The organism is Cupriavidus sp. GW823-FHT07A04 (assembly GCF_058794615.1).
In genome coordinates, this window is the sequence record NZ_JBXAHA010000034.1 from 1 (window position 1) to 54,731 (window position 54,731).

Below are 54,731 nucleotides of genomic sequence, written 5' to 3' on the forward strand. Positions count from 1 at the left end.
ACCACCCCTGCCAACCCCGCAACCCTTGTCCCGTCTGCTTTGCAGCGGTGTTTCGTGTTGCGAGGGGGCGAATCATATGCGCCTCCCCGGACCTTGGCAATCGTTTTGTCACATGAGTATGCGATGCATGCCGAAGGCGCGGTAATAACCCATTGATCTATAAAGAAAATACAGCCCGCTTAACCCGTACAGGAAGGTGAATACCCGATGAAGTTACTCGGGTATTCACCTATCAAGTTTTAGCGATGCTTGAAATTGGGCGCCCTCTTCTCCACAAAAGCCGCCATCCCTTCCTTCTGGTCTTCCGTCGCAAAGGTGGAATGGAACAAACGGCGCTCCAGGTGCACGCCCTCGGAAAGGCTGGTCTCGTAAGCCGCGTTGATCGACTCCTTGATCATCATCACCACCGGCAGCGAGAAGCCGGCAATGGTCTCGGCGGCGGCCAGCGCATCGTCGAGCAGCTTGTCGGCGGCAACCACGCGCGACACGAGGCCGGCGCGTTCGGCTTCCGCCGCATCCATCATGCGCGAAGTCAGGCACAGGTCCATGGCTTTGGCCTTGGAGACCGCGCGCGGCAGGCGTTGGGTGCCGCCGGCGCCGGGCATCGTGCCCAGCTTGACTTCGGGCTGGCCGAAGCGGGCGGTATCGGCGGCAATGATGATGTCGCACATCATCGCCAGTTCGCAGCCGCCGCCGAGCGCGTAGCCCGCCACGGCCGCGATCACCGGCTTGCGGATGCGGCGAATCGTTTCCCAGTTGCGCGTAATGTAGTCGCCCTTGTACACATCCATATAGGAGTACTTAGCCATCATGCCGATATCGGCGCCTGCGGCAAAAGCGCGGTCGCTGCCGGTGATCACGATGCTGCCGATGGCTTCATTGGCGTCGAACGCGAGCAGCGCCGCGCCCAGCTCATCCATCAGCGCATCGTTGAGCGCGTTCAGGGCCTTGGGGCGATTCAGCGTCACCAGGCCAACGCGCCCGCGCGTTTCGACCAGAATGTTCTCGTACGGCATGTGTTCTCCTCTTGGAATGGGAAGTCGGAAAGCGGAAAGTGGATCGATTCGTTACCCTGCGAGACGATACTCGCGTGTGGAAATTAGTGCTACCATTTGCCGACCGACTGGTCGGTTAATTTAAGCGGCGATCCGGATCCCCTTATATATAGGAGTGACCGCGTGCCACCGGACATAGCCTCCACTGACATGGCAGGAGACGAAAGATGCCAGATACGCCCCCGCAAGCCAGCCTGACTTCCGGCCCGATACTGCTCGCCTGGCATGGCCAGGTTGCGGTCATCACGCTGAACCGCCCCGACAAGCTCAATAGCTTTACCCGCGAAATGCACGCCGTGCTGCAGCAGGCACTCGACCATGTGGAGGCCGGCGGCGCCCGCGCCCTGCTGCTGACCGGTGCCGGGCGCGGCTTCTGCGCGGGGCAGGACCTGGCCGACCTGGATTTCACGCCCGGCGCCATGACCGACCTGGGTGAGTTGATCGATGTGTGGTTCAACCGGCTGGTCCGGCGCCTGCAAAAGCTGCCGCTGCCGGTGATTGCGGCCGTCAACGGCACGGCGGCCGGCGCGGGAGCCAACCTGGCGCTGGCTTGCGACATGGTGCTGGCGGCACGCTCGGCCAGCTTTATCCAGGCCTTCGTCAAGATCGGGCTGGTGCCGGATTCTGGCGGCACCTGGCTGCTGCCCAAGCGCATCGGCATGGCCCGCGCCATGGGCTTGGCCATGACGGGCGACAAGCTCAGCGCCGACGAGGCCGAGAAGTGGGGGCTGATCTGGGAGGCAATGGACGATCCGCTGTTGCCCGAGCAGGCGCTGGCGCTGGCCACGCACCTGGCGGCCCAGCCGACGCGCGCCCTGGCCGCCATCAAGCAAGCCATGTACGTCGGCGCGAGCCAGGGGCTCGATGCCCAGCTCGACCTGGAACGCGACCTGCAGCGTGAGCTGGGCGCGTCGCACGACTATGCCGAGGGCGTGAACGCCTTCCTGGAAAAACGCGCACCGCGCTTCACCGGGCGATAGGATCGCCAATACCGCAGCGCGGCGCAGCCGACAGCCCGAACAGGAGACCAGCTTGACCCACAATCCCCAGGCCCTCGCGGAAAGCGCCGCCGCCAGCATGTACGAAGCCGACACCTGCAGCCGCTGGCTGGGCATCATCGTCGAGGCCGTGCGGCCCGGCTACGCGCGCTTGTCCATGCCGGTGCGCCGGGAGTTCCTCAACGGCCACGGCATCTGCCACGGCGGCCTGATGTTCACGCTGGCCGACTCGGCCTTTGCCTTCGCCTGCAACAGCCACAATATCAATACGGTGGCGGCAGGCTGCAGCATCGAGTTCCTCAAACCCGTGCAAGGCGGCGACGTGCTGACGGCAGAAGCCACGGAGCAGGTCCTGTCGGGCCGGCATGGCATCTACGATATCCGGGTGACCAACCGCGCCGGCGAGCCGGTGGCGATGTTCCGCGGCAAGTCCGCGCAGATCAAAGGGCATGTGGTCACCCCGCCGGACGCGGCGCAGTGATGCCTGGCCCGGACACATACAAATACAAGCAAACATAAGCCCCGCGCAGGAGACACCATGACGCGCCTGACAGATCTGCCGCTCGAGCCGATCGAGACCGCCAGCCGCGACGCATTGCAGGCGTTGCAACTGGAACGCCTGCAATGGTCGCTCAACCACGCCTATCAGAACTCGCCGGTCTACCGTCGCAAGTTCGATGCCGCCGGCGTTCACCCGAACCAGATCCGCACGCTGGCCGACCTCGCCCGCTTCCCGTTCACCACCAAGCAGGACTTGCGCGATAGCTACCCATTCGGGATGTTCGCCGTGCCGCAGGACCGCGTGGCACGCATCCATGCCTCGTCGGGCACAACCGGCAAGCCCACGGTGGTGGGCTACACCTTGAAGGACATCGACACCTGGGCCACGGTGGTGGCGCGCTCGATCCGCGCGGCCGGCGCGCGGCGCGGCGACAAGGTGCATATCAGCTACGGCTACGGGCTCTTTACAGGCGGACTGGGCGCGCACTATGGCGTGGAAAAGGCAGGGCTCACCGCGATCCCGTTCGGTGGCGGCCAGACGGAGCGGCAAGTGCAGCTGATCCAGGACTTCAAGCCGGAAGTGATCATGGTCACGCCCAGCTACATGCTGGCCATCGCCGACGAGTTCGAGCGCCAGGGCATCGACCCGACCTCCAGTTCCCTCAAGGTCGGCATCTTCGGCGCGGAACCGTGGACGCCCGAGATGCGCCTGGCCATCGAGAAGCGCATGGGCATCTCGGCGGTGGATATCTACGGGCTGTCGGAGGTCATGGGGCCGGGCGTGGCCAGCGAGTGCGCGGAGACCAAGGATGGCCCGACCATCTGGGAGGATCATTTCTACCCGGAGGTGATCGATCCCGTCACCGGCGAGGTGCTGCCCGACGGCGAATTCGGCGAGCTGGTCTTTACGTCGCTGTCCAAGGAGGCCCTGCCGATCGTCCGTTACCGGACCCGGGATCTCACCCGGCTGCTGCCCGGCAGCGCCCGCGGCGCCTTCCGCCGCATGGAGAAGGTGACCGGCCGCACCGACGACATGATGATCATCCGGGGCGTCAACGTGTTCCCCTCGCAGATCGAGGAGTTGATCCTCAAGCACGCCGAACTGGCGCCGCATTACCAGTGCGTGCTGACCAAGGATGGCCATCTCGATGTGCTGACCGTGCGTGTGGAATGCGCACATGGCGTAGACCCGGCGGCCACGCATCAGGCCAGTGCCCAGCTGACCTACGACATCAAGGCCTTTATCGGCGTGACCGTTGGCATCGAGATCCTGCCTAGCGGCGGCGTGGAGCGTTCGGTGGGCAAGGCGCGGCGCATCGTCGACCAGCGCCCGCGCTGAAGCTTTGAAGTAGAGAGGTAGCAGCAAGGGCCGGCCAAGAAATGGCCGGCCCTTGCTTTCATGCCCTAGCTACGCGGCATCAGCACCCACATGCGCCCGCCCTGCTTCATCCGTCCGGCGGTCTCGCCAGCTGCATCGCCAGCCCCCCAGAAGAAGTCAGCCCGCACCCCGCCCTTGATGGCGGAGCCCGTATCCTGCGCGAACATCAGGCGCTGGATCGGCTCGGACGACAGCGGCCGCGTGGTCGAGAGGAAGACCGGCACGCCCAGCGGGATGGTGGCGGGATCGACCGCGATGGAGCGCTCGGCTGTCAGCGGCACGCCCAGCGCGCCGACCGGGCCATCGTTATTAGGCGGCAGCTCGCGGAAGAACACGAAGCGCGGGTTCACGTTGAGCATTTCATCCACGCGCCCCGGGTTAGCCCGCGCCCAGGCCTTGATGCCTTGCATGGTGGCCTGCGCCGGCGTGATCTCGCCGCGGTCGAGCAGCCACTTGCCAAAGGAACGGAACGGCTGGTCGTTGGTGCCGCCGAAGCCCACCCGCATGACGCTGCCGTCCTGCAGGCGGATCCGGCCGGAGCCCTGGATCTGCAGGAACGCGGCTTCCACGGGATCATCGACCCAGACCAGTTCCTGGCCGCGCAGGGCCGGGTTCTGCAGCAGTTCGCCGCGCGCCGGCAGCGCCCGGTTGCCCCATTGGGGCGGCTTGCGATACAGCGGGACCTGGTACTGTCCCTGGCGCGTGCGTGCGCCGTGCAGAATCGGCTCGTAGTAGCCGGTGATCAGCCCGCTATCGGTGCCATCGCCGTTGACCACGCGAAAGGGCTGGAAGTTGGACTCGAAGTAGGCGCGCATCGCGCCCAGGTCGCCGGCGTCGACCATCAGGCCGAGCGCGCAGACGCGGTTCCACTCGGCGCGCTTCTTCAGGGCCTGGCAACTGGCCTGCAGCGCCGGCCAGGCGGCGCGCATGTCGTCCTGGCTCCAGCCGCCGATCTCGCCCCAGCTGGCGGCTTGCAGCACGCCCTTCTGGGTGGAACCGGTCGGTGGCGCCACGGGCCGGGTGCCCGGGCCTTCGATGCGGGGCGGCGGGCCGCTCATGCAGCCGGCCAGCAGCGTGGCGGCGGCGGCAAGCCCGAGCCAGCCGAGCCGGCGCCCGCTGGCAGCGGCACTTGCTTGTCCCGACGAGATGCGGGAAGACGAAAAAGGAAGTCGGAAAAGGGAATGCAGGTATGCCATCTTGATTGGGTGAAAACTCAGCGTATCGCGGCCGGACGCATCTGCCGATGGCCTACAATGCCCACCGTCGCCTCCACGTAGCCCTGTCATGAGCAAGTTCTTTGAAGCCCATCCCATGCTGCTCTTCGCCCTCGAGGCCGGACTGGCGCTCTTCCTGCTGATCTTCATCGTGGTCTGGACCATGGGCACGGCCAAGAAGAACCCGCGCCCCAGCCGCGCGCCGGACGATCATCCGTCGCGTGCGGGCCATGGAGGAAATGCGGGACAAGGCACGGCGCGTACCCAACAGGATCAGGACAGCGCTTCGGGCCAATAGGTTCCGCCGCGTTCAGTACAACGTCTCAGTGCAACATGCGCGGCAGGACCAGCGCAAACTCGGGGATCGGCACCTCGAAGCGATGGCCATCCTCGGCCACGCAGAAATACTCTCCCTTCATCGAGCCCACCGGGGTCGAGATGGTGGCCCAGCTGGTGTACTCGAAATGCTCGCCCGGCTTGAGCAGGGGCTGGTGCCCGACCACGCCAAGGCCAGCCACTTCCTGGGTGCCGTTGTCGCTATCGGTGATGACCCAGTGCCGGGAGATCAGCTGCGCAGCCACCTCGCCGGTATTGTGGATCGTGATGGTGTAGGCGAAGGCATGGCGCCCGCGCTCAGGGTCGGACTGGTCGGCCAGGTACTGGGTACGTACGGCCACGGAAAACGCGTATTCGCTCATTGTCGACACATAAGAGGCGGGATCAGGGTAGCCGCATTGTGCGGCATGGCTCCGGGGGCGGCAAGCTAAGCCGCCGCAAGCTGCCTGTCCGGTGGCAGCGGCGCCCCGCGCGGGGAGGGTAAAATACCGGCTTCCCCCTTGAAGCACCCTCCTTTCGAGCCCCGCCATGAGCACGCCCACCTACCGCATCGCCCCGTCCATCCTGTCCGCCGACTTTGCCCGCCTGGGCGAGGAAGTGCGGCGCGTGACCGCGGACGGCGCCGACTGGATCCATTTCGACGTGATGGACAACCATTACGTGCCGAACCTGACCGTGGGCCCGCTGGTGTGCGAGGCGATCCGCCCCCACGTGAGCGCCCCGATCGACGTGCACCTGATGGTGCGCCCGGTGGACCGCATCATTCCGGATTTCGCCAAGGCAGGCGCCAATATCATCACCTTCCACCCGGAAGCCAGCGAGCATATCGACCGCTCCCTGGCGCTGATCCGCGAACACGGCTGCCAGGCCGGCCTGGTGTTCAACCCGGCCACGCCGCTGCACCACCTGGACCACGTGATGGACCGCATCGACGTGATCCTGCTGATGTCGGTCAACCCCGGCTTCGGCGGCCAGTCCTTCATTCCCGAGACGCTCAACAAGCTGCGCGCAGCCCGCAAGCGCATCGACGCGTACGCCGAGCGCACCGGACGCCGCATCCTGCTGGAAGTGGACGGCGGCGTGAAGATCGACAACATCGCCGAGATCGCCGCGGCGGGAGCCGACACCTTTGTCGCCGGTTCCGCCGTGTTCAGCAAGCCGGACGCCGACGGCGGCTACAAGGGCGTGCTGTCGGCCATGCGCAGCGAGCTGGCCAAGGTCGGCAAGGCAGGCCAATGAGCTCGGTGCAGATGAAGCGCACCGACTGGCGCGGCATCCGCGGCGTCATCGTGGACCTGGACGGCACCATGGTGGACACCGCCGGCGACTTCCACGCGGCGGTCAATGCCATGCTGAAGGCGCTGGTCCACCTGCATCCGCAGCTTGGCAACGCCGCGCCGATGAGCAAGGAAGAGATCGTCAGCTTCGTCGGCAAGGGCTCGGAGAACCTGATCCGGCGCGTGCTGGATGCGCGCTTCTCGCCAGCCCACGCCAACGGCATGTTTGCCGATGCGCTGGCGCTGTACGACCGGGAATACCTGCGCATCAACGGTCAGTTCTCGCAGGTCTACCCCGGCGTCGCCGAAGGCCTGGCGGCCCTGAAGGCAGCTGGCCTTCGGATGGCCTGCGTGACCAACAAGCCACACAACTTCACCGAGCCGCTGCTGGCCAAGACCGGCCTGGGCCGGTTCTTCGAGCTGGTCTACGGCGGTGACGCCTTCGCCCTGCGCAAGCCGGATCCCCTGCCTCTCCTCAAGGTCGCCGAGGCATTCCGCCTGGAGCCGGCCGCAATGGCCGCGATCGGCGACTCGGAAAACGATGCGCAGGCGGCGCGCGCGGCGGGCATGGGAGTGCTGCTTGTGCCCTACGGCTACAACCACGGCAATCCTGTACAAGGCGTTGACGCCGATGGTATAGTCGATTCCATTGTTCGCGTTGCCGAGCTGTTGGCGGCCACCGGGCATGACCCCGGCGGCCGCAAGGCCGCCGAAGCCAAAGCAACACCCAATATCCAAACCATAAATCGCTGAACACGATTTCATGTTTCTGAACCGCAAACGCATCTCTTCTGGCAGTGATCGGCAGGCCTGGCCCTGGCGTCGCTGGCGCGCCTCCCAACAGGCGTAAAGTGCGTTCGCGAGTCTCCTGACCGCCCCTTTCCCGCATCCCCGCGATGCATTTACACCAGGATGGGGCCGGCCAGACCGGCAGTTTGCCGGACCTTCTCTGATTTTCCAGCCGACCGACATCCAGCCCTTGTGCCGGTGTCATCCGAACGCGCTGCACGCCCACCCCGGCCGTGCGTGGACACTCGTCCGCGCCATGGTCTCTCCGGGGCGGGTCTGACGACCTTCCAGCCCCAAGTTGCCGACATCGCGACGTGCGCCATACTGCAATGACAGGCGCCGCTGCACAAGAGGATCGACATGACCGAACTGGAATTCAAATCGCTGGCCGAGCAGGGCTACAACCGTATCCCCCTGATCACCGAAGCCTTCGCCGACCTGGAAACGCCGCTGTCGCTGTACCTGAAGCTGGCGCAATCGCAGACACGCGGGGTCAACACCTTCTTGCTGGAATCCGTGGTGGGCGGCGAGCGCTTCGGACGCTACTCGTTCATCGGCCTGCACGCCCGTACGCTGCTGCGCGCCTCGGGCATGCGCACCGAAGTGGTCACGGATGGCCGCGTGGTGGAAACCCACGAAGGCAACCCGCTCGACTTCATCGCCGACTTCGAGAAGCGCTTCAAGGTGGCGCTGCGCCCCGGCCTGCCGCGCTTTTGCGGCGGCCTGGCCGGCTACTTCGGCTACGACGCGGTGCGCTATATCGAGAAGAAGCTCGCCAACACGCAAAAGCCGGACGACCTGAACCTGCCCGACATCCAGCTGCTGCTGTGCGAAGAACTGGCCGTGATCGACAACCTGTCCGGCAAGCTCTACCTGATCGTCTACGCTGACCCGACCACGCCGGAAGCCTACGCCCGCGCCCGCCAGCGCCTGCGCGAGCTGCGCATGAAGCTGCGCCAGCCGGTGGACGTGCCCATCACCAGCCCCTCGGTGCAAACCGACGTCTACCGCGAATTCGAGAAGGCCGACTACCTCGCCGCCGTGCACAAGGCCAAGGAATACATCATGGCTGGCGACATGATGCAGGTACAGATCGGCCAGCGCCTGGTCAAGCCGTACCGCGACTCCCCGCTGACGCTGTACCGCGCGCTGCGCTCGCTGAACCCGTCGCCTTACATGTACTTCTACAACTTCGGCGACTTCCAGATCGTGGGGGCCTCGCCCGAGATCCTGGTGCGCCAGGAAACCCGCCGCGTGGGCAGCAACGGCGACCAGCGCGAGGATCACATCGTCACCATCCGCCCGCTGGCCGGTACGCGTCCGCGCGGCAACACGCCGGAGAAGGACGCGCAGCTGGCCACCGAGCTGCTCAACGATCCCAAGGAAATCGCCGAGCACGTGATGCTGATCGACCTGGCGCGCAACGACATTGGCCGCATCGCCGAGATCGGCTCGGTCAAGGTCACCGACCAGATGGTGATCGAGAAATACTCCCACGTGCAGCACATCGTCAGCTCGGTGGAAGGCACGCTCAAACCCGGCATGAGCAACCTCGACGTGCTGCGCGCCACCTTCCCGGCCGGCACGCTGTCGGGCGCGCCCAAGGTGCACGCGATGGAGATCATCGACGAGCTGGAGCCGCGCAAGCGCGGCATCTACGGCGGCGCGGTGGGCTACCTGTCCTTCGGCGGCGAGATGGACCTGGCCATTGCGATCCGTACCGGCATCGTCAAGGACGGCAATCTCTATGTGCAGGCCGCCGCCGGCATCGTTGCGGACTCGGACCCCGAAGCCGAATGGAGGGAAACCGAAGCCAAGGCGCGTGCCGTGATCCGCGCCGCCGAGCAGGTCCAGGACGGCCTGGACTCGGATATCTAAGGTAAAGGGAACAGGGGAACCGCCATGCTGCTGATGATCGACAACTACGATTCGTTTACCTACAACATCGTGCAATATTTCGGCGAACTCGGCGCTGACGTGCGCACCTATCGCAACGACGAAATCACGCTGGAAGAGATCGAGGCGCTCAAGCCCGACCATATCTGCGTCTCGCCCGGTCCGTGCAGCCCGCGTGAAGCCGGCATTTCCGTGGCAGTGCTGCAGCACTTTGCCGGCCGCATCCCGATGCTGGGCGTGTGCCTGGGCCATCAGGCCATCGGCGAAGCCTTCGGCGGCAAGGTGATCCGCGCCAAGCAGGTCATGCACGGCAAGGTCAGCCGCATCGAGACCACGCAGGAAGGCGTGTTCGCCGGCCTGCCCAAGCACTTCGACGTGACGCGCTATCATTCCCTGGCGATCGAGCGCGAGACCTTGCCGGATTGCCTGGAAGTGACGGCCTGGACACCGGATGGCGAAATCATGGGCGTGCGCCACAAGACGCTCGCCATCGAGGGGGTACAGTTCCACCCCGAGTCCATCCTGTCCGAGCATGGCCATGCCCTGCTGGCCAACTTCGTCAAGGCGCCACGATGAGACTGCTCGATACGCCTAACGCGCCCGTCCCTGGCGCGGCCTACACCAACGCAAAGACCGAGACCGCCATGTCCATCACGCCCCAGGAAGCCCTCACCCGCTGCATCGAACACCGCGAGATCTTCCATGACGAGATGCTGCACCTGATGCGGCAGATCATGCAGGGTCAGATGTCGCCGGTGATGGCCGCGGCCATCCTGACCGGCCTGCGGGTCAAGAAGGAGACCATCGGCGAGATCTCGGCGGCGGCGCAGGTGATGCGCGAGTTCGCCAACAAGGTGCCCGTCAAGGACCGCGAGAACTTCGTCGACATCGTCGGCACCGGCGGCGACGGCTCGCACACGTTCAATATTTCCACCGCGTCGATGTTCGTGGCGTCCGCTGCCGGCGCGCGTATTGCCAAGCACGGCAACCGTGGCGTGAGCTCCAAGTCGGGCAGCGCCGATGTACTGGAGGCGCTGGGCGTGAACATCATGCTCACGCCGGAGCAAGTCGGGCACTGCATCGAGCAGACCGGCATCGGCTTCATGTTCGCCCCTACCCATCACCCGGCCATGAAGAACGTCGCCCCGATCCGCAAGGAAATGGGCGTGCGCACCATCTTCAATATCCTGGGCCCGCTGACCAACCCGGCCGACGCGCCCAATATCCTGATGGGCGTGTTCCACCCCGACCTGGTCGGCATCCAGGTACGCGTGATGCAGCGCCTGGGCGCGCGCCATGCGCTGGTGGTCTACGGCAAGGACGGCATGGATGAGGTCTCGCTGGGCGCCGCCACGCTGGTGGGCGAACTCAAGGACGGCGAAGTGCGCGAGTACGAAGTCCACCCTGAGGATTTCGGCCTGCAGATGATCTCTAACCGCGGCTTGAAGGTGGCCGATGCCACCGAGTCCAAGGAAATGCTGCTGGAAGCGCTCACCGATGTGCCCGGCACCCCGCGCGAGATCGTCACCCTCAACGCCGGCACGGCACTGTACGCGGCCAATGTGGCCAGCTCGATCGAGGACGGTATCCAGCGCGCGCGCGAGGCCATCGCCAGCGGCGCGGCGCGCGAGAAGCTCGACCAGTTCGTGCGCGCCACGCAGCAGTTCAAGTAAGCCAGAGCCATCCAGCCCCGCGAGAGAATTACCGCATGTCCGATATCCTGCAGAAAATCCTGGCCGTGAAGGCCGATGAAGTGAACGCGGCGCGCAAGAAGCGCGACCTGCCCAGCCTGCGTGCCGAGGCCGAGAGCCTGCGCGCCGAGCCGGGCCTGGCGCCGCGTGGCTTCGAACGCGCGCTGCGCGAGAAGATCGCCGCCGGCAACGCCGGGGTGATCGCCGAGGTGAAGAAGGCCTCGCCCTCCAAGGGCGTGCTGCGCGCGAACTTCGTGCCGGAGGCCATTGCCGAGAGCTACGCCACGCATGGCGCGGCCTGCCTTTCCGTCCTGACGGACGTGAATTTCTTCCAGGGCCACGCCGAATTCCTCAAGCGCGCCCGCGGCGCCTGCCCGTTGCCGGCCTTGCGCAAGGACTTCATGATCGACCTGTACCAGGTCTATGAAGCGCGCTGCTGGGGCGCTGACGCCATCCTGCTGATCGTGTCCGCGCTGGACCCGGGCCTGATGGCCGAACTGGAAGCCTGCGCGCATGAGCTGGGCATGGACGTGCTGGTGGAAGTGCACGGCGGCGAAGAGCTCGACGCCGCGCTGCGCCTGAAAACGCCGCTGCTGGGTGTGAACAACCGCAACCTGCGGACCTTCGAGGTGTCGCTCGACAACACGCTGGACCTGCTGCCGCGCATTCCCGACGACCGCCTGGTGGTGACCGAATCCGGCATCATCGGCCCTGACGACGTGCTCCGCATGCGTGACGCCAATGTGCACGCCTTCCTGGTGGGCGAGGCCTTCATGCGCGCGCCCGACCCGGGTGTCGAGCTGGCCCGCCTGTTCGCCTGAGCGGGAAACAGAAAACCACAATGGCCCAGGAAATCGAACTCAAGCTGGCGGTGCCGGACGGTGCCATGCCGGCGCTGGCGGCCTGGCTGGATGCACAGGGACAGGCGCGCGGCGAGCACACGCTGCTCAACGTCTACCTTGACACGCCCGCGCGCGACCTCGCCGGCGCACGCGCCGCCCTGCGGCTGCGCCGCCGCGGCGAGCAATGGCTGCAGACGCTGAAGACCGCCGGCAAGAGCGAAGCCGGGCTGGCCGCCCGCCACGAGTGGGAAACCAGGGTGGCGGCCGAAGCCATCGAGCTGGACGCCTTCCCGCCCGAGGCGCGCGCCCTGCTGGCGCCACTGGCCGCCACCCTGGCACCGGTATTCCGCACCGATTTCGCGCGGCGCACCTGGCTGGTAGAACAGGACGGGGTGCGCATCGAGGCCGCGCTCGACGTCGGGACGATTTCAGCGCAGGGAAGCGCCGCGCGGGAGACGATCCAGGAACTGGAGCTCGAGTGGCTGCCTGGCGCCGCCGGCCAGGCTCCCACGCAAGCACAGGCGGAAGCCGCGCTGCGTGCGCTGGCGCTGCGCCTGCAGCACGTTGCGCCCCTCAAGCCGTCCGACCAGAGCAAGGCCGCGCGCGGCTATCGGCTCGCCGCCGGTGCCGGCCGCGCCTGAGCTGGCGCGCCTGCGCCCGCTCGCCCCTCCAAAAAAACCAGGTACTCCTCCAGCATGACCAAGCACAACAGCGCACAGGCCGACCTGTTCACAGCCCCGGCCGCTGCCGCAGCCGAAATAGAAAACGCCACCGTGCCTGCCCCGGCCGCCGCCAGCCTGTTCGAGCAAGCCGCCGCGCTGCCTGCGGCCTGGCGCGCATTGCTGGCCCCCTGCATGAACACCGCAGGCTGGCAGGAACTGGCCGCTTTCGTCGACGGCGAGCGTGCCAGCGGCAAGCCGGTCTTTCCGCATGACGTGTTCCACGCCTTGCACCTGACGCCGCCTGAGACCGTCAAGGTGGTCATCCTTGGTCAGGACCCGTATCACGGTACCGGCGTGGTCAACGGCAGCGAGATTCCGCAGGCGCATGGCCTGGCCTTCTCGGTGCCGGACGGCGTGCGCGTGCCGCCCAGCCTGCGCAACATCTTCAAGGAAATCGCCGCGGAGTATGAAGGCGGCGCCGTGCCAGCCTCCGGCAATCTCGAAGGCTGGGCGCGCCAGGGCGTGCTGCTGCTCAACACCGTGCTGACGGTGGAGCAAGGCCAGGCCGCCAGCCACGCCAGGCGCGGCTGGGAAGCGGTGACCGACTGCCTGATCCAGGCCTTGTCCGCCGCACGCCCCCACCTGGTCTTCCTGCTGTGGGGCAGCCACGCGCAAGCCAAGAAGCCCTTGCTGGCCGGCACGCACTGCGTGCTGGAAGCGCCGCATCCGTCACCGCTGTCGGCACACCGGGGGTTCCTGGGCTGCGGGCACTTCCGGCTGGCCAACGATTGGCTGCAACAGCACGGCGCCGCGCCGGTGGACTGGCGCGCCACCTGAGCCGCCGGGCAGCCGCCCGCCCGCCGGGCAAGTCTCAAGCGGTCGGCAGGCAGTCGAAATCCTCAAACTCACCTGCGCCGGGCAACGCCACTAGCGCGTTGACCTGCGCGTCCGGCGGCCCGCGCCGCATCCAGTTGCAAAGGGCCTCCAGCCGATCCGGCGGCCCATAGGCCATGACCTCGACCGAGCCATCGTGCCGGTTGCGCACCCAGCCGTTGATGCCGAGCGCCCCGGCCTGCCCCGCGCAGGCCACGCGGTAGCCCACGCCCTGCACCCTCCCCTTGACCACGATGTGCCATGTTTCCATCTGGCTTCCCCTTGCCGCGCGCGAGCGCTGAAACATCCGTTGAAACGGTTACGACACGCATAACAGGTAAACTAGACCGCCATGCAAAGCGTTACCAGTAAGGGCAGGCCAATGCAGGTAACGCCCGCAGCACAACGACGCGCAAGGCACGCCCTGTCGACAACCCGAAAACCCTGTTCATGACCTGAGCCAGCGCAGCGCAAGGTGCCCACGCCCTGGCTGGCACCACCGATCCGATCCATCCAGGCCCCCGGACCGCCCGGCCACACCCGGCCCATACGGCAACCGCGGCCAACGTTTCCACTGCCAAGATAATGCAGCAAGCCGAACACGACCAGGCCAGCTCGGTCACTTCCCGTGGCTACGCCAGCCAGCTGCTGACCGCGCCGCCGAACCGCTTCGACCTGGCGCTGCTGCCCATCATCCTGGCGGTGATCGTGCTGGTGGCCTTTGCCGCTCGCCAGATGAACGTGCCCTACCAGCCCGGCGAACCGCTGGACGTGCACCTGGACATCGCCTACCTGCCCTACTACCTCATGCGCACCAGCATCCGCATGATGATTGCGCTGGGCGCCTCGCTGCTGTTCTCCTTCGCCTTCGCGGCGCTCGCCTCCAAGAACCGTACCGCCGAGAAAGTGATGGTGCCGGCGCTGGACATCCTGCAGTCGATCCCGGTGCTGGGCTTCCTGTCGATCACCGTGACTGGCTTCATCGCGCTGTTCCCCGGGAGCCTGGTCGGGGTGGAATGCGCTGCCATCTTCGCCATCTTCACCTCGCAGGCCTGGAACATGGCGTTCAGCCTGTACCAGTCGATCCGCACCATCCCGACCGACCTGGTGGAAGCGGCAGCCATGTTCCGGCTCTCGCCGTGGCAGAAGTTCTGGCGCCTCGAAGTGCCCTTCGCCATGCCGGGCCTGCTGTGGAACATGATGATGTCGATGTCCGGCGGCTGGTTCTTCGTGGTGGCGTCGGAAGCCATCTCGGTGTCTGGCAACGACATCCGGCTGCCGGGTATCGGCTCCTACATCTCGCTGGCGATCCAGCAGCAGAACCTGGCGGCGATTGGCTGGGCCATCCTGGCCATGCTGATCGGCATCATCCTCTATGACCAGTTGCTGTTCCGGCCGTTGATTGCCTGGGCCGACCGCTTCCGCTTCGAGACCATGGCGCAGGAGACCGAGCCGCAATCGTGGCTGCTCAACCTGCTGCGCCGCTCGGAATGGGTACGCGTGCTGCTGGGCCGCACGGCGGCGTTGGCCGAGCGCACGCTGGCCTGGGGATCCGGGCGCAAGGCGGTGGCGCCGAAGGCCAACGATGGCCGGCGCGCCATATGGATCGAGCGCGCCGGCAACGTCATCATCATCCTGATTGCCATGCTGGCGCTGTATCGCGTGATGCACTTCGTGCGCACCGAGGTGGGCTGGGCTGAAGTGGGCCATGTGCTGTGGCTGGGCACGCTGACCATGGTGCGGGTGATCGTGCTGATCGCGCTGGCCGCGGTGATCTGGGTACCGATTGGCATCCGCATTGGCCTGAACCCCAGCGTGGCGCGTATCGCCCAGCCGGTGGCGCAGTTCCTGGCCGCCTTCCCGGCCAACCTGATGTTCCCGCTGGTGGTGATGCTGATCGTGCGCTTCGGGCTGAACCCGGAGGTCTGGCTCAGCCCGCTGATGATTTTCGGCACGCAGTGGTACATCCTGTTCAATGTGATTGCCGGCGCGTCCGGCATCCCCACCGAACTCAAGCTGGCCGCGCGCAACTTTGGCCTGCGCGGCTGGCTGCTGTGGAAACGCTTCCTGATCCCCGCCGTGTTTCCCAGCCTGCTGACCGGCCTGGTGACCGCGGCCGGCGGCTCGTGGAATGCGAGTATCGTGTCCGAATACGTCACCTGGGGCGACCGCACGCTGGTCGCCACCGGGCTGGGCAGCTATATCGCGGAGATGACCTCCAAGGGCGACTTCCCCCGCATCGCGCTGGGCATCGGCGTGATGGCGATCTTCGTGGTGGGCTTCAACCGCCTGCTGTGGAACCGCCTCTACCTGCTGGCGCAGGAACGCACGCGTCTTTGAGCCGCCATACGCCACCCATTTGAAGCCCTGAATCTGAACGGAACTCCATCATGGCAAGCCTCACCGCAGACGCAACCGAATCCGTAGTAGAGCTGCGCGGCGTCTCGAAAATCTTCCGCACCGCGGACCGCTCGGACCGCGCCGTGCTCGAAGGCGTGGACCTGACCCTCAAGCGCGGCGAGATCGTCGCCATGCTGGGCAAGTCCGGCTCGGGCAAGTCCACCCTGCTGCGCATCATGGCCGGGCTGGTCGGCGCCGATCGCGGCGAGGTGCGCTTTCGCGGCCAGCCGCTGCGCGGCACCGCCGAGGGCATCGCCATGGTGTTCCAGTCGTTCGCGCTGTTTCCCTGGCTCACCGTGCAGCAAAACGTGGAGCTCGGGCTGGAAGCCCAGGGCGTGCACAAGGAAGAACGCGCGCGCCGGGCCGAGGCCGCGATCGACATGATCGGCTTGTCGGGCTTCAACAGCGCGCTGCCGCGCGAGCTCTCCGGCGGCATGCGCCAGCGCGTGGGCATTGCCCGTGCGCTGGTGACCGAGCCCGACCTGCTGCTGATGGACGAGGCCTTCTCCGCGCTCGACGTGCTGACCGGCGAGACCCTGCGCGACGAAATGCTCGACCTGTGGGAAGACGGCCGCACCAATATCAAGTGCATCCTGATCGTCTCGCACAATATCGAAGAGGCGGTGATGATGGCCGACCGCATCGTGATCCTGTCGAGCGACCCGGGCCGTATCCGCGCCGAGGTGAAGATCCCGTTCCCACGCCCGCGCAACCGCGACTCTTCCCAGGTGCGCGGGCTGATCGACGAGGTCTACACACTGATGACATCGCCCGCGGCGATGGGCCCGCGCGTCACCGCGCTGGCTGCCGCGCGCGATATCGGCTACCGCTTGCCGGATGCCGACATCAGCCAGATGGAGGCCATTCTCGACCTGCTGTGCGAAGCACCATTTTTCGGCAGGGCCGACCTGCCGCACCTGGCAGAGGAAGCCGGGCTCACCGACGATGACCTGCTCCCGGCCTGCGAAGCGCTGCACCTGCTGCAGCTGGCCACCATCGAGCGCGGCGACATCAGCGCCACCGGCCTGGGCCGCGCGTACTACGAGACAGAGCCGCCCGAACGCAAGGTGCTGTTCGGCAAGCAGTTGCTGCAGCACGTGGCACTGGCCGCGCAAATCCGCCGCGAGCTGGAGCAATCCGAGGACGGCGAGATCCGCGAGGAACACGTGCTGCGCGAGCTCGAAGCCTTCCTCAAGCCGGACGAAGCCGAGCGCGTGCTGACCCTGGCAATCGAATGGGGCCGCTATGGCGAGGTGTACGAATACAGCTACAACAGCGGCATGCTGACGCTGCCCCGCGAGGAGCAGCCGGCGCCGGGCGCGGGCACGCAAACCTGATTGGCGCGGCCCGGATTTCTTGGTGTCTTGGCGGCCGATTCAGCATGAAGCGAAGCGGTTCCGGCCAGGCGCGCCAGCATCTTTCGGAAACGGCCTCTTCGGTTCCTAGCGCTCGCGCATGGCCCTGCCGATCGCGCCGGTGCGCAGGGCGATCTTGGCGGTGTCCTCGCGCAGCGCGCGCAGGCGGCGCTCCAGGATGGCATTGGCGGTGCGCCCGGTGGAGCTCGCCGTGCTGGCGAAGTTGCCGGCTTCGCTGGCAGCCCGGCTCAACTCGCCCGAGGCCGCGGCCTGCACCAGCACATCGGCGCGGCGGCGGTCGGCCGAATCAGCCAGGCGGGCGCGACGCTCGCTGGCGTCTTCAGCCGCGGGCGGCGCGGTGAGCGCTTCCGTGGCGATGGCCGCATCGGCGGCGCGCACAGCCCGGGCATCGGACACCGCCGCCACATCAGCACCACCGGCACCATCGGCAGCACCATCGGCAGCACCATCGACAGCACCATCGGCAACACCAACGGCGACCGCCACGTTGGCCCCAACGCGATCGTTCGCGAGCCCTGCCGTCTCCGTGGTTTTCACCGGCGCCTTCGCCTTCGCCGGGTCCTTCACCGTGCGGACGAAACCCGCGCCCCGCCCGCCGGCACGATCGTCCTCGGCCAGCCGTTCGCTGGCCAGCTGCAGGCTGTTGGCTGCGGCATCGGTGGCCTGGCGGATGGCGGCTTCGGCGGCCGGCAGGTCCAGCTCGCCGTAGTGCTCGCGCACCTGGATGCGCGCCGCGGCCACGTGCGCCGCCACCAGGTAGTTCTGCACGATGAAGCGGTTCAGGTTGTCCACCGCGCGATGCCGGCTTTTAGGCTCGTCGAGCATGCGCTGGAACGACCCGATCAGCGCGGACAGGCTGTCCATGAACTGCTTGCGCTGCACCCGGTAGGCAAAATCGTCCTTGGCCACGCGCAGCAGCAGGTCGCGCGTGGCGGCAATGTAGCGGCGGTTGGCCTGCAGCACGTTCTCCACCAGCGCGGGCAGCGCGCGGTATTCCCAGCTGGGCAGCACAAAGCTGAACACCGTGGCGATCACGCCGCCGATCACGGTATCGATCAGCCGCTCGCCCGCGACCGTAGAACTGCCCGGCACCAGCAGGTTGATCTGGATCAGCACCTGCACGCAGGCGGCAACAGCCGTGTAGCGGTACTTGATCGTGGAGAACGCCGTGCTGGCCACCAGCGCCAGGAACAGCACGCCCAGCAGGATCAGCGGCTGGTGCACGACCTTGAGCACGCCCACCGCAATCACGCAGCCGATCAGCGTGCCGATCAGGCGGTCGTTGTAGCGCTGCTTGGTCATGCTGAAATTGGGCTTCAGGATGACGATGATGGTCAGCAGGATCCAGTAGCTGTGCGACACATACGGCAGGTGCTCCGCAATCCACAGCCCCGCGCCCACCGCCATGGTGATACGCAGCGCAAAGCGGAACGCCGGCGACTTCCAGTTCAGGTTGTCGCGCAGCACCTTGAGCTCGTAGCGCTGGCGCGTCAGGAACGGTGTCATGTCCGGCCCGGGCAGCACCTTGCTAGGCTCCACCGGCGTGCGCGATGCCTCGTGCAACTGCTCCACCAGCACGATGGCGCCCTTGATCATGTCGAGCGTTTCCGCCGCCGCCGTCATCGCCGCCGGGTTGATGTGGTGGTAGCGCAATTGCGCGATCTCGTGCGCGACGGCGCGCAGCTCTTCCTGGTAATCCACGGACGCATAGGAAGGCCGGCCGCGGGTGATGTTGTAGGCGATCCCCTCCACGTCCTTGCACATCAACTGCACCAGCCGGCGCAAGTGATCGAGTACCGGCGTGCTGCCAAAAGTCTGGCGCAGCAGCGGGTAATCGGTATTGGTGGAGAGGATGTACTCGTACAGGTCCAGCATGCGCATGTGGACCTGTACCAGCAGCCCGTCATGCGTAGTGCGGTTGCCGCGCAGCACCAGGTCGCGCGCTGCCTGCTGGCGTTCCGCCACCACGATCTGCTGGCGCACCAGCTGGTTGAACAGCGCCTCGTAGTCATTGCCGGCGTCGTAGAAACCCGCCTTGATCTCGAGGTACCCGGCCATCTCGTACAGCGACTCGGCCAGCACCTGCTGCTTGGTGCGCCGCTGCGTGGCCCAGCTCACCGCCATCGCGTACGCCATATAGGCCACCGCGCCGATGCCGAACAGCAAGGAATGCTCGAGCGCGCGCCGCACCACGAAGTCCTCGTTGATGGTGAGCGTCATGACGAACAAGGCCGAGAACTGCAATGGCAAGGTCTTGTTGCCATACACCGTCATCATGCCGGCCATGAAGGTCACCAGCACCAGCACCAGCGGCATCACGCGCGGGAACGGCGTGGCCATGGCCACCAGCAAGGTCACCGCCGTGCACAGCAGCACGCTGGCCAGCATCTCGTTGAACTTGTGGTTGAACGGGCTGGGCAGGTCCATCAGGCTGGTGCACAGCGCGCCCATCGACACCACCATGGCGGTGGGCAGGTCTGAGAACTGCAAGGCGATCAGCGTGGCGCCGATCACCCCGGTCGCGGAGCGCAGCCCGCGATACACGTAATGCGAATAAACGAAGGTGCGGGCGTCGTGCGCGTATTGCATGTGGTGGCGATCGGCGGCGTTGGGGGCTAATCGGCCTACAGGCCCAGCCAGCGCGCACGCATGGCCTGGCGGCCGCCTTCGGCCGTCACGGTGTACTGCGCCGCCGGCTCGCGCGCGAAGGTCAGCGGCAGCACATGCAGCTCATCGCGGCGGAACACATGGCACTCGGCGCTATCGCCGTCGCGATAGCGCGCCAGCAGCTTGTCGAGCTGGCCAGGGGCTACACGCAGGCCGTCCACCGCGGCCAGCAGGTCGCCCGCCGAGATCCCGGCCGCCTGGGCCGCGCCGCCGTCGAGCACCTGGGTCACGCGCACCCAGCCATCCTCGGTCTTGGTCTTGATGCCAAGCGAGGCGTTGCGCTCTGGCTTGGTCGGCACCGCCTTGATGCCGAAGGGCTTGAGGAGCGCGGCGAGTTGCAGCTCGCCGGTGCCTTCGGTGAGCGAGCGCAGCAGCGCGCCCAGGCGCAGGCCGCTGACCTCGTCGAACAAGGCATGCACCTCGGCCTCGGTCACGCCGCGCTGCTGCGCGCCTGGCGCATAGAAGCCGCTGCCGTAGCGCTGCCACAGCGCGCGCATGATGTCGTCGAGCGAGCGGCGGTTGCGAGTCTTGGCGCGGATGGTGAGATCCAGCGCCAGGGCAACGAGCGAGCCCTTGGTGTAATAGCTGACGATGGCGTTGGGCGCGTTTTCGTCCTGGCGGTAGTACTTGGTCCAGGCATCGAACGAGCTATCGGCCACGCTCTGCTTGGTGCGGCCGTTGCCGCGCAGCACGCCATTCCAGGTCTTGGCCAGCAGCTCCACGTACTGCTTCTCGGTGATGCGGCCGCTGCGCACCAGCATCAGGTCATCGTAATAGCTGGTGAAACCCTCGAACAGCCACAGCAGCGGCGTGTAGGTTTCCTCGCGCAGCCGGTAGGGCACGAACGCCGCGGGCTTGATACGTTTGACGTTCCAGGTATGGAAATACTCGTGGCTGCACAAGCCGAGGAAGGTGCGGTAGCCCTCGGTGGCGTCAGCCTTGCCGCGCGCCGGCAGGTCAGCGCGCGCGCACATCAGCGCGGTGCTGGCGCGATGCTCCAGGCCGCCGTAGCCGTCCGTCGTGACCATGGTCATGAACACGTAGCGGCGGTTGCTGTCGAGGAACGGCGCGGCCTCCGTCTTGGGCTCGAACAGGCGGATCTGGGCTTCGCAGATCTGCTTGAGGTCGCGCAAGACGCGCTCGAGATCGAGCTGCGGCACGCGGCCCGTGAACACCACGTCGTGCTGGGCGCCGCAGGCGCGGAAGCTGCCCATGGTGAAGTTGCCCATCTCGACCGGGTGATCGACCAGTTCGTCGTAGTCGGCCACCTGGTAGCGGCCGAAGCCGTAGCGCTTGGCGCCACCGCGGCCGGGCGCCTCGCGCATGGCCGTGGCGACCCGCCATCCGGCATAAGCCTCGCCGGCGGGTGCATGGATATCGACCGTGCAGGGCTGGTCTTCCTGCCCTTCAGCGCACAGGAACACGGAACTGCCGTTGAAGAATCCGTGGGTGGCATCGAGGTGTGCGGCGCGCACCGACAAGTCCCAGGCGTAGACCTCATAGCTGAGCGTAAGCGGCCCGTCCACCGGGGCCGCCTGCCAGCTCTGCTTGTCCAGCTTGGTCAGCGCCACCGGCTTGCCGCCGGCCTGAGCGCGGATGCGCACGATATTGCGTGCGAAGTCACGGATCATGTAGCTGCCCGGAATCCACGCCGGCAGGTAGAACTGCTGGCCGGCGGGATTGGGGGCGTCTACCGTGACGGTGACGGCGAACAGGTGCGCTTCCGGTTGAAGCGGGGCAATGGCGTAATGGATCGGCTTCATGAGCGTGATTGTAGCGCCATGCCCGCCCCGGACTACGCGCCGGCTCAGGCGTTGACGTTCACCACCACGCGGCCGCGCATGCCACCGTCGACAATCTTGCGCCCGGCCTCGATCGCCTCCGACAAGCCGATCTCGCGGGTGATCGCGCGCAGGCGATCCGGCTCCAGGTCCTGCGACAGCCGCTGCCAGGCCCGCTCGCGCAAGGCCATCGGGGCCATCACGCTATCGATGCCGTAGAGCGTGATGCCACGCAAGATGAAGGGCGCCACCGAAGCCGGGAAATCCAGCCCTTGCGCCAGCCCGCATGCGGTGACCGCGCCGCCGTAGCGCACCTGCGCGCAGGCATTGACCAGCGTGTGCGAGCCAACCGAATCCACCACCGCAGCCCAGCGCTCCTTCTGCATCGGCTTACCGGGCTTGCCCAGCTCCGTCCGGTCAATCACCTCGGCCGCGCCCAGTGCCTTGAGGAAATCCGCTTCGGCCGTCTTGCCGGTGGAGGCCACCACGCGATAGCCCAGCTTCGACAGGACGGCAATGGCGACCGAGCCCACGCCGCCCGAGGCGCCGGTCACCAGCACCTCGCCATCGCCCGGCTTGATGCCAGCGCGCTCCAGCGCCAGCACCGACAGCATGGCGGTATAGCCGGCCGTGCCGATGGCCATGGCCTGCTGCGTGGTGAAGGCAGGCGGCAGCGCCACCAGCCAGTCGCCCTTGAGGCGGGCGCGCTGCGCCAGGCACCCCCAGTGCGTCTCGCCCACGCCATAGCCGTTGAGCACGACCTTGTCGCCGGCCTTCCAGCGTGCATGGGCGGATTCCAGCACCGTGCCGGCGCCGTCGATGCCCGCCACCATCGGCCACTTGCGCACCACCGGCGAGCGGCCGGTAATGGCCAGCCCGTCCTTGAAATTGATGGTGGAGTAGTCGATGGCCACCAGCACATCGCCCTCGGCGGGCAGGCTGGATTCGTCGAGCGCGGTAACGGCGGCCTGGGTCGCGCCGTCGGCCTGGGTCAGCAGCAATGCCTGGAACGTCATGGAGTCTCCATCCGGTTTTTGATTGTTAACCAAAGACGACCGGCCGGCTCCGGCACGGCAGCGCCGGGAAGGCCGCCGGCGCGACGTGCTTACTTCTTGAGGCTGGCGAGCTTGCGCTCGAGCGTGGCGGCGTCGGCGGCGCCAGGAATGCGGGTACCGTCCATGAAGAACACGGCCGGGGTGCCGGTGATGTTCAGGCTCTGGCCGAGCGCCAGGTTGTCATCCACAGGGGTCTTGCAGCTGCCGTTGCCGGTCAGCGCCACATGGCTGATCATCCAGTCGCGCCAGGCCTTGGTGCGGTCGGCCGCGCACCACACCTGCTTGGCCTTCACCGACGAATCCGGCGACAGCACCGGGTACAGGAAGGTGTAGACCGTGATGTTATCCATCTGCTGGAACGTCTGCTCGATGCGCTTGCAGTAACCGCAGTTGGGGTCGGAGAACACCGCCACCTGGCGGCTGCCGTCGCCCTTGCTCCACTTGATCGCGCGCGCCAGCGGCAGGTCCGACCACTTGATGCGGTTGATATCGGCCAGCCGTTCCTCGGTCAGGTTGGTGCCGGTCTTGGAGTCCACCATCTCGCCGTTGATGATGTAGCGGCCGGTGGCATCGGTGTAGACCACCTGGCCACCGATATTGACCTCAAACAGGCCGGGCACGGGAGTCTTGGCCACGCTCTTCACTTCAGCGCGCCCGCCCAGCATCTTTTGCACCGATTCCTTGATGCGGTCGGTGCCCGGCTCGCCCGCCGCCATGGCGTGCAACGCGAAGCCGGCAGCCGCAATGCCGCCAACGATGGTGGCGGACAGGGTGGGACGGCGGCGCAGGAAATGCAACATGATGACTCCAGTAATTCGATGATTCGGTTCGCGCGAGCAAGCTCGGGATTCAGGGTTCAAGGGTCGGGCGCTCAGCCCAGCGCGCGGCCGATAAGAAAACGCTTGAGCAGCGACTGCCCGCCCACGACCCGCATGCCGGCATTGCGCACCGTGCGCGCCACGCCGCCAGGCAGGGAAAACAGCCGATGCAGGCCATCGGTGGCCGCCGTCAGCGACAACAAATCGGTGGCGCGCGCGCGCTCGTAGCGGCGCAGCAAGCGCAAGTCGCCTTCTGCTCGGAAAGACTCTTTGGCGGCCATTACGCGGCCAAGTTCCGCCACATCGCGCAAACCCAGGTTCATGCCCTGCCCCGCCAAGGGGTGCACCACGTGCGCGGCGTCGCCCACCAGCGCCACGTGCGGCTGCACAAACTGATCGGCGCGCTGCAGCACCAGGGGGAAGCCCTGCGCGGGCGTGATGCAGTGCAGCGCGCCAAACTGGCGTCCCACGGCGCCGCTGGCAGCCTGCATCACGGTATCGGCCAGCGCCTCTGGCGACAGCGCCAGCAGCTCACTCGCATGGGCATCGTCGGCCGACCACACCATCGACACGCGCCGGCCCGGCAACGGCAGCAACGCCAGGATCTCGCCGTTGGCCGGCTCCTCGTCCGCCATCAGCTTGGGCGGCGTGCCCAGGAACCATTGCCAGGCAGTGTCCTGGTGCGGCAGCTCGCATTCGAAATTCGCCACGACGCCAAGCTGGCGATAGTGCCGCTTGGTGACCGGAATGTGGCATTGCTCGCGCACCCACGAGCGCGCGCCATCGGCGCCCACCACGCAAGCCGCGCGCACCTTGTCGCCGCCGGCCAGGGTCAGCGTCACGCCATCATGGTCGCGCGCGAACGCCGCAGCCGTATCGTCGTGCCAGTGCACCTGGTGCTGGAAGCGCAGCGCGGTATCGAGCACGCGCTCCACATGGCCGGATTCGATGATCCATGCCAGTTGCGCGACCGTGGCCGCGTAGGCCGAGAAATGGAGATCGCCGGCAGCCGAGGCATTCGCCTGCGCCGCGCTCGCGTCGCCAAACACGCGCATGTCGCACACCGGCTGCATCCGCGCCGGGTCCAGCGCCTCCCACACGCGCAACCGCTCCAGCAAGGCTTGCGAGCTTGCCGAGAAGGCGTAGATACGGCTGTCCCACTGGCCAGGATCCGGCGCGGCCGCGGCGGCAGGCAATCGCGGCGCGATCAGCGCCACCTGCATGCCCTGCTGGGCCAGCAACAACGCACAAGCCTTGCCGACGATGCCGCCGCCAACCACGGCAACCTGGAAACGGGAGGGAGATGGACGAGTCATGCGTGGATTATAGCCACCCCGGCACGATGGCTTTGGTGCGCCCTCGCGCGCATGAAGCGGCGCCCGGGCGCCTGCGGCAAAGGGGCGCACGCCCGCGAGGCGCACAAATTCAGCAGGCGGCAGGCGCGGCCAGCCGGTTCAGCGCAGCGTCCGGCGAGGTTACAATAACCATCTTTCCGATGGCACCCCAGCACAAAACCGGTGAGCAACGCCCCGCTTTGGCTGTGTTGTCTCGTGCTGAACCCTCCCCTCTGCGTCCCCATCGCTGCGCCATTCCAGTGCGCCGGACGCACCCAGGGTGAACCGCAACCCATTGATTTTTAAAGGTTTACCATGAGCCTCAAATGCGGCATCGTCGGCCTGCCCAACGTCGGCAAGTCCACGCTGTTCAACGCCCTGACCAAGGCCGGCATCGCCGCCGAGAACTATCCGTTCTGCACCATCGAGCCCAATGTGGGCGTGGTGGAAGTGCCGGATACGAGGCTCGCCAAGCTGGCCGAGATCGTCAAGCCCGAGCGCATCCTGCCGGCCGTGGTCGAATTCGTCGACATCGCCGGCCTGGTGGCTGGCGCGTCCAAGGGTGAAGGCCTGGGCAACCAGTTCCTGGCCAACATCCGCGAAACCGACGCCATCACCCACGTGGTGCGCTGCTTCGAAGACGACAACGTGATCCACGTCGCCGGCCGGGTCGATCCGCTGTCCGACATCGAGGTGATCAACACCGAACTGGCGCTGGCCGACCTCTCCACCGTCGAAAAAGCCCACGCCCGCTACATCAAGCCCGCCCGCGCCGGCGACAAGGAAGCGCTGCGCCTGGTGGCCGTGCTGGAAAAAGCCCAGGCCGTGCTCAACGAGGCCAAGGCCGTGCGCACGCTCGACCTGTCCGACGAGGAATGGGCCGCCATCAAGCCGCTGTGCCTGATCACCGCCAAGCCCACCATGTACGTGGCCAACGTGCGTGAAGACGGCTTCGAGAACAACCCGCACCTGGACGCCGTGCGCGCCCACGCCGCCAAGACCAAGTCGCCGGTCGTGGCCGTCTGCGCCGCCATCGAAGCTGAAATCGCCGACCTCGACGACGAAGACAAGGCCGTGTTCCTGGCCGACCTCGGCATGGAAGAACCCGGCCTGGATCGCGTGATCCGCGCCGGCTTCACCCTGCTCGGCCTGCAGACCTACTTCACCGCCGGCGTGAAGGAAGTCCGCGCCTGGACCATCCACGTGGGCGACACCGCGCCGCAAGCGGCTGGCGTGATCCACACCGACTTCGAACGCGGCTTCATCCGCGCCCAGACCATCGCTTATGAGGATTTCATTGCCTACAAGGGTGAGCAAGGCGCGAAGGAAGCCGGCAAGATGCGCGCGGAAGGTAAGGAATATGTGGTGAAGGATGGCGACGTGATGAACTTCTTGTTCAACGTCTGATCACCCTGAGCTACTGCCCGCCGGCTCCACTCGGCGGGCGACGAAAAAGCCCCGCAAGGCATGTGTGCTTGCGGGGCTTTCTGTTTCAAGTGGCGGCCGGTCGCTCGTGCCGAGCCACCGCCAGTTCATCCATCACGCGCGCCCTCCGAGTCCCGCAAGACCGCGAGTTCGCTCAACACCAGCGCTTCGTTAGCGAGTGTCGCCGCCAGCGAGAGCAGGTGACCTTGTGTCTCGTCAGTCAAGTTCGCAAGGGTGCCACCGGCAGCGTTCTCGATCGCGACGGACAGCAGCGCGTTGAGTTGGGCAGCCTTTTCAGCGGCGAGGCTAAGCGGGCTTTCGGATGCGGCGTGCGCGGTCACGAAGATATCGCGGCCAGTCTGCTCGGCGCTGAAGTTGTAATGGGGGTGCTTACACATCGAACACCCTCCGTTGGGACGCGCGCTCGCTCAGATCGGGAGGAGTTTTGGGAAATACAGTTTGCCCGAATTGGGCATGCGAAGACTGCGGCATGCGGATGCCTCCTACGTTGCGGTTTCGACTCCGCTCCCCAACGCCAATCGGGGTGGGCGGGCGCAAGGCAGGGTTGGCGTACCAGAACGTAGGAACCGGCGAGCCCGAAGGCTCCCCCGCCCAGGCCCGCCCATAGGGACGTGCGAAGGCGCGACGGAAAAAACCGCCTGGAGGCGGTTGTCCGCCTACGTTTTCGGGACGCCAATCCCGGTCGCTGTGGTTGCAGCGACTTGTCTAGTATAGCGCTGGTAGCAATGATCTTGGGCACTCCCCGAGGCGTCGGCTGCTGACTCCACGAAGATGCGCAAACAGGGTCTGGAATTCCTCCCCAATAGAAATCATGAGAGGGCCAAAGCGGATGGGCAAGCTCGTACAGCCCCATGCTAAGCATGCAATCGGCAATACCAGTTTGTTTGAGCATCCATGAATATGCATCGCGCTAGGCACGGGCATGGCGATTTCGCAGGGCCTCAAGCCAGTATTTGCGCTACACGTTGGCCGTGCCACGTGTAGCTCTACATCGGCTCGATTGCGCTGGCGGCGAATATCGTCGTGGCGTTCGTGGTGTCGATGGTGGTGCGGAGATGGTCCGGGGTCTGAGCCAACGCGGATCGACAACGAAGCCTCAACCTATCGTCTTGACTTCTGATCCCCATCCCGCTCGACACTCATCCTCAGGCAGTAGGTCGACGATTCCAGAAACGGGGCAGCATCGTCAAGAATTCCCGAATTATCCAATCGTCTTCGCCGAGCCTGTTGATTGCGAATCATGATCGGGCGCTTCGATCCGCGCCGGCGTCAACTCCCCAGCAGTACCCGAAGTTAGGCAGAAGAAACTTGAAGCTGGATTTCGCTGCAAAGCTTGCGAAACGATCTACTACCAGCATGAGTCATCTGCAAATCCATAATCGAAGAGAATGCAGGTTGATCAGTCATAACTTGGTAGCTACTCCCAAGCATATGCTCAGTCATCCAAAGCTTTGCATTACGCGGCCTTTCCGCCTCAATAGCCTCATTGGGATTAAATCGGAAACCCCGATGCCCGTCAAGAGAACGAGCTGCCGCTAAAAACCACGCCTCGTACTCCCGATTTGCCAGCACCACAGATAATCTGCGATGAGGAATACACAGCTTGGCTCTCTCTAGGATATGCGCCCCGAGTGTCGCTGGGCAATCATCATCGGCATCAAGCAGTATCAATACCAATCCGTCATCGTCACACTTATTCGCCGCTAGCTGTAGATACCGGCGAAATTCCTCATCACGATTGAGGAACCTGTCGCGGCGAACGCGTATCGGCGTCGCAACATCGAGCCAAATATCAGGCATAAGCCAACTGAATAACCGACGTAACAATATCGGCACGGCCAGCACCTCGCCATCACCCTCAACGATTGCGACAACCCGGCTCATTCCAACACTCTCCCGAATAAATCAGGCTGACTCAGAGATTGAGAATTTATTATCTCCGGATCAGGCGACAGTTGATTTAGACGCAATAATTCACCCGCGGAGAACAAGTGCTCACGCATAGACGATCTTGAACCCTTATCTAATGGAGCAATGTGCGTCTCCCCCCCGACAGACACCACGGCTAGCAATGCATCTGCTTCCAAATTGGGATCGTCGAGCAAGTCAGGACTATGACTAGTAATGACAATTTGTGTCTGCTCTGACGCACGATTGAGGGCCTCTCGCAAGGCCGAGCTCGCGGCCGGGTGTAGCGCTGTTTCCGGCTCCTCAATACATACAAGGGTTGGTGCGTAATCTGGATTACTTTGAAACAATGCAGTTAATACACCAAGCGCCCTCAATGTCCCATCTGACATATTTTGCGCCAAAAATTTCCAAGGATGCTTGGAACCCGCCATATCCTGCCGAAACTCCAATGTCTCCATCGGACCAATAGTCTTGCGCTCAACGCCATGCACCATCGGTACAACTGTCTGCAAATATTCCTGAATAGTAATAACCTGCTGAGGTGCCGTGCGCTCCAAATGCCCAATCACATTAGCCACATTCTCGCCAACCGGCTTTAGCAACCGGCCTTCCTGGGGCTTTTGCAATTCACGCATGACTTTGGGATTCAAATTATAAAACCCCATATTCACAAGAGCATCGAACAATGGACGAAAATCGGCCAACCCTGACGCTGCGACAAGCGCCAACCGATCGGCTGTGAGTGCAGGAAATGTCGCCTCGCTAGTCCGCTTCACCTTCCCCCGCTCGACCTCAAAGAAGGGCCCTTTGCCGACCCCACCGATTGCGCACTCCTCTGTTTGTACCTCATACCCACCATTTTTCAAGGCGCCGATATTGAAGGCGTAATGCCCTTGCCTGCCGTCGGGCAGGACGAATTCCATACGAATACCGAAATGCGTCGGATGCCCACTAGAGCGCCGACGAACCTCCGCAAGTCCGCCACGCTCATTCAAAGCGTTATCTAATGACCCCGCTAGGGCATCGCGGACCAAGTGCATCGCATCAAGAAAATTGCTTTTCCCGGAACCATTCGCGCCGACGAGATAAGTTAGCGGCCTGAGCCTCACATCACAATGACCGATGCTCTTATAGTTGCGCAGCACTACACGCGTAAGAAAAACAGGACGATTCATCGAGAGGACTCGCAATATTTACACATCAATTCAATTACATTTCAATTAGGCGAGCTCCATCCACCTAATTGATAAATCTCCATAACTCAAGCGTCAAAGCGTCCCTTCGCCTCACGCCTATAATTATCAAGCACCATTTAAGAGTATACTCCGTCGCTGAGCATGACCGTCAATTCCCGAGCAATGGTCGTAATTGTGCAACGATGGCCTCGTAACACTTTACCTTTGAAGGTCCGGATCGAAATCCAACGTATTTGAAAAAATGCCTGTTGTACTCGATCACTCACAGTGCCCCCAAATCCTCCCCCCGCAGCCCGACCAGCAGCGCCTGTCCATCCGGCCCGACGCGAAACTCGCCATAGCGCGCCTTCTCGAACCGCGCCCCCTGCCCTTCCTGGAAGAAGTACGCATCAGTGGACACCTGCGCCTGCGTGCCGCCCCAGCGGGCCGGCACGTTCTGGAAGCGCAGCAGTTGCTCGCCGCCGGCCAGTGCCTCGCCCGTGTACAGGCGCACGAAGGTGGCTTCGCCGCGTGCATCGCGGCGGATCACGGCAACTTGCTCGCGGGCGGGCTCGATGCCTTGCAGCTTGCCTGCCTGGCGGATGGACTCGGCGATGGCGAAGTTCAGCGCCATGTAGTCGCCTTGCATGAGCGAGCGCGGATCGACTGGCGCCAGGCGCAGGTAGACGGTGTCGCCATGCGCCAGCAGCCGTTCCTTGCCGGTGATGGCGAAGGCGGCCAGGCCGAGCGTGAGCACCCATGCCAATAGTATCCAGCGTTTCATGCTTGTCTCCTTGCGCCATCGCGACGCAGCGCCATGCGCAGCAGCAGCACGGCGATGCCGGCGCCGGCGAGCGTGGCGGACTTGATCAGCAACGTCCAGTGCAGCGCGCTGTAGTACCAGATGAAACCGCTGCCGAGCGTGGCGACGGCCAGGCCCAGCCAGGGCAGCGAGCCGCGGCGCAGCGCCGGGCCGAGCGCAAGGGCGGCGGCGACGACCGCCGGCGCACCAGCGAGCAAGGCGCCAAACAGCACCGCGCCGACAAGCGCAGTGCCCCGCACCGCCGGGCTTAGCTGCAGCCGGCCTGCTTCGGCAAGGACAAACGCGGCTAGCACCGCGCCAAACAGCGCGCCGGCCATCCAGTAGTTGCCGGCTTGGCGCCCGGTATCAGCATCGAACAGCAATGCCTGAGGCTGGCTGAGCCCGGTCACCACCAAGGCCGCGCCCAGTGCGAACAGCAGCGTGGCATCCGCGGCCGGCTCGATCCAGTTGTGCAGCCCGGCGGCGCAGAGGCGCCCTTGCGCCAGCACGAAGCCGGTGAGCAGCGTCATGGCGAAGGGCGCGAGCCAGCCTAGCGAGAAGCTCATGGCTTGCCAGACGTGGCGCAGGCCGGGCGTCATGGCCAGGTGGAGCGCCAGGGCCACGCCGGTCCATACGCCCAGCGCGGCCAGGAAGCGATGGAGCCGGTTGCTGACGAGCACATAGAGCACGGCCTCCAGCAGCGCGAGCGCGCCCCAGAAGGCGGCCGATTCGAGCAGGCGGCCGCCGCCGTAGGCCTGGCTCGCGCCGTACACGAGCAGGCCCTGGCCGCTGAGGCTGACGGCCAGCGCGAATTGCTCGAGCGCGGTGGCGCCCGCGCGGCGCCGGTACAGCACCGCGGCCAGCGCGATCATGGCGGCGCCGCAGAGCGCCATTGCCGTGGCGTTGTCGCGCGCGGCCACAAAGACCGAGCCGAGCAGGAAGGCGAGGAAGAACACCGCACCAAGCCAGCCCGCAAGTCCCATCAGCAGCCTGACGGCCCATGGCGTGCGCCCTTGTGCGGCTTGCGGCTGCCCTTGCACCAAGCCGCGCGCGGCCAAGTCCTGCCACAACCTTCGTACTACGTGATGGTCGCTGGTCATGCCGGCTCTCCGTTGGGCGCGCCGCTTTGGGCTTGCCCGTGGTGTCGATAGGCGCGCAGCAGCCAGGCCGCCGCCGCGGCGGACAGGCCAATGGTCAGCAGCCCGAGGATCAGGAAGGCGCCGAACGCGTCCCGGCTGCCCTCCAGCAGTAGCCGGGCAACCCCGGTCACCAGCAGCACGATGACCGAGAAGCTGGCCAGGCTGAGCGCCACCACATCGAATGCCCGCAGCCGGAACCAGGCCAGCAGCCCGCCCAGCGTGAGCATGGCCACGCCGAACATGGCGGGGTCGAAGCGGTTGTGCAGGATGCTGGCGAGGCCGAGCCAGCCAGCGTAGGCGCACGCCAGCGTCGCAAGGATGCGCGCGCCGGCCAGCCCGCGAAAGCCGTAGGCCGGCGCCACTGCGCGCAGCGCGAACCACAGCACCAGTTGCACCAGCGTGGCCGCCAGCAACGAGAGCGTGGTGGGCCGTTCGCCAGCCGCCCCAAACAGCAGGTCGAACATGCCACCCACGCCAAGACGCACGCTGAGATACCGCAGCAGCGCGACATTGGCCAGCACGATCACCACCCACCAGTGCGGCGCCGCGCGCGCGGCCAGCGCCCACGGGATCGCCAGCAGTCCCCAAAGGGCGAACAGCTGCCACGCGTCTGCGCCGGTCTGGTAGACCTGTCCGATCACGGCCAGCAGCACGCCGGCCACCACCTGGGCGCCGCAGAGCGCCGCCAGCCCCGCCATGTCGGCGGGCGGGCGCAGCCAGGCGAATCCCGCCAGCAGCGTCAGCGCGCCGGCCAGCAGGCCAAACTTGGCAAACTTGTGCAGGTCCTGCCAGTTGAAGGCGAAGAACACGATCACGCCGGCGCACAGCAGCGCGGCGCCCAGCATCAGCAACGTGCGATCGAGCCAGGTCCGCCACTGCGCCGCGTCGGGTTCGGTCCCTGGCCAGCCGGCGGCCACGCCGTCGGCGCCGAGCACGCCCTGCTCACGCCAGTCTGCCAGCGCCTGGCGCGCTGCCCGCCGGTCTTGAAAGCCCTGCGTTGTGGTTGCCTGCATCGATGCCCCATGTGATGGATACGCCAGCGCACTGTAGCAAAGGCGCCGCCATCTGCGCAGCTTTCCTTGCGTGAGCGGGAACATGCGACAGCGCTGCTTTGCCGCCCTGTCCCGGCCCGGTATGCTGTGCGTTTCTCCAACCCAGCCACGCCTCGCCATGACCCTTGGTATCCTCGCCGCCATCCACGATGAAGTCGACGGCCTGATCGCCGCCATGCGCCACGATGATGCCCGCGCCACCGTGTGGACGATCGGCATGCGCGACTATCACGTTGGCCATCTCTACGGCCAGCGCTGCGTGCTGGTGCTCGCGCGCATGGGCAAGGTAGCGGCGGCGGCCACCACGGTCACCCTGGTGCGCGAGTTCGGCGTGGATGAGATCGTCTTCACCGGCCTGGCCGGCGGCATCGGGGCCGAGACGCGGGTCGGGGACGTGGTGGTGGCGGACCGCACGCTGCAGCACGACCTGGACGCGCGGCCGTTTTTTTCCCGCCATGAGGTCCCGTTGCTGGATCGCGCTGAATTCCCCACCGACCCGGCGCTTACCGCCGCGCTGCGCGATGCGGTGGCAGGCTACCTGCGGGATGATCTGCCGACCTCCGTCCCGGCCGGCGTGCTGGCGCGCTTCGGGGTCAGCGCGCCCAGGCTGCATGAGGGGATGATCGCCAGCGGCGACCAGTTCATCGGCTCACCCGCCGCCGCGGCCGAGTTGCGCGAGCGCTTGCCCAGCGTGCTGGCGGTGGAAATGGAAGGCGCCGCGGTGGCGCAGGTTTGCCATGAGTATGGCGTGCGGCATGCGGTGATGCGCACGCTCTCGGATCGGGCCGACGATACCGCGCACGTGGATTTTGCGGCGTTCCTGACCAACGTGGCCAGCCATTATTCGAGCGGGGTTTTGAGACGGTTTCTGGAGCAGCGCGGGTAACCAGACTAAAGCGGCGTGAATTCGGGATTCGAGATTGGATGGCATTCATTCAATCTCACCGCCCCCTGGCCACGCCCCCGACGCCAACCAGCACGGCCGCGCCCAGGATAGCCGCGAACCAGCCCGCCATCTGCCCGTCGACAAACCAGTGCAGCCCACGGCCGCCGTAAAACGCGGCCAGCGCGCCCAGTACGCCGAACACCACCGCCGCAAGCAGGCTGACCCGGCCCACGGGGTGCAGCCACCGCGCCGCCAGCCCAACCAGCACCCCTACCACCAGCGTACCCAACATCACTTTCTCCCAAATTCCACCATATGGCGCGCTGCCCGGGGATTCCCGCCAGTCACCGCGCGTGGCCGCAACAATACGGTAAACCCGACCGCGCTCCGGCAAGATCCGCGCCGGGCGCTATAATGTAGCCCGGTTCGGCGGCGCTTTGCGCCGGAATCCGCGCTTGAATTCATGCCCGGATTGCACCTGACTCCCGCGCTGCAGCCTGCAAAGCCGCCGCCCGGAGCCCGGCCAGAGAGACATGCTCCCCACCATGCAACTGCTCGCGATCGGTATCAATCACACCACGGCGCCCGTCTCGCTGCGCGAGCGAGTGGCGTTTCCGCTTGAGCAGATCAAACCCGCCCTGGGCGCCTTGCGCACCCACCTGGCCGGCAAAAATGGCACCGAAGCCGCCATCCTTTCCACTTGCAACCGCACCGAGATTTATTGCGCCACCGATGTGCTGCTGTCGGGTTCGGAAGGCTTCGAGCACACTCTGCGCTGGCTGGCGCAGCACCATAACGTGCCGGCCGGCGAACTCGCTCCCCACCTGTACTCGTTGCCGCAGTCCGAAGCCGTGCGCCATGCCTTCCGCGTGGCCAGCGGGCTGGACTCGATGGTGCTGGGCGAAACCCAGATCCTGGGCCAGTTGAAGGATGCGGTGCGCACCGCCGGTGAAGCCGGCGCGCTGGGCACCTACCTGAACCAGTTGTTCCAGCGCACGTTCGCGGTGGCCAAGGAGGTCCGCGGCCAGACCGAGATCGGCGCGCATTCGGTATCCATGGCCGCTGCCGCGGTGCGCCTGGCCCAGCGGATTTTTGAAAGCGTCTCGACCCAGCGCGTGCTGTTCATCGGCGCGGGCGAGATGATCGAGCTGTGCGCCACGCACTTCGCGGCGCAAACGCCGCGCCAGATCGTGGTGGCCAACCGCACCGTGGAGCGTGGCGAGCGGCTGGCCGAGCAACTCGCCGGCCAGGGCCTGACCACCGAGGCCATCCGCCTGTCGGAGCTGGGCGCGCGCCTGCATGAGTTCGACATCGTGGTGTCGTGCACCGCCAGCTCCCTGCCCATCATCGGGCTGGGCGCGGTGGAACGCGCCGTCAAGCTGCGCCGCCACCGCCCCATCATGATGGTGGACCTGGCCGTGCCGCGCGACGTGGAGCCCGAAGTCGCGCGCCTGGACGACGTCTTCCTGTACACCGTGGACGACCTCGGCGCCATCGTGCGCGAGGGCAATGCCATGCGCCAGGCTGCCGTGGCCCAGGCGGAAGCCATCATCGAAAGCCGCGTGCAGAATTTCATGCACTGGCTGGAAACCCGCAGCGTAGTGCCGGTCATCCGCGAACTGCAGGTGCAGGGCGAGGCCATGCGCCAGGCCGAACTGGAGCGCGCGCGCCGCATGCTGGCGCGCGGCGACGACCCGCAAGCCGTGCTCGAAGCCCTGTCCGGCGCGCTCACCCGCAAATTCCTGCACGGCCCGACCCACGCCCTGAACCACACCCAGGGCGACGACCGCGAGACCTTGCTGCGCCTGGTGCCGGGCTTGTTCCGCCACAGCAGCCACTCCGAGCGCTAGCCGCGCTCGCCTCGGCCGTGCGTGTCCTGCGCGCGGCCAGCTTTGCGTTGCCTGCGGCCATTGGCCATTGGCCCGCACGCATCCCAGCAGCAACATCCGTCTCCACCCGTTTCACCGCGCCTCTTCGGACCCCCATGAAAGCCAGCATGCTTGCCAAGCTCGACCAATTGTCCGAGCGACTCGACGAAGTCAACGCCCTGCTTGCGCGCGAAGATGCCACCGCCAAGATCGACCAGTACCGCAAGCTCACGCGCGAACACGCCGAACTGACGCCGGTGGCCGAGCAATATGCGCAGTACTGCCAGGCACAGGAGGACCTGTCCACCGCGCAAGCGCTGCTGGACGATCCCGAGATGAAGGAGTTCGCGGCCGATGAGATCACCGCGGCCCGCGAGCGGCTGGAAACGCTGGAAGGCAGCCTGCAGACATTGCTGCTGCCCAAGGACCCCAACGACGACCGCAACCTGCTGCTGGAAATCCGCGCGGGTGCCGGCGGCGAGGAAAGCGCGCTGTTCGCCGCCAATTTGCTGCGGATGTACACACGCTACGCGGAGCGCCAGCGCTGGCAGGTGGAGGTGATGAGCGAATCGGCGTCCGACCTGGGCGGCTACAAGGAAGTGATCATCCGGATCGCCGGGGATGCGGCCTTTTCCCGGCTGAAGTTCGAATCCGGCGGCCATCGCGTGCAGCGTGTGCCAGCCACCGAGGCCCAGGGGCGCATCCACACTTCGGCCTGTACGGTGGCAGTCATGCCCGAGGCCGACGAGGTGACCGAGGTGGAAATCAATCCGTCGGACCTGCGTGTGGATACCTTCCGCGCCTCCGGCGCCGGCGGCCAGCACGTGAACAAGACCGACTCGGCCGTGCGCCTGACCCACCTGCCCACCGGCATCGTGGTGGAGTGCCAGGACGACCGCAGCCAGCACCGCAACAAGGACAAGGCCATGAAGGTCCTGGCGGCCCGGCTGATGGACGCGAAGCTGCGCGCGGCCCAGGCGAAAGAAGCCAGCACCCGGCGCAACCTGATCGGCACCGGCGATAGAAGTGATCGTATCCGCACCTACAATTTCCCGCAGGGGCGCGTGACGGATCACCGTATCAACCTGACCCTCTACAAGATCGACATGATCATGGACGGCGACCTCGACGAGCTCCTGTCCGCCTTGTCCGCGGAACACCAGGCGGATCAACTGGCGGCGCTGGGCGAAGCGCATTAATCGCTCGGCAATAGCAGGTTATTGCGACGAATTACCGGTCATTAAGGCAGATTTTTGGATCGCGCTGCATAAATCGCGATTTCTTTACGAAAACCTTTGTATCTGTTGTAAATGCTTGCAACAGCACTGGCGCACCATTTTTCGCTGTCTATAATCGATTCCGACTGAGCCGCCATACAGAGGTCGGCGTGTCGCCACTCGACAACGGAAAAAAGGACGAAATCATGAAGAAATTGCTCGCGCTGTTGATGATCACCGCCGCCATGGCTGCCTGCAGCAAGAAGGAAGAAGCCCCCGCCACGCCGAGCGCCGACAGCGCCATGCAAAGCGCCGCCGAATCCGCCAAGGCCGCCGCCAGCGACGCCGCATCCGCCGCCAGCAATGCCGCCGATGCTGCCAAGGCCGCTGCCAGCAGCGCTGCCTCCGACGTTTCCGCTGCCGCCGAGAAGGCCAAGGTCGATGCCGGCAATGCCATGGAAAAGGCCAAGGACGCCGCCAAGGATGCTGTCAACGCCAGCGCGGACAAGGCCAAGGACGCCGTCAACAAGTAATCCGCACGCCACGGCGGCAAGACACTGGCGCATCGCGCCCAGGCACCGCCGCCCGGGCAAGCGCGTTACACTGCAAACCCCGTCAGGGCACCTCCCGACGGGGTTTTGTTTTTTGCCTTCTCCATGCCCAGCACCACGTCCACCGCCACCTCCCCCAGCCCCAATGCCACCACGCCGGTCTCACTGCCTGAGACGGCCACGGTACGCGACGCCCTGGCCGTGGCTGCGGCGGCCGGCTTGCCAGCGCTGGAGGCGCGACTGCTGATCAGCCATGTCACCGGGCTCACCCGCACCCAGCTGATCACGCGCGACGACGAAACGCTTGCCCCGGCCCAGCGCGACAGCGTGGCCGCCTTGCTCGGGCGCCGCCTGGGCGGCGAGCCGGTGGCCTACTTGCTGGGGGAGCGGGAATTCTTCGGGCGCGCCTTCCGCGTGACCCCGGATGTGCTGATTCCGCGCCCGGACACCGAAATCGCCGTGGAAGCGGCCTTGAAGCTGCTGGCGCCACTGGTTGCGCCCCGGGTGCTCGACATGGGCACCGGATCCGGCGCGCTGGCCGTCACGCTGGCCTGCGAACGGCCCGACGCCGAGGTCTGGGCAACGGATATCTCGCCCGGCGCGCTGCAGGTGGCGCAAGACAACGCGCGCGCCCTGGGCGCCGGCAATGTGCGCTTCCTGGCCTCCGACTGGTACGCCGCGCTGCCCGCTGGCCTGCGCTTCGACCTGATCGTGAGCAATCCGCCCTATATCGCCGCCGCGGACCCGCACCTGGGCCAGGGCGACCTGCGCTTCGAGCCAATCGATGCGCTGACCGATCATGGCGATGGCTTGTCGGACCTGGGGGCAATCGTGGCCGGGGCTGCCGCGCGCCTGCATGCGGGCGGCTGGCTGCTGATGGAGCACGGCTACGACCAGGGCCAGGCTGCTCGCGACCTGCTGGCCGCCGCCGGCATGGCCGAGATCTTTACCGCGCGCGACCTGGCAGGCCATGAACGATGCAGCGCGGCTCGCCTGTCGGCGCAGGCCGGGGCGGCCGCCTGAAGCCGGCAGCCGATTCCGGTAAAATCAAATACTTGATTGCATCAAGGCGCACGCATCACGCGCGCCTTTCCGATTTCCCGATAGCGGTGCTGGCCAGTGCCTGCACCGCGAGCAACTGAAAAGAGACATCATGAGTGACGTGCAGCAAAAGATCGACCAGATCGTCAAGGGCAGCCCGGTGGTCCTGTTCATGAAGGGCACCGCCCAGTTCCCGATGTGCGGCTTCTCCGGCCGTGCGATCCAGATCCTGAAGGCCTGCGGCGTCGACGCGCCGACCACGGTCAATGTGCTGGAAGACGACGGCATCCGCCAAGGCATCAAGACTTACGCCAACTGGCCGACCATTCCGCAGCTCTACGTGAACGGCGAGTTCGTCGGCGGCTCGGACATCATGATGGAGATGTACCAGAACGGCGAACTGCAATCGCTGCTCAAGGCCTGAGCGCGACATGACCGCAGCGGGTGCAGCGGCGGGTGCAGCGGGTGAGGGCAAGCCGCGGCGCATCGTCGTCGCGATCACCGGCGCCACCGGCGCGGTCTATGGGGTCCGTCTGGTACAGATACTGGGCGCCGCGCCTGGCGTGGAGGCCCATCTGCTGATCTCCGCGGCGGGCGTGATGAACCTGCAGCACGAACTCGACATCAGCAAGGCCGAGGTGGAGGGCTTTGCCCAGGTGGTCCACAACGTGCGCGATATTGGCGCCACCATTGCCAGCGGCTCGTTTGCCGCCCATGCGATGGTGGTGGCGCCCTGCTCCATGCGCACGCTCGCGGCCGTGGCGCATGGCCTGTCCGACAATCTCATCACCCGCGCCGCGGATGTCACGCTCAAGGAGCGCCGCAAGCTGGTGCTGATGGTGCGCGAAACGCCGTTGAACCTCGCGCACCTGCGCAACATGACCGCCGTCACCGAGATGGGCGGCATCATCTTTCCCCCGGTACCCGGCTTCTACCAGAAGCCGCAGAGCGTGGCGGAACTGGTCGACCATACGGTTGGCCGCGTGCTGGACCTGATCGACGTGCCGCAGACGCTGGCGCCGAGCTGGGCCGGGCTCAACGGGCAGGCCTGACAGCCCGACAAACGCGTTTAACCTCGTTCTACCCCTGCTAGCCCGTACTATCCCGTGCTACCGCTCTCGCTTCAATGCCAGTAGCGATAGCGGCGGCCGCCGTAGTAGCCGCCGCGATAGCCATAGTAGCCACCGTAAAACCCAGGGGCCACCACCACCGGCGGCGCCGCGTAGACCGGCGCCGGCGCCACTGCGACCTCGCCACCCCCATAGCCATAGCCGGGATAAGCCGGGTAGACCGCACAACCGCCAAGCATGGCGGCGCCAACCATCGCGAGTCCCATCATCAACGTTTTCATCTCATCGTCCTTGTGGCTTGTTTAGCCTTGGTCTAGCCATAAGAACGTTATACGGGGCGGTTTAGTAATACAGGGTCAACCTGCTGTAACCCTTGTTACGAATCGCAACGTTTGGGTGAACGTAAAGGACTCGGACCTCAGGCCTCAGACATCAAACCGCACCCCCTGCGCCAACGGCAGCGCATCACCATAGTTCACGGTATTGGTAGCGCGCCGCATATACCCCTTCCAGGCGTCCGAGCCGGATTCACGCCCGCCGCCAGTCGCCTTCTCACCACCGAACGCACCGCCAATCTCCGCCCCGCTGGTGCCGATATTCACATTGGCAATGCCGCAATCGCTGCCGCTTGCCGACATGAAGCGCTCCGCCTCGCGCAGCGACTCGGTGAAGATGCAAGACGACAAACCATGCTCCGACGCATTGTTCAGCGCGATGGCTTCGTCCAGCGTGGTGTACGGCATCACGTAGAGAATCGGCGCGAAGGTTTCGCTCAGCATCATCTCGTGCTGGCGATCGGTCAGCACCAGCGCGGGCCGCACGTACTCGGCATTGGGGTACTTTTCGGCCAGTACGCGCTCGCCGCCGTGCACGGTATTGCCATGCTCGCGGCAGCGCAGCAGCGCGGCGGCCATGGCGGCGCCCGCGGCGCCATCGATCAGCGGACCGACCAGCGTTGTCTCGGCCAGCGGATCGCCCACCGGCAGGCGGCCGAACACCTGGATCAGGCGCGTGGTAACGGCCTCCAGCACGTCGACATGCACGAAGGCGCGGCGCAGCGACGTGCAGCGCTGCCCGGCGGTGCCCGCCGCCGAGAAGGTCATGGCGCGCACAGCGAGTTCGAGATCGGCCGAGGGCGCGATGATCGCGGCATTGTTGCCACCAAGTTCCAGGATGGCGCGCTTGAACCGCTCGGCGCAAGCGATGCCCACGGCGCGGCCCATGCGGGTGGAGCCGGTGGCGCTCACCAGCCGCACAGCGGCGTGTTCCACCAGATGCTGGCCTAGCGCCGGGCCACCCGAGAGCACGGTGGCGATGCCAACATGCTGTGGCGCGGCAATCTCCAGCACGCCGTCAAGCAAGCTCTGCATGGCCAGCGCGGTGAGGGGCGTTTTTTCCGACGGTTTCCAGATCACGCCATTGCCGCACACCAGCGCCAGCGCCGCGTTCCAGGCCCAGACCGCCACGGGAAAGTTAAAGGCCGAGATCACGCCGCACAGGCCATAGGGATGCCAGGTCTCGCGCATTGCATGCCGTGGCCGCTCCGAGGCGATGGTAAGGCCATGCAACTGGCGCGACAGGCCGACGGCGAAGTCGCAGATGTCGATCATCTCCTGCACCTCGCCGAGCCCTTCCTGCAGGATCTTGCCGGCCTCCAGCGAAACCAGTTCACCAAGATGCTTCTTGTGTTCGCGCAGCACTTCGCCAAAGCGCCGCACCACCTCGCCGCGCACTGGCGCGGGCACCAGCGCCCAGCTGGCTTGCGCCACGCGAGCGCGTTCGATGCGCGCATCGGCCTCGGCGAGGCTGCAGGCGGGCAGGTGCCCGAATGCCTCGCCGTCGATCGGCGAGTGCACCGGCAAGGCGCCGGTGGGGCCTTCGCCGTCGCGCCACGGCGGCGTCAGCCCGATGGCCTGCCAACAGGCCGCGAATTCCTTTGCTTTCATACCGTTGCCTCTTGAAGCGGATGACGGGTGTAGTGTCGGCCAAAACGGTTGGCCAGGAAAACGTCCAGCGGCATCGCCTCTTGCGCAACGAAGCCGGCCTGTGGCAGCTCGCCATTGGCAACCAGGTCCAGCGCGGTGCAGATGCCGGCCGCCGTGGTGAGCTGGATCGCATTGACGTGGCCGGCAGCCGTTTGCGCGCCGCCAATGCGCACCGAGAACGACGCCTGTGTCAGCGGCCCGCGCCCGCCTTTGCCACCGCTGGCGGCATAGCCGGTGGCGTTGGCGAACACGATCACCACGTCCTGCTGCGTGGCGGGGATCGCGCTCTCGAAGATCTCGCGCATCCAGTCGCGGCGCTCGCGCAGGCGCAGGTCGTTGAGCAGCAGCTTCATCACCGCGCAGTGGCCCGGATAGCGGATCGACTTGTAGTCCACGCCGCGCGCCCGGCCCGCCAGCGTCTCGGGCAAGGTCCCAAGCCCTCCTGAAGTATTAAAGGCTTCGTACTCGATGCCGTCCAGCGCAAAGCTCTCCAGCCCTTCCAGCGCTGGCACTTCCACGCGGCGGCCATCGACGATGGCCTCGCACGGGTTGCAGTATTCGTTGATCAGGCCTTCGGTGCTCCAGGTCAGGTTGTACTTGAGCGCATTGCTCGGGTAGCGCGGCAGCGCGCCAACGCGCATCTTCAGGTCGAGCAGTTCGCCACCGCCGCGCAGGAAGCGCTGGGCGAGGTCATTGCCGACCACGCCGATAAAGCCGGGCGCCAGCCCGCATTGCGGCATCAGCACGGAGCGCGCACCCTCGGCCAGGCGGCGAATGGCGTGGGTGGCGGCAACGTCTTCGGTCAGGTCGAAGTAATGCACGCCAAGGCTGGCCGCTACCGTGGCCACGCCAACCGCGGCGTGGAATGGCAGTGCGTTGAGCACGGCCTGCGCGCCTCCGAGCAGCCGGGCGCAATCCTCGGTCTGGTCCGGGTCGCCGATGCGCACGGCGATGCCCTCCGGCACGCCCTCGAGATGGGTGGGTTCGCGGTCAACCAGGGTCACGCGGTAGTCGCCACTGTCATGCAGCATGATGGCGATGGTGCGGCCGATCTTGCCCGCGCCCAGCACGACCACGCGCATCGGCGTCTGCCTGGTTTGGGTGTTCTGTCCAGTTTGGTCCAGATGGCCGGTTGGCGTAATGCAGGTCATGATGTCCCTCATGGAAGTGATTCAGCGGAGCAAGCCCATAGCTGAAGTATGGTTGCGGGCACAGGCAGAATGAAGGAACAAGATTGACGAAAAGGCCTCACAATCGAACGATTAGACGAGGCCAACGATCGAATCGACGAAACACCGGCATTTGACCCGCCCGCAGCCCTAGCCCGCCCATGACCGAACTCGACCAGACCGACCGCCACCTGCTCTCCCTGCTGCAGGCCAACGCGCGCGAGAATGCCGCCAATCTCGCGCGCAAGCTCGGCATTGCCCGCACCACCGTGGTGGCACGCATTGCGCGGCTGGAGCGCGATGGCGTGATCGCCGGCTACGGCGTGCGGCTGGGCAAGGAAATGGAAGACAACGCTATCCTGGCGTTCTGCGGCATGTCGGTGATGCCCAAGAGCGCGCCCGCGGTGGTGCGGGCGCTGCAGCGCTTTCCCGAAATCGAGGAGCTGAACTCGGTTAGCGGCCCGGTGGACTACATGGCGGTGATCCGCTGCGACACCCATGCCCGGCTGGACAAGCTGCTGGACGAAATCGGCGCGCTGGATGGTGTCAATCACACCACCACCTCGATCGTGCTGGCGCGCAAGATCGACCGGCGCCGCGCCGCGGGCTGAGCCAGCGCCGCGCGCGCGAAAGGCTTATGCTGCACAACCTGGCAGCCAGCCCGGCGCGGTTTGGCACCCCGGAAACCATCCAGATCAGGAGAGCAAGACGATGAGCAATCGCATTCGAGTCGCCGTAGGCGGCGTGACCGGCTGGGCCGGCGGCGAACTGGCGCGCGGCGTGGCGCACGCGCACGACATGACGCTGGTGGCCGGGCTGTCGCGCGGCGCTGCCGGCCAGGCCCTGGCGGCGCTGACCGCGCACAAGGGCACGCCGGGCGTGGCAGTGGCCAGCATCGACGAGCTGGCGCAAGGTGCCTTCGACGTTTATGTGGAATACACCAAGCCGGACATTGCCAAGCGCAACATCCTGCAGGCGCTGGCCAAGGGCGCGCACGTGGTGGTGGGCACCTCCGGGCTATCCGACGAGGACTATGCCGAGATCGATGCCGCCGCGCGCCAGGCCGGGCGCGGCGTACTGGCCTGCGGCAACTTTGCCATCACCGTGGTGCTGCTGCAGAAGTTCGCCGAGATGGCCGCGCGCCACCTGGAGCACTGGGAAATCATCGACTACGCCAAGGCCGGCAAGATCGACGTGCCCTCTGGCACCGTGCGCGAGCTGGCATATCGGCTGGGACAGGTCCGTGAGGCCAGGCAGGTGGTGCCCATCGACCAGGTCAAGGGCCCGAAGGAAGCGCGTGGCGCGACGATGTCCGGCAGCCAGGTGCACGCCGTGCGCCTGCCGGGCTATCAGTTGGGCGTGGAGGTGATCTTCGGCGCCGACGGGCAGCGCCTGCACCTGAAGCATGAGTCCGGCGACGGCTCCAAGCCCTATGTCTCGGGCGCCCTGCTGGCGATCCGCAAGGTGCATACCTTGACCGGGCTGGTGCGCGGGCTGGACAAGGTGATGGAAGGACTTTGAGGGCCTTTGCGGCGCGCGGAGCGCCGCAAAGCCACAAACGCTACCAGCTGCCTTCCTTGCCCTTCTTCTCCGCGCCCTTGCCGCCGGGGGCCGCTTGCGGGGCGGACGCCGCCTTGGGGTTGAGCTGTTGCGCCATCGCGTTGTCCTGGTTGGCCATCAGCATGCGGGCCTGGGGCAGCAGCAGTTCGATGGTGCCGGTATTGGGATCCTCCGGAATGGCGTAGAGCTCCACGGTCAGCGGCTTTTTCATCCAGCCGGCGTGCACACTGGTGATGGGCTGGCCGGCCTTGTCCTTCATCTTCACCTGCTCGGAACGAAAGGGCTTGCCGTAGCGCGCGGTCAGGCTGTCCACCACGGCTTTCTCGGAGCGCACGCCGTCGGTCGGCACGATGACGCCGACCAGGGCGCTGCGGTCGACAAAGGCCACCACGTGGGGACCATCCATGAAGGCAGGTCGCTTGTCGCGCGGCACGCCAACCTGGCGCATCACGCCGTCGCCGCGCACTTCAACGCACAGGGCGGTCACGTCGCGGCCGTCAGGGGTGCGCTTGTCAGCGCAATCGGGCAGCGTGGGCAGCGGGCTGCCGATCTCCAGGCTATCCATCATCGGCGCCAGTTTGTCGGCGGCACCATCGTTGGAGGCAGCACCGGCCCAAGGCGAAATCAGCAGCAGGCTGGCAACAGCCAGCCCGGCGAGGGGGTATTTCATCCAGACTCCTGAGATAAGCTCCGGGTTGGAGCGCCCCCTACGCGCGTGGTTCCTGCCACCCGCCACAAGATGGCATGCAGGCACACTGCCGGGGGTTAATGCGTCATATTCATCACCGCGCTGGCCATCACCGCCAGCACCATCAGCAGCAAGCCCCACAGCAGCAGGCGCGGCACCCGGCTGGGCGGCAACTGCCGCCGCGGCGAGCGTGCCGATGACGGTAGCGGCGCGCGCTGGCGGGTATGGCCATGCAGGCCACGCGTGTGCCACACAGTGTCCGGCCCGAGGTCGCGCAAAGCCGTGCCTTCCTTGCCCTGCGGCTTGCGTGGGCTTTGCGACTGCGGCTGCGGGCGCGGTGCGCCGTTACTGCCCGGCGGTCGTTTTGTGGCCATCTGTGCTCCCCGGTTCGTCGTGCCGGCGCGGATCCTCATGTGCCGCCGGTACACAGCGCCGGGTACATGGCCCGGGCGCCGCTCATGGTAAGACAAAGCGGCAACGAGCACCATGGCCATGGCCCGCGCTTATGCGGCGGGAGCCACTTTCCGCGTGGCTGCAAGCGCCTCGCGCCGGAAAGCATGGCCCACTTGGTGATAGAACGGGTGCGGGCAGAACTGGCGTGCCAGGAACGAAGCCAGCAGCGACGAGGCCAGCAGGAACAAGGTGAGGTCCTGCGAGCGCGTCATCTCCATCACGATCACGCTGGCAGTGATGGGAGCCTGGGTGGCGGCGGCCAGGAAGGCGGCCATCGACACCAGCGCCAGCACGCGTGGCTCGGCCATGCCACCGAAGAGGTGGCCGACCCAGTCCGCCACATTGGCGCCGATGCCGGCACCGATGGCCAGCGACGGCGTAAAGATGCCACCGGGAATGCCGGCAAAATACGAGACCACGGTCGCCGCCAGCTTGGCTAGGCCGAACCACAGCGTGGCGTGCGGCTCGCCATTGATCAGGCCGGCCGCCTGCCCGTAGCCGGTGCCAAAGGTGGCGCCCCCTGTGGACCAGCCGATCGCCGCGGCCGCCAGGCCGCACAGGAAAGCCACCTGCACGGGATGCTGCAATGGCCAGGCGCGCAGCCGTGCCGGCATCAGCGCGGGCACGCCGCCGGTCAGCAGCTTGGCAAACAGGCCGCCCAGCGCGCCGTTGACCAGGGCGCACAGCAGTACCGGCCCCCAGGCATCGTGCAGCGCGAGGATCGGCGTCTTGACGCTGAAATAGGGATTGTTGCCAAGCACCGCCAGCGAGAGAAAGCCGGCTGTCAGCACGCCTGACAGCACCAGCCGGTCCCAGCGCACGGCGGTACCGCGGCCAAGCTCCTCAATGGCGAACACCACGCCCGCCAGTGGTGTATTGAAGGCGGCGGCAAGGCCCCCGGCAGCGCCGGCGGCGATCAGCGCGTTGGGGTGAAAGCCGATGCGAAAGCGCAGCTTCTCGTGGCACCAGCGCCCCCAGGCGAGCATGGCCGCGGCGCCAACCTGCACCGATGGCCCTTCGCGGCCGATGGAGGCGCCCGCCAGCAGCCCGCCGGTGGTCAGCAGCACTTTCCACATGGACTGGCGGAACGACACCAGCAGGGTCTGCGCCGGCCCCGCCGGGGGCAGGCCGAATGCGGCGATCACCTGCGGGATGCCGCTGCCGCGCGCCTGCGGCGCCAGGCCGATGGTGAGCCAGCGCAGCGCGGCCAGCCCGAACGGCAGCAGCACAAAGGCCAGCCAGGGCGTGGCCGCTGTCAGGTGCGCGTTCCAGCGCAGTGCCACCTCGGCAATCCAGGCGAAGATCAGGGAGAACAGCGCCACGCAGCCGGCGCCGCACATGAAGACGGCGTAGCGTAGCGTGGTGCGGGAGATACGCCACATCTGGCGCGACTTGCGGCCCGCTGCCATGCGGGCGCGGCGGCGCAGCGCGCGCAGCCGGTTGTGGTCGGAGGCCCGCCCGGAAACGTCTTCAGGACCGGACGGCTCGGGATCTTGGCTGCGATTGGGTGTGACGTCGTTCATGGAGCGGCAGGCGTGGGCGAAGAAACGCCGTGACGAGCCCGAGGGCCGGATTCATCACGGCGTGATGGAACTATACGCCGATCGCCGCCGGGCATGCCGCGCACAAAGTGCGCGCCAGAGGCCCCTGGCTCAGTCCAGGCTGATGTTGTTGGCGCGAATGACCTTGCCCCAATGCTCGCGATCCGCCTCTACATAGCGGTCGATCTCGGCCTGGGTGCGCGGCGGCTGGATCACCAGCCCCAGTGCGCTGAAGGTCGCCCGGAAATGCGGATCCTTGAGGACCTGCGCGGCCGCGGCCTGCAGCTTTTCCACCACGTCCGGCGGTGTCTGCCCCGGCACGGCGAGCCCAAACCAGGTTGCGGCCTGGAAGTTGGGATAGCCGCTCTCGGCCACGGTCGGCACGTTGGGCAGCACTTCCAGCCGGGTGCGGCCGGTCACCGCCAGCGCGCGCAGCTTGCCGCCCTTGATGTGGGGCAGCGAGGTGCTGACCACATCCACCATCAGTTGCACATCGTTGGCGAGCAGCGCCGAGAGCGCCGGCGCGCTGCCGTTGTACGGCACATGGGTGACCGAGATCCCGAGTTCGGTCTTGAGCATTTCGGTAGCTAGCTGCAGCGCGTTGCCCAGGCCGACCGAGGCGTAGTTGAGCTTGCCGCCGCTGGCCTTGGCGTAGGCGGCGAACTCGCGGATATTGGTGGCCGGCACCTGACTGTTGGTCACCACCACCAGCGGCGCCTCGGCGCCAACGGTGAAGATCCGGAAATCGCGCGGCGGATCGTAGGCGATCTTCTTGTAGAGCATGGGATTGAGCACCATGCTGCCATTGGTGGCAAGCACCATGGTGTAGCCATCGGCGGGTGCGCGCGCCACGCTTTGCGTGCCGATCATGGTGGCGGCGCCGGGGCGGTTCTCCACCACCACCGTCTGCTTGAGCACGCGGCTCATGCCATCGGCCAGCCCGCGCCCGAACTGGTCGGTGGAGCCGCCCGGCGTGTAGGGCACCACCAGCTTGATGGGGCGGTCGGGATAGGCGGCAGCGGCCAGTTGCGAACAGGCGAAGACGGCGGCGCCGGCCCAGGCGCGCCATCCGGTTTTCCAGCTATGCATTGTGTAGTCTCCTTGGCGTTTTTTGACGTCTGGTGTTCGGTACTCGGTACTCGGTACTTGGCATTCGGTGCCCGGTGCGGCTCAAACCCGCCGCGTGCGCCCTTCCCAGTACTTGTCGCGCAGGCGGCGCTTGGCCAGCTTGCCGCTATCGTCGCGCGGCAGCAACGCCTCCACCACGATGGTGCGCGGCACCTTGAAGCCGGACAGGCGCTGGCGCAGCCATTCGATGATGGCGCCCTCTTCCAGCGTGGCGCCCGCAACCGGTTGCACCATGGCCAGCAGGCGCTCGCCGTATTCGTCGTCGGGTACGCCGAACACCACGCAGTCGGCCACGCCGGGATAGCGCACCAGCTCGTGCTCGATCTCGGCCGGGTAGATGTTCACGCCGCCGGAGATCACCATGTCGGAGGCGCGGTCGCAGATAAAGAGGTAGCCGTCGGCGTCCAGGTAGCCCATGTCGCCCAGGCTCACCAGGCCGTCGCGGTCGATGGCGCGGCGCGCTGCCTCGTTGTTGCGATAGGTGAAGTCCGGGTAGGCGGGCTGGCGCACATAGACCAGGCCGATCTTGCCGGGGGCGCAGGCAACGCCCTGCTCATCCAGGATGCGCACTTCGCCCTGGTCAACCGGGCGCCCCGCCGTGCCGGGCTTGGCCACGGCGTCGGCCGGCGTGGCCACGGTAATCATGCCGGCCTCGCTTGAAGCATAGGTTTCATGGATCACCGGGCCGAACCAGTCCAGCATGGCGCGCTTGACCTCGGGCGCGCACGGCGCCCCGGTCGAGGCGACAAAGCGCAGCGAGGACAAGTCATAACGGGCGCGCACGTCGGCCGGCACCTTGAGCATGCGCACATACATGATCGGCACCAGGTAGAGCACGTCGATGCGGTGCTTCTCCACCAGCGCCAGCACCTGCTCCGGATCGAAGCGCGCGCACAGCACCAGGCGCTCCCCAAGCTGCAACGCATTCTGGATGAACACGCCCGGTGCGCTGTGGTACAGCGGCGCGGCCATCAACGCGCGCGTGCCCTGCACGATGCCCATGGTCTGCGCCACCACCGAGCGCATGCGCGCAAGCTGCTCGTCCAGCGTGGCCAGCGGCGGCGCGGCGCGCAGCACGCCCTTGGGGCGGCCGGTGGTGCCAGAGGTGTAGGCCATGTGGCCGCGCGGCGCCACGCGCGGGCCATCGTAGGGCTGCTGCTCTGCAAGCCAGCTTTCGTAGCCGGTGGTGCCAGCGGGGCTGTCCTGGCCCGGCGCCGCCACGGCCAGCACCTGCACGCCTGCGGGCACCACGGCGCGCACGCCGTCCAGCAGGTCGGCGCTGACGATCAAGGCCCGGGCGCCGCTGTCGGTCAGCAGGAAGCGGATTTCTTCCGCCGTGAAGTGCCAGTTGATCGGGCAATAGTAAGTGCCGGCCGTGCGGCAGGCATGCACGATATCGGCAAAGACCGGGTCGTTGCGCAGCAGCACCGCGACCACGTCGCCTTCGCCCAGGCCAAGCGCGCGCAGGCCGCCGGCCAGGCGCGCGCCGCGCTCACTCAGTTCGGCGCCGGTACGGTGGATGTCTTCAAACAGGAGGTCAGCGGCCATCAGTTGTCTCCAGCCTGGCTAGGCTTGGTGGTAGAGCGGGTCGGGGTCGGTGCGTTGACGGTGCGCCCGGCACGATCGGCGGCGTTCGTGGCCGCGATGCGCTCGCGCGCGGCTTGCCATTCGGCATCGCCCCAATCCAGGTACTGCTTGAAATAAGCGCCGTTGGCAAGGTAGTCGCCGCCATCCAGCGCAATGGTCTGCCCGTTGATCCACGCGTTGTCGCGAGCCAGCAGGAAAGCGGCCAGGTTGCCGATATCCTGCGGCTGGCCGATGCGGCCCGTGGGGTTCTGGCCGCTCATCGCGTCTTGCTGCGCATCCTGCGGACGCAGGCGCGAGCCCGCGCCTTCGGTGGGGATCACGCCCGGCGCGATGGCGTTGCAGCGGATGCCGTGGCGGCCCCACTCCACGGCCAGCGACTTGGTCATGGCGTCCACGCCCGCCTTGGACATGGCGGACGGCACCACGAAAGGCGAGCCGGTCCAGACCCAGGTCACGACGATGGACAGGACCGAGCCGGGATGGCCGTCGCGGATCCAGCGCTTGCCCACGGCCTGCGTGGTGTAGAAGGTACCGCGGAAGACGATGTCCGAGATGGCGTGAAAGCCGTTGGGAGACAGATCCTCGGTGCGGCTGATGAAGTTGCCTGCGGCGTTGTTGACCAGGCAATCGAGCGGGCCGTGCCCGCTCCAGATGGTCTCGATCATGGCGTCGACGGCAGCCGCGTCGCGGATGTCCACCGCGTGCGTCACGACCTTGGTGCCGTGCTGGTGGCGCAGCACCTCAGCGGCCTCGTCCAGCACCGCCAGCCGGCGCCCGCACAGGTGCAGCTCCGCCCCCAGCCCCGCCAGGCGCTCGGCCATGATCAGGCCCAGCCCGGTGCCGCCACCGGTGATCAGCACGCGCTGGCCGGCGAAAAGATCGTTCTTGAACATGGTGTCTCCTGCTTGTTTCAGGGCGGTGTCGCGCCCGCCTGGCCCTGCCTTGGCGATCCGGCAGGGCATGGTCACTGTAGCCTCGGCTCCCCGTATCGACAATTCCCTCGCAGCGACTCACAATGTTGCGCCATGCGCGACAATTCTCCATGGAATCCCGGATGGACCTCAACCTGATCCAGGCCTTTGTCGATATCGTCGAAGCCGGCAACTTGTCCGAGGCGGGGCGGCGGCGCGGCGTCACGCGCTCGCAGGTCAGCCGCCAGCTGCGCGAACTGGAGCACCAGGCCGGCGCGCAGTTGCTGCGCCGTACCACGCGCCGGCTGGAGCTGACCGAGGCGGGCCGCGCGCTTTACCAGCACGGGCTGCGCATCCTGCAGGAAGTGGCGTCCGCCCAGGCGGAGATCGACAGCCTTGGCACCACCCTGCGCGGCCACGTGCGCGTGAGCGTGCCGACCGGGCTGGGCGACACCTTCCTCGCGCCGCTGCTGCTGGAATTCACCGGGCAGCATCCCGGCATCTCGCTGCGCGTGTTTTTTGCCAACCGCGTGGTGGACCTGATCGCCGCGGAGATCGACGTGGCGCTCAAGGTGACTTCGCAGCCGCCGCTGGACCACGTAGCGCGAGACATCTGCGCCATCGACTGGCAGCTCTGCGCCTCGCCCGGCTACCTCGCCCGCCACGGCCCGCTGCAAACCCCGGCCGACCTGGCGCGCTGCCAATTCCTGTGCCCGCCCTATCCCGCCCGGCGCTTCGTGCTCACGCTCAACCGCGGCGAGCAGCGCGAAGAGGTGGAACTGAGCCCGCACCTGCAGTCCGAGCATTTCCCCTTCCTGATGCGCGCGGTACGCGACGGCCACGGCGTGGGCCTGCTGCCGGTATACGCCGGTTGGGACGATGTGCGCGAAGGCCGGCTGGTGCCGGTGCTGACCGAATGGAAACCGGAAGGATTGGGCAGCCGGCTCTACATCATCACCACGCCCAACCTGCATCCGTCGATGGCCACGCGCACCTTGATCGACTTCCTGCGCGCGCGGATTCCGGCGCTGGATGTCTTCAGCGCCCCGGGTGGTACCGCTTTGTGCACACCGTAGTCCCCGCACGCCGCTTGCAGCGCGCCAGCAAACTTTCAAATTGCAAGTTAAGATGCGCCGAAACCCTTGGCTTGCAAAACGAAAGTAAAAACCCGAGCCAACCCTGCAAGCCGCGCGAGAGGAGACCATGGGACATACCGACTTTGCCAGCATGCCTTGCCCGATTGCCCGCTCGATGGCGGTGCTGGGCGAGCGCTGGGCCATTCTTTTGCTGCGCGAGGCGTTCTACGGCAGCACCCGCTTTGATGAATTCCAGCGCCACCTGGGCATCGCGCCCAACATCCTCAGCGCACGCCTGAAGACGCTGGTGGAACACGGCATGCTGGAGCGCGTGCCGGCGCCCGACAGTGCACGGCATGCCTACCACCTCACAGAAAAAGGCCGCGACTTCTTCCCCGCCTTCGTGGCGCTGAAGGCCTGGGCCGACCGCTGGATGACCGACGAGCGCGGCCCGCTCACCTTGCTGCAGGACAAGCACACCGGCGCGGAGATCGCCACGCCGGCGCTGGCCCGCCCGGACGGCAGTCCGCTGACGCTGGACGACCTGCGCGTGGCGCCAGGCCCTGGCGCGGGCAGCTATCTGCGGCGGCGCTTTGGCGCCGCTGCCGGCCTGCAAACCGCGGACGAGCAACCGACAGACGAAACGGAGTCCAGCCATGAATGAGCCGCAAGCCAATCCCATGGCCGGAGCCGCGATGGCGCCAGCCGCAGCCGCATCCATTGCCACCCACGCACACCCGCTGATGCGCGAACTGATGCGCCGCATCCTGCTGCTGGCCGCGCCCACCAGCCTGATCGCCTTCCTGCAGGCAGGCGCGCAACTGATCGAGACCTGGCTGGCGGCGCGCCAGGGCACGGCGGCGCTGGCGGGCTGGGCGGTAGTGCTGCCGTTTGCCTTGCTGCTGCAGCAGATGTCCACCGGCGCCATGGGCGGTGGCGTGGTGGCGGCCATCGCCCGCGCGCTGGGCGCGAACAAGCGCGAGGAGGCCTCGTCGCTGGTGCTGCACGCACTCATCATCGCGGTCACGGCGGGGCTGGCGTTTGCCGTGGCGATGGCCGGCTTCCCGCGCGCCGTCCTGGGCGCGGTGGCGGGGCAGACCGCGGCGGACGCGGCCGCCACGTATGCCATCTGGCTGTTCGGCGCCGGCGCGGTGCCGGCCTGGCTGGCCAACACGCTGGCATCGGTGCTGCGCGGCGGTGGCCGCCATGCGCTGGCGGCGCGGGTGCTCTCGCTGATGTGGATCGTCTTCCCGGCGCTGGCCTGGACGCTGGCCGAGCCGGTGGGCATGGGCCTGGCCGGTATCGGCGCGTCACTGGCGGCGGTGTCGTGGGCGGCGGCGCTGGCCATGGCCTGGGTGGTGCTGCGGGGCGGCGCGGGGTTCGTGCCGATGCTGCGCATCCGTCCGTCACGCGCGCTGTTCACACGCATCCTGTCAGTGGGGCTGGTGGCCTGCGCGCTGGCCTCGGTGGCCAACCTGTCCACGATCCTTGTGACCACCCAGCTGCGCCACTATGGCACCGCCGCGGTGGCCGCATACGGCATCTCGGCGCGGCTGGAGTTCCTGATGATCCCGCTGGCGTTCGGCGTGGGCTCCGCGCTAACCGCGCTGGTGGGGCGCGCAGTCGGTGCCGGCGACTGGGCCACCGCACGCCGCACGGCCTGGGCCGGCGCGCTGATGGCGCTGGCGGTGGCCGGCGCGGTGGGTGCGGTGGTGGGACTGGCGCCGGATGCCTTTGCCGGGTTCTTCACCAAGGATGCCGAAGTGGCGAGCATCGCGGCGCGCGCGCTGTCCTGGGTCGCGCCGGCCTTCGGCGGCTTCGGGCTGGGCATGGCGCTGTATTTCGCGTCGATGGGCGCTGGCCGCATGGGCTGGCCGATCGCGGCCGGCATCTCGCGCATCGCGCTGGCCGCCGGCGGCGGCTGGCTGCTGGCGAACGTCGCGGGCATGGGCCTGGACGGGCACTTCCTGGGCGTGGCGCTGGGCATCACCGCTTATGGCGTGGTGACGGCGTTTGGCGTGCGCGGCGCCAACTGGTCGGCGCGCTGAGCCTGAGTGGGCGGCGCAAGCGACCCACTCAGCGCATCACGGCGTGCGCGTTGCCGCTCAGCCCGGCATCCCTGACCTCGGCCGGCACCGCCGGCCATCCACCGCCCAGCGACTTGTACAAGGCTGCCGTGCCATTCAACACATCGACCTGCCCCTGAATGGCGGCGAGCTGCGCATCGAACAGCTTCTCCTGCGCGGTGGTGACTTCGAGGTAGCTGGAGTTGCCGTCCTTGTCGCGCGCCCGCAACACGTCGGCCGCGGATATCCACCGCCTGACTGCTCTCCGTCTGTTCGACAAACTCGAAAGTGACCGGCGATTCCTGTGCCGCGGTCTTGATGATCTGCTCTGGCACCGCCCGCAGCGCCGCCGGCGGCACCTCGTGCTAGCCGCAGGTGGCCAGCAGCCACAGCAACGTGAGCGACAGCGCGCCGCCCCACAGCCAACCCGACGGGTTCATTTGCACCTGCGGCGGCTGCCGCAAGCATGCGCAACTGTTCATGCAAGTGGAACCACTGAGGTGGTGCAAGTAATTCAATCTGTCTTGCAAGCGACTTAAGTGCTTTCGGGCACAGCTCACGCCCCTTGAATCTGCGGGCCGGGGGCCTCACGTACACCATCGATGCGCAAAACGGAAAAGCGGCTCAGCGCCGACAATTCCAGGACGCCCGCCACACTGTCACAGCGTCGCGGCGTCGCCGAAATGCTCTAAAACAATATCAATGCTGGAAGCATCCGGCCCCGACTCCCACACCCTGGAGGTGGCATGCCCCCTCGCACCACCGTTTTCGTCGCCGCCCTCGTGGTTGGCCTGCTCCACGGCTATATCGGCTTGCGCCTGTTACCCGACATGCCGGTGTCCTTTGCCATCAAGGCGCTGGCCGTAGCGTGGCTGGCGCTGTCCTGGCCGCTGATTCCCGCAGGCCTGCTGGCGCGGCGCCTGGACCAGCCGTGGTCCGATGCGCTGACCTGGGTGGGCATGCTGGCCATGGGTTTCTTCTCTTCCTTGCTGATACTGACGCTGGCACGCGACGTCGTGCTGCTGTTGAGCGCGATGACCGGCTGGCACCCGGCATGGCTGCTGCCCCGCTCCGCCGCCACGGTGCCGGTGCTGGCGCTGCTGGTCACCGTGATGGGATTTTTCAATGCGCGGCGGCTGGCGCAGGTGGTCGAGGTGGAAGTCCCCATCGCCGGCCTGCCTGACTCGCTGCACGACTTCACCATCGTGCAGATCAGCGACATCCACGTTGGCCCCACCATCAAGCGCGCCTACCTGGAGCGCATCGTCGCCCGCGTCAACGGGCTGGCCCCGGACGCCATCGCCATCACCGGCGACCTGGTCGACGGCACCGTGCGCGAGCTGTCCCGGCACACGGCCCCGCTAGGCAACCTGAAGGCCCGCCATGGCACCTACTTTGTCACCGGCAACCATGAGTATTACGCTGGCGCCGAGCCGTGGATCGCGGAGCTGCGCGGACTGGGCCTG

54 protein-coding genes and 1 pseudogene (1 of these 55 running past the window's edge) are annotated in these 54,731 nt (G+C 66.5%); 29 read left to right on the forward strand and 26 right to left on the reverse strand.

Annotated elements, in window-relative coordinates:
* Nucleotides 1–239: 239 nt before the first annotated feature.
* Nucleotides 240–1,016: an enoyl-CoA hydratase gene (locus tag AC1Q7Q_RS38290; RefSeq protein ID WP_492375962.1), complete on the reverse strand. Its 777-nt coding sequence runs from the start codon at nt 1,014–1,016 to the stop codon at nt 240–242.
* A gap of 206 nt (nt 1,017–1,222) precedes the next feature.
* Between AC1Q7Q_RS38290 and paaG the strand changes: the two genes are divergently transcribed.
* From paaG to paaK, 3 genes are read left to right on the forward strand one after another with little or no spacing between them, the layout of a single operon-like run.
* On the forward strand, nt 1,223–2,035 hold the full coding sequence (gene paaG, locus AC1Q7Q_RS38295; protein WP_477134854.1) for a 2-(1,2-epoxy-1,2-dihydrophenyl)acetyl-CoA isomerase PaaG: 813 nt from the start codon (nt 1,223–1,225) through the stop codon (nt 2,033–2,035).
* 52 nt (nt 2,036–2,087) lie between these two features.
* Nucleotides 2,088–2,534 carry a hydroxyphenylacetyl-CoA thioesterase PaaI gene (gene paaI / locus AC1Q7Q_RS38300; RefSeq protein ID WP_416049769.1) on the forward strand — a complete coding sequence of 149 codons (447 nt, stop codon included), beginning with the start codon at nt 2,088–2,090 and terminating at the stop codon, nt 2,532–2,534.
* Nucleotides 2,535–2,591: 57 nt separating this feature from the next.
* Nucleotides 2,592–3,893 carry a phenylacetate--CoA ligase PaaK gene (gene paaK / locus AC1Q7Q_RS38305; RefSeq protein WP_492375961.1) on the forward strand — a complete coding sequence of 434 codons (1,302 nt, stop codon included), beginning with the start codon at nt 2,592–2,594 and terminating at the stop codon, nt 3,891–3,893.
* A 65-nt stretch (nt 3,894–3,958) separates the two neighbouring features.
* Here the strand turns inward: paaK and mltA are convergent, their stop codons facing one another.
* Nucleotides 3,959–5,128, reverse strand: coding sequence for a murein transglycosylase A (mltA, locus tag AC1Q7Q_RS38310; protein ID WP_492375960.1), 1,170 nt, complete (start codon nt 5,126–5,128; stop codon nt 3,959–3,961).
* A gap of 88 nt (nt 5,129–5,216) precedes the next feature.
* Here mltA and AC1Q7Q_RS38315 point away from each other — a divergent pair, with 88 nt between their 5' ends.
* Complete coding sequence (locus AC1Q7Q_RS38315; RefSeq protein WP_043349921.1) at nt 5,217–5,444, forward strand: hypothetical protein; 228 nt, start codon at nt 5,217–5,219, stop codon at nt 5,442–5,444.
* A 25-nt stretch (nt 5,445–5,469) separates the two neighbouring features.
* Here the strand turns inward: AC1Q7Q_RS38315 and apaG are convergent, their stop codons facing one another.
* Entirely contained in the window at nt 5,470–5,844 is a 375-nt protein-coding gene (gene apaG, locus AC1Q7Q_RS38320) for a Co2+/Mg2+ efflux protein ApaG (protein ID WP_006162582.1), read from the reverse strand.
* Between the two features lie 166 nt (nt 5,845–6,010).
* On the opposite strand from apaG, the gene rpe reads away from it, so the two are divergent.
* The 8 genes from rpe to AC1Q7Q_RS38360 all read left to right on the forward strand — a co-directional run bounded on the left by rpe (nt 6,011) and on the right by AC1Q7Q_RS38360 (nt 13,476).
* A complete protein-coding gene (gene rpe / locus AC1Q7Q_RS38325) occupies nt 6,011–6,721 on the forward strand; it encodes a ribulose-phosphate 3-epimerase (protein ID WP_492375959.1) in 711 nt (236 codons plus the stop codon).
* Entirely contained in the window at nt 6,718–7,512 is a 795-nt protein-coding gene (gene gph / locus AC1Q7Q_RS38330; RefSeq protein ID WP_492375958.1) for a phosphoglycolate phosphatase, read from the forward strand. Before rpe ends, gph begins: the two co-directional genes overlap by 4 nt.
* 396 nt (nt 7,513–7,908) lie before the next feature.
* Nucleotides 7,909–9,426, forward strand: a complete 1,518-nt coding sequence (trpE, locus tag AC1Q7Q_RS38335) for an anthranilate synthase component I (RefSeq protein WP_150985644.1) — start codon at nt 7,909–7,911, stop codon at nt 9,424–9,426.
* Nucleotides 9,427–9,450: 24 nt separating this feature from the next.
* A complete protein-coding gene (locus tag AC1Q7Q_RS38340) occupies nt 9,451–10,020 on the forward strand; it encodes an aminodeoxychorismate/anthranilate synthase component II (RefSeq protein WP_006162587.1) in 570 nt (189 codons plus the stop codon).
* 68 nt (nt 10,021–10,088) lie between these two features.
* The gene (gene trpD, locus AC1Q7Q_RS38345; protein ID WP_006162588.1) at nt 10,089–11,117 is read left to right on the forward strand and encodes an anthranilate phosphoribosyltransferase; all 1,029 of its coding nucleotides are present in this window, start codon (nt 10,089–10,091) and stop codon (nt 11,115–11,117) included.
* Nucleotides 11,118–11,152: 35 nt separating this feature from the next.
* Nucleotides 11,153–11,956: an indole-3-glycerol phosphate synthase TrpC gene (gene trpC / locus AC1Q7Q_RS38350; RefSeq protein ID WP_492375957.1), complete on the forward strand. Its 804-nt coding sequence runs from the start codon at nt 11,153–11,155 to the stop codon at nt 11,954–11,956.
* A 20-nt stretch (nt 11,957–11,976) separates the two neighbouring features.
* Nucleotides 11,977–12,618 (forward strand): CYTH domain-containing protein, encoded by a 642-nt coding sequence (locus tag AC1Q7Q_RS38355; protein ID WP_492375956.1) that lies wholly within the window; start codon nt 11,977–11,979, stop codon nt 12,616–12,618.
* Between the two features lie 54 nt (nt 12,619–12,672).
* Entirely contained in the window at nt 12,673–13,476 is an 804-nt protein-coding gene (locus AC1Q7Q_RS38360; protein ID WP_492375955.1) for a uracil-DNA glycosylase, read from the forward strand.
* A gap of 34 nt (nt 13,477–13,510) precedes the next feature.
* On the opposite strand, the gene AC1Q7Q_RS38365 is transcribed toward AC1Q7Q_RS38360, so the two are convergent.
* Nucleotides 13,511–13,783: an acylphosphatase gene (locus AC1Q7Q_RS38365; RefSeq protein WP_174428369.1), complete on the reverse strand. Its 273-nt coding sequence runs from the start codon at nt 13,781–13,783 to the stop codon at nt 13,511–13,513.
* A 314-nt stretch (nt 13,784–14,097) separates the two neighbouring features.
* Between AC1Q7Q_RS38365 and AC1Q7Q_RS38370 the strand changes: the two genes are divergently transcribed.
* Both AC1Q7Q_RS38370 and AC1Q7Q_RS38375 read left to right on the forward strand, forming a co-directional pair.
* Nucleotides 14,098–15,852, forward strand: a complete 1,755-nt coding sequence (locus AC1Q7Q_RS38370; RefSeq protein ID WP_492375954.1) for an ABC transporter permease — start codon at nt 14,098–14,100, stop codon at nt 15,850–15,852.
* Between the two features lie 50 nt (nt 15,853–15,902).
* Nucleotides 15,903–17,249: an ABC transporter ATP-binding protein gene (locus AC1Q7Q_RS38375; RefSeq protein WP_492375953.1), complete on the forward strand. Its 1,347-nt coding sequence runs from the start codon at nt 15,903–15,905 to the stop codon at nt 17,247–17,249.
* A gap of 105 nt (nt 17,250–17,354) precedes the next feature.
* On the opposite strand, the gene AC1Q7Q_RS38380 is transcribed toward AC1Q7Q_RS38375, so the two are convergent.
* The 5 genes from AC1Q7Q_RS38380 to AC1Q7Q_RS38400 form a co-directional block, all read right to left on the reverse strand.
* Nucleotides 17,355–19,877, reverse strand: a complete 2,523-nt coding sequence (locus AC1Q7Q_RS38380; protein ID WP_492375952.1) for an FUSC family protein — start codon at nt 19,875–19,877, stop codon at nt 17,355–17,357.
* Between the two features lie 35 nt (nt 19,878–19,912).
* Complete coding sequence (locus AC1Q7Q_RS38385) at nt 19,913–21,718, reverse strand: M61 family metallopeptidase (protein ID WP_492375951.1); 1,806 nt, start codon at nt 21,716–21,718, stop codon at nt 19,913–19,915.
* A 44-nt stretch (nt 21,719–21,762) separates the two neighbouring features.
* A complete protein-coding gene (acuI, locus tag AC1Q7Q_RS38390; RefSeq protein WP_492375950.1) occupies nt 21,763–22,752 on the reverse strand; it encodes an acrylyl-CoA reductase (NADPH) in 990 nt (329 codons plus the stop codon).
* An 89-nt stretch (nt 22,753–22,841) separates the two neighbouring features.
* Nucleotides 22,842–23,591: a DsbC family protein gene (locus tag AC1Q7Q_RS38395; RefSeq protein ID WP_492375949.1), complete on the reverse strand. Its 750-nt coding sequence runs from the start codon at nt 23,589–23,591 to the stop codon at nt 22,842–22,844.
* Between the two features lie 71 nt (nt 23,592–23,662).
* Nucleotides 23,663–24,925 carry a UbiH/UbiF family hydroxylase gene (locus AC1Q7Q_RS38400; RefSeq protein ID WP_492375948.1) on the reverse strand — a complete coding sequence of 421 codons (1,263 nt, stop codon included), beginning with the start codon at nt 24,923–24,925 and terminating at the stop codon, nt 23,663–23,665.
* 333 nt (nt 24,926–25,258) lie between these two features.
* Here AC1Q7Q_RS38400 and ychF point away from each other — a divergent pair, with 333 nt between their 5' ends.
* Entirely contained in the window at nt 25,259–26,350 is a 1,092-nt protein-coding gene (gene ychF, locus AC1Q7Q_RS38405; protein ID WP_492375947.1) for a redox-regulated ATPase YchF, read from the forward strand.
* Between the two features lie 125 nt (nt 26,351–26,475).
* Here ychF and AC1Q7Q_RS38410 read toward each other — a convergent pair whose 3' ends face one another.
* Nucleotides 26,476–26,766 (reverse strand): hypothetical protein, encoded by a 291-nt coding sequence (locus tag AC1Q7Q_RS38410; RefSeq protein ID WP_492375946.1) that lies wholly within the window; start codon nt 26,764–26,766, stop codon nt 26,476–26,478.
* A gap of 527 nt (nt 26,767–27,293) precedes the next feature.
* Between AC1Q7Q_RS38410 and AC1Q7Q_RS38415 the strand changes: the two are divergent.
* Nucleotides 27,294–27,460 (forward strand): annotated as a pseudogene (locus AC1Q7Q_RS38415) (sodium:solute symporter); the annotation flags it as partial.
* A gap of 222 nt (nt 27,461–27,682) precedes the next feature.
* On the opposite strand, the gene AC1Q7Q_RS38420 reads toward AC1Q7Q_RS38415, so the two are convergent.
* The 5 genes from AC1Q7Q_RS38420 to AC1Q7Q_RS38440 all read right to left on the reverse strand — a co-directional run bounded on the left by AC1Q7Q_RS38420 (nt 27,683) and on the right by AC1Q7Q_RS38440 (nt 32,429).
* Nucleotides 27,683–28,273 (reverse strand): DUF4276 family protein, encoded by a 591-nt coding sequence (locus tag AC1Q7Q_RS38420; RefSeq protein ID WP_492375880.1) that lies wholly within the window; start codon nt 28,271–28,273, stop codon nt 27,683–27,685.
* On the reverse strand, nt 28,270–29,475 hold the full coding sequence (locus tag AC1Q7Q_RS38425; protein WP_492375879.1) for an AAA family ATPase: 1,206 nt from the start codon (nt 29,473–29,475) through the stop codon (nt 28,270–28,272). Before AC1Q7Q_RS38425 ends, AC1Q7Q_RS38420 begins: the two co-directional genes overlap by 4 nt.
* A gap of 283 nt (nt 29,476–29,758) precedes the next feature.
* The gene (locus AC1Q7Q_RS38430; protein WP_492375878.1) at nt 29,759–30,259 is read right to left on the reverse strand and encodes a GDYXXLXY domain-containing protein; all 501 of its coding nucleotides are present in this window, start codon (nt 30,257–30,259) and stop codon (nt 29,759–29,761) included.
* Entirely contained in the window at nt 30,256–31,377 is a 1,122-nt protein-coding gene (locus tag AC1Q7Q_RS38435) for a DUF4401 domain-containing protein (RefSeq protein ID WP_492375877.1), read from the reverse strand. The genes AC1Q7Q_RS38430 and AC1Q7Q_RS38435 overlap by 4 nt, the downstream gene beginning before the upstream one ends.
* Nucleotides 31,374–32,429 carry a DUF2157 domain-containing protein gene (locus AC1Q7Q_RS38440; RefSeq protein WP_492375876.1) on the reverse strand — a complete coding sequence of 352 codons (1,056 nt, stop codon included), beginning with the start codon at nt 32,427–32,429 and terminating at the stop codon, nt 31,374–31,376. The genes AC1Q7Q_RS38435 and AC1Q7Q_RS38440 overlap by 4 nt, the downstream gene beginning before the upstream one ends.
* 157 nt (nt 32,430–32,586) lie before the next feature.
* Here AC1Q7Q_RS38440 and AC1Q7Q_RS38445 point away from each other — a divergent pair, with 157 nt between their 5' ends.
* Nucleotides 32,587–33,354, forward strand: a complete 768-nt coding sequence (locus AC1Q7Q_RS38445; RefSeq protein WP_492375875.1) for a 5'-methylthioadenosine/adenosylhomocysteine nucleosidase — start codon at nt 32,587–32,589, stop codon at nt 33,352–33,354.
* Nucleotides 33,355–33,409: 55 nt separating this feature from the next.
* Here the strand turns inward: AC1Q7Q_RS38445 and AC1Q7Q_RS38450 are convergent, their stop codons facing one another.
* Nucleotides 33,410–33,646, reverse strand: a complete 237-nt coding sequence (locus AC1Q7Q_RS38450) for a hypothetical protein (protein WP_492375874.1) — start codon at nt 33,644–33,646, stop codon at nt 33,410–33,412.
* Between the two features lie 253 nt (nt 33,647–33,899).
* Here AC1Q7Q_RS38450 and hemA point away from each other — a divergent pair, with 253 nt between their 5' ends.
* The 6 genes from hemA to AC1Q7Q_RS38480 all read left to right on the forward strand — a co-directional run bounded on the left by hemA (nt 33,900) and on the right by AC1Q7Q_RS38480 (nt 39,083).
* Entirely contained in the window at nt 33,900–35,204 is a 1,305-nt protein-coding gene (gene hemA, locus AC1Q7Q_RS38455; RefSeq protein WP_174427671.1) for a glutamyl-tRNA reductase, read from the forward strand.
* A gap of 134 nt (nt 35,205–35,338) precedes the next feature.
* Entirely contained in the window at nt 35,339–36,421 is a 1,083-nt protein-coding gene (prfA, locus tag AC1Q7Q_RS38460) for a peptide chain release factor 1 (RefSeq protein ID WP_492375873.1), read from the forward strand.
* A gap of 224 nt (nt 36,422–36,645) precedes the next feature.
* Nucleotides 36,646–36,972: a hypothetical protein gene (locus AC1Q7Q_RS38465; protein ID WP_150985667.1), complete on the forward strand. Its 327-nt coding sequence runs from the start codon at nt 36,646–36,648 to the stop codon at nt 36,970–36,972.
* A 123-nt stretch (nt 36,973–37,095) separates the two neighbouring features.
* The gene (gene prmC / locus AC1Q7Q_RS38470; protein WP_492375872.1) at nt 37,096–38,013 is read left to right on the forward strand and encodes a peptide chain release factor N(5)-glutamine methyltransferase; all 918 of its coding nucleotides are present in this window, start codon (nt 37,096–37,098) and stop codon (nt 38,011–38,013) included.
* A 130-nt stretch (nt 38,014–38,143) separates the two neighbouring features.
* Complete coding sequence (gene grxD, locus AC1Q7Q_RS38475) at nt 38,144–38,455, forward strand: Grx4 family monothiol glutaredoxin (RefSeq protein WP_150985669.1); 312 nt, start codon at nt 38,144–38,146, stop codon at nt 38,453–38,455.
* 7 nt (nt 38,456–38,462) lie between these two features.
* Nucleotides 38,463–39,083, forward strand: a complete 621-nt coding sequence (locus AC1Q7Q_RS38480; protein WP_492375871.1) for a UbiX family flavin prenyltransferase — start codon at nt 38,463–38,465, stop codon at nt 39,081–39,083.
* Between the two features lie 71 nt (nt 39,084–39,154).
* On the opposite strand, the gene AC1Q7Q_RS38485 is transcribed toward AC1Q7Q_RS38480, so the two are convergent.
* The 3 genes from AC1Q7Q_RS38485 to AC1Q7Q_RS38495 all read right to left on the reverse strand — a co-directional run bounded on the left by AC1Q7Q_RS38485 (nt 39,155) and on the right by AC1Q7Q_RS38495 (nt 42,168).
* Nucleotides 39,155–39,382: a hypothetical protein gene (locus AC1Q7Q_RS38485; protein WP_492375870.1), complete on the reverse strand. Its 228-nt coding sequence runs from the start codon at nt 39,380–39,382 to the stop codon at nt 39,155–39,157.
* A gap of 144 nt (nt 39,383–39,526) precedes the next feature.
* A complete protein-coding gene (gene amaB / locus AC1Q7Q_RS38490; RefSeq protein WP_492375869.1) occupies nt 39,527–41,047 on the reverse strand; it encodes an L-piperidine-6-carboxylate dehydrogenase in 1,521 nt (506 codons plus the stop codon).
* The gene (locus AC1Q7Q_RS38495) at nt 41,044–42,168 is read right to left on the reverse strand and encodes a saccharopine dehydrogenase family protein (RefSeq protein ID WP_492375882.1); all 1,125 of its coding nucleotides are present in this window, start codon (nt 42,166–42,168) and stop codon (nt 41,044–41,046) included. The genes amaB and AC1Q7Q_RS38495 overlap by 4 nt, the downstream gene beginning before the upstream one ends.
* A 248-nt stretch (nt 42,169–42,416) precedes the next feature.
* Between AC1Q7Q_RS38495 and AC1Q7Q_RS38500 the strand changes: the two genes are divergently transcribed.
* Together AC1Q7Q_RS38500 and dapB are read left to right on the forward strand one after the other, a co-directional pair.
* A complete protein-coding gene (locus tag AC1Q7Q_RS38500) occupies nt 42,417–42,866 on the forward strand; it encodes an Lrp/AsnC family transcriptional regulator (RefSeq protein ID WP_174427647.1) in 450 nt (149 codons plus the stop codon).
* A 100-nt stretch (nt 42,867–42,966) separates the two neighbouring features.
* Nucleotides 42,967–43,776 (forward strand): 4-hydroxy-tetrahydrodipicolinate reductase, encoded by an 810-nt coding sequence (dapB, locus tag AC1Q7Q_RS38505; RefSeq protein WP_492375868.1) that lies wholly within the window; start codon nt 42,967–42,969, stop codon nt 43,774–43,776.
* A gap of 40 nt (nt 43,777–43,816) precedes the next feature.
* On the opposite strand, the gene AC1Q7Q_RS38510 is transcribed toward dapB, so the two are convergent.
* The 6 genes from AC1Q7Q_RS38510 to AC1Q7Q_RS38535 all read right to left on the reverse strand — a co-directional run bounded on the left by AC1Q7Q_RS38510 (nt 43,817) and on the right by AC1Q7Q_RS38535 (nt 50,105).
* Nucleotides 43,817–44,485 carry a hypothetical protein gene (locus AC1Q7Q_RS38510; protein ID WP_492375867.1) on the reverse strand — a complete coding sequence of 223 codons (669 nt, stop codon included), beginning with the start codon at nt 44,483–44,485 and terminating at the stop codon, nt 43,817–43,819.
* 95 nt (nt 44,486–44,580) lie between these two features.
* A complete protein-coding gene (locus tag AC1Q7Q_RS38515; RefSeq protein WP_492375866.1) occupies nt 44,581–44,877 on the reverse strand; it encodes a hypothetical protein in 297 nt (98 codons plus the stop codon).
* Nucleotides 44,878–45,006: 129 nt separating this feature from the next.
* Nucleotides 45,007–46,479: a chloride channel protein gene (locus AC1Q7Q_RS38520; protein WP_492375865.1), complete on the reverse strand. Its 1,473-nt coding sequence runs from the start codon at nt 46,477–46,479 to the stop codon at nt 45,007–45,009.
* A gap of 129 nt (nt 46,480–46,608) precedes the next feature.
* Entirely contained in the window at nt 46,609–47,586 is a 978-nt protein-coding gene (locus tag AC1Q7Q_RS38525) for a Bug family tripartite tricarboxylate transporter substrate binding protein (RefSeq protein WP_492375864.1), read from the reverse strand.
* 81 nt (nt 47,587–47,667) lie between these two features.
* A complete protein-coding gene (locus tag AC1Q7Q_RS38530; RefSeq protein WP_492375863.1) occupies nt 47,668–49,173 on the reverse strand; it encodes an acyl-CoA synthetase in 1,506 nt (501 codons plus the stop codon).
* Entirely contained in the window at nt 49,173–50,105 is a 933-nt protein-coding gene (locus AC1Q7Q_RS38535; protein WP_492375862.1) for an SDR family oxidoreductase, read from the reverse strand. Before AC1Q7Q_RS38535 ends, AC1Q7Q_RS38530 begins: the two co-directional genes overlap by 1 nt.
* 161 nt (nt 50,106–50,266) lie before the next feature.
* Between AC1Q7Q_RS38535 and AC1Q7Q_RS38540 the strand changes: the two genes are divergently transcribed.
* The 3 genes from AC1Q7Q_RS38540 (at nt 50,267) to AC1Q7Q_RS38550 (ending at nt 53,247) form a co-directional block, all read left to right on the forward strand.
* Nucleotides 50,267–51,199, forward strand: coding sequence for a LysR family transcriptional regulator (locus tag AC1Q7Q_RS38540; protein WP_492375861.1), 933 nt, complete (start codon nt 50,267–50,269; stop codon nt 51,197–51,199).
* Nucleotides 51,200–51,326: 127 nt separating this feature from the next.
* Nucleotides 51,327–51,863 (forward strand): winged helix-turn-helix transcriptional regulator, encoded by a 537-nt coding sequence (locus tag AC1Q7Q_RS38545; RefSeq protein ID WP_492375860.1) that lies wholly within the window; start codon nt 51,327–51,329, stop codon nt 51,861–51,863.
* Between the two features lie 79 nt (nt 51,864–51,942).
* Complete coding sequence (locus AC1Q7Q_RS38550; protein WP_492375881.1) at nt 51,943–53,247, forward strand: MATE family efflux transporter; 1,305 nt, start codon at nt 51,943–51,945, stop codon at nt 53,245–53,247.
* A 28-nt stretch (nt 53,248–53,275) separates the two neighbouring features.
* Here the strand turns inward: AC1Q7Q_RS38550 and AC1Q7Q_RS38555 are convergent, their stop codons facing one another.
* On the reverse strand, nt 53,276–53,497 hold the full coding sequence (locus AC1Q7Q_RS38555; protein ID WP_492375859.1) for a hypothetical protein: 222 nt from the start codon (nt 53,495–53,497) through the stop codon (nt 53,276–53,278).
* A gap of 514 nt (nt 53,498–54,011) precedes the next feature.
* Here AC1Q7Q_RS38555 and AC1Q7Q_RS38560 point away from each other — a divergent pair.
* Nucleotides 54,012–54,731 carry the 5' portion of a metallophosphoesterase gene (locus AC1Q7Q_RS38560; protein ID WP_492375858.1) on the forward strand. Its footprint extends 414 nt past the window's final position, so only the first 720 of its 1,134 coding nucleotides appear in the window; its start codon is at nt 54,012–54,014; its stop codon lies off the right edge, out of view.

Coding starts and splice junctions, on each gene's coding strand:
- trpE (WP_150985644.1), top strand. CDS start 7,909: ATGACCGAACTGGAATTCAAATCGCTGGCCGAGCAGGGCTACAACCGT.
- AC1Q7Q_RS38360 (WP_492375955.1), top strand. CDS start 12,673: ATGACCAAGCACAACAGCGCACAGGCCGACCTGTTCACAGCCCCGGCC.
- prfA (WP_492375873.1), top strand. CDS start 35,339: ATGAAAGCCAGCATGCTTGCCAAGCTCGACCAATTGTCCGAGCGACTC.
- AC1Q7Q_RS38400 (WP_492375948.1), bottom strand. CDS start 24,925: ATGACTCGTCCATCTCCCTCCCGTTTCCAGGTTGCCGTGGTTGGCGGC.
- grxD (WP_150985669.1), top strand. CDS start 38,144: ATGAGTGACGTGCAGCAAAAGATCGACCAGATCGTCAAGGGCAGCCCG.
- dapB (WP_492375868.1), top strand. CDS start 42,967: ATGAGCAATCGCATTCGAGTCGCCGTAGGCGGCGTGACCGGCTGGGCC.
- mltA (WP_492375960.1), bottom strand. CDS start 5,128: ATGGCATACCTGCATTCCCTTTTCCGACTTCCTTTTTCGTCTTCCCGC.
- AC1Q7Q_RS38315 (WP_043349921.1), top strand. CDS start 5,217: ATGAGCAAGTTCTTTGAAGCCCATCCCATGCTGCTCTTCGCCCTCGAG.
- AC1Q7Q_RS38375 (WP_492375953.1), top strand. CDS start 15,903: ATGGCAAGCCTCACCGCAGACGCAACCGAATCCGTAGTAGAGCTGCGC.
- AC1Q7Q_RS38500 (WP_174427647.1), top strand. CDS start 42,417: ATGACCGAACTCGACCAGACCGACCGCCACCTGCTCTCCCTGCTGCAG.
- AC1Q7Q_RS38515 (WP_492375866.1), bottom strand. CDS start 44,877: ATGGCCACAAAACGACCGCCGGGCAGTAACGGCGCACCGCGCCCGCAG.
- paaK (WP_492375961.1), top strand. CDS start 2,592: ATGACGCGCCTGACAGATCTGCCGCTCGAGCCGATCGAGACCGCCAGC.
- AC1Q7Q_RS38510 (WP_492375867.1), bottom strand. CDS start 44,485: ATGAAATACCCCCTCGCCGGGCTGGCTGTTGCCAGCCTGCTGCTGATT.
- AC1Q7Q_RS38385 (WP_492375951.1), bottom strand. CDS start 21,718: ATGAAGCCGATCCATTACGCCATTGCCCCGCTTCAACCGGAAGCGCAC.
- AC1Q7Q_RS38550 (WP_492375881.1), top strand. CDS start 51,943: ATGCGCGAACTGATGCGCCGCATCCTGCTGCTGGCCGCGCCCACCAGC.
- AC1Q7Q_RS38540 (WP_492375861.1), top strand. CDS start 50,267: ATGGACCTCAACCTGATCCAGGCCTTTGTCGATATCGTCGAAGCCGGC.
- hemA (WP_174427671.1), top strand. CDS start 33,900: ATGCAACTGCTCGCGATCGGTATCAATCACACCACGGCGCCCGTCTCG.
- AC1Q7Q_RS38355 (WP_492375956.1), top strand. CDS start 11,977: ATGGCCCAGGAAATCGAACTCAAGCTGGCGGTGCCGGACGGTGCCATG.
- AC1Q7Q_RS38430 (WP_492375878.1), bottom strand. CDS start 30,259: ATGAAACGCTGGATACTATTGGCATGGGTGCTCACGCTCGGCCTGGCC.
- AC1Q7Q_RS38370 (WP_492375954.1), top strand. CDS start 14,098: ATGCAGCAAGCCGAACACGACCAGGCCAGCTCGGTCACTTCCCGTGGC.
- AC1Q7Q_RS38365 (WP_174428369.1), bottom strand. CDS start 13,783: ATGGAAACATGGCACATCGTGGTCAAGGGGAGGGTGCAGGGCGTGGGC.
- AC1Q7Q_RS38450 (WP_492375874.1), bottom strand. CDS start 33,646: ATGTTGGGTACGCTGGTGGTAGGGGTGCTGGTTGGGCTGGCGGCGCGG.
- trpC (WP_492375957.1), top strand. CDS start 11,153: ATGTCCGATATCCTGCAGAAAATCCTGGCCGTGAAGGCCGATGAAGTG.
- ychF (WP_492375947.1), top strand. CDS start 25,259: ATGAGCCTCAAATGCGGCATCGTCGGCCTGCCCAACGTCGGCAAGTCC.
- AC1Q7Q_RS38465 (WP_150985667.1), top strand. CDS start 36,646: ATGAAGAAATTGCTCGCGCTGTTGATGATCACCGCCGCCATGGCTGCC.
- apaG (WP_006162582.1), bottom strand. CDS start 5,844: ATGAGCGAATACGCGTTTTCCGTGGCCGTACGTACCCAGTACCTGGCC.
- AC1Q7Q_RS38495 (WP_492375882.1), bottom strand. CDS start 42,168: ATGCGCGTGGTCGTGCTGGGCGCGGGCAAGATCGGCCGCACCATCGCC.
- AC1Q7Q_RS38435 (WP_492375877.1), bottom strand. CDS start 31,377: ATGACCAGCGACCATCACGTAGTACGAAGGTTGTGGCAGGACTTGGCC.
- AC1Q7Q_RS38480 (WP_492375871.1), top strand. CDS start 38,463: ATGACCGCAGCGGGTGCAGCGGCGGGTGCAGCGGGTGAGGGCAAGCCG.
- AC1Q7Q_RS38420 (WP_492375880.1), bottom strand. CDS start 28,273: ATGAGCCGGGTTGTCGCAATCGTTGAGGGTGATGGCGAGGTGCTGGCC.
- AC1Q7Q_RS38340 (WP_006162587.1), top strand. CDS start 9,451: ATGCTGCTGATGATCGACAACTACGATTCGTTTACCTACAACATCGTG.
- prmC (WP_492375872.1), top strand. CDS start 37,096: ATGCCCAGCACCACGTCCACCGCCACCTCCCCCAGCCCCAATGCCACC.
- AC1Q7Q_RS38440 (WP_492375876.1), bottom strand. CDS start 32,429: ATGCAGGCAACCACAACGCAGGGCTTTCAAGACCGGCGGGCAGCGCGC.
- AC1Q7Q_RS38535 (WP_492375862.1), bottom strand. CDS start 50,105: ATGTTCAAGAACGATCTTTTCGCCGGCCAGCGCGTGCTGATCACCGGT.
- rpe (WP_492375959.1), top strand. CDS start 6,011: ATGAGCACGCCCACCTACCGCATCGCCCCGTCCATCCTGTCCGCCGAC.
- AC1Q7Q_RS38545 (WP_492375860.1), top strand. CDS start 51,327: ATGGGACATACCGACTTTGCCAGCATGCCTTGCCCGATTGCCCGCTCG.
- AC1Q7Q_RS38530 (WP_492375863.1), bottom strand. CDS start 49,173: ATGGCCGCTGACCTCCTGTTTGAAGACATCCACCGTACCGGCGCCGAA.
- acuI (WP_492375950.1), bottom strand. CDS start 22,752: ATGACGTTCCAGGCATTGCTGCTGACCCAGGCCGACGGCGCGACCCAG.
- AC1Q7Q_RS38290 (WP_492375962.1), bottom strand. CDS start 1,016: ATGCCGTACGAGAACATTCTGGTCGAAACGCGCGGGCGCGTTGGCCTG.
- paaG (WP_477134854.1), top strand. CDS start 1,223: ATGCCAGATACGCCCCCGCAAGCCAGCCTGACTTCCGGCCCGATACTG.
- AC1Q7Q_RS38485 (WP_492375870.1), bottom strand. CDS start 39,382: ATGAAAACGTTGATGATGGGACTCGCGATGGTTGGCGCCGCCATGCTT.
- AC1Q7Q_RS38445 (WP_492375875.1), top strand. CDS start 32,587: ATGACCCTTGGTATCCTCGCCGCCATCCACGATGAAGTCGACGGCCTG.
- AC1Q7Q_RS38410 (WP_492375946.1), bottom strand. CDS start 26,766: ATGTGTAAGCACCCCCATTACAACTTCAGCGCCGAGCAGACTGGCCGC.
- AC1Q7Q_RS38425 (WP_492375879.1), bottom strand. CDS start 29,475: ATGAATCGTCCTGTTTTTCTTACGCGTGTAGTGCTGCGCAACTATAAG.
- AC1Q7Q_RS38380 (WP_492375952.1), bottom strand. CDS start 19,877: ATGCAATACGCGCACGACGCCCGCACCTTCGTTTATTCGCATTACGTG.
- gph (WP_492375958.1), top strand. CDS start 6,718: ATGAGCTCGGTGCAGATGAAGCGCACCGACTGGCGCGGCATCCGCGGC.
- amaB (WP_492375869.1), bottom strand. CDS start 41,047: ATGAAAGCAAAGGAATTCGCGGCCTGTTGGCAGGCCATCGGGCTGACG.
- AC1Q7Q_RS38520 (WP_492375865.1), bottom strand. CDS start 46,479: ATGAACGACGTCACACCCAATCGCAGCCAAGATCCCGAGCCGTCCGGT.
- AC1Q7Q_RS38525 (WP_492375864.1), bottom strand. CDS start 47,586: ATGCATAGCTGGAAAACCGGATGGCGCGCCTGGGCCGGCGCCGCCGTC.
- trpD (WP_006162588.1), top strand. CDS start 10,089: ATGTCCATCACGCCCCAGGAAGCCCTCACCCGCTGCATCGAACACCGC.
- AC1Q7Q_RS38395 (WP_492375949.1), bottom strand. CDS start 23,591: ATGTTGCATTTCCTGCGCCGCCGTCCCACCCTGTCCGCCACCATCGTT.